The 57671-nt window shown below is 69.7% G+C and carries 41 protein-coding genes, 3 pseudogenes and 2 CRISPR repeat arrays (2 of these 46 running past the window's edge); of the genes and pseudogenes, 36 read left to right on the top strand and 8 right to left on the bottom strand.

From position 1 onward, the window contains the following. The 10 genes from ABZ128_RS10465 to ABZ128_RS10420 all read left to right on the top strand — a co-directional run. Positions 1 to 598 carry the 3' portion of a methyltransferase domain-containing protein gene (locus tag ABZ128_RS10465; RefSeq protein ID WP_356847404.1) on the top strand. Its footprint begins 536 nt before the window's first position, so 598 of the gene's 1134 nt are visible here — the last part of the coding sequence; its start codon lies off the left edge, out of view; it ends in the stop codon at positions 596 to 598. Positions 599 to 1477: 879 nt separating this feature from the next. Then, on the top strand, positions 1478 to 6004 hold the full coding sequence (casA, locus tag ABZ128_RS10460) for a type I-E CRISPR-associated protein Cse1/CasA (RefSeq protein WP_356847403.1): 4527 nt from the start codon (positions 1478 to 1480) through the stop codon (positions 6002 to 6004). Then, positions 6001 to 6741, top strand: coding sequence for a type I-E CRISPR-associated protein Cse2/CasB (gene casB, locus ABZ128_RS10455; RefSeq protein WP_356847402.1), 741 nt, complete (start codon positions 6001 to 6003; stop codon positions 6739 to 6741). Before casA ends, casB begins: the two co-directional genes overlap by 4 nt. Further along, positions 6738 to 7961 (top strand): type I-E CRISPR-associated protein Cas7/Cse4/CasC, encoded by a 1224-nt coding sequence (gene cas7e / locus ABZ128_RS10450; protein WP_356847401.1) that lies wholly within the window; start codon positions 6738 to 6740, stop codon positions 7959 to 7961. The genes casB and cas7e overlap by 4 nt, the downstream gene beginning before the upstream one ends. Continuing rightward, positions 7958 to 8731: a type I-E CRISPR-associated protein Cas5/CasD gene (gene cas5e / locus ABZ128_RS10445; protein ID WP_356847399.1), complete on the top strand. Its 774-nt coding sequence runs from the start codon at positions 7958 to 7960 to the stop codon at positions 8729 to 8731. The genes cas7e and cas5e overlap by 4 nt, the downstream gene beginning before the upstream one ends. Then, positions 8731 to 9435, top strand: coding sequence for a type I-E CRISPR-associated protein Cas6/Cse3/CasE (gene cas6e, locus ABZ128_RS10440; protein ID WP_356847398.1), 705 nt, complete (start codon positions 8731 to 8733; stop codon positions 9433 to 9435). The genes cas5e and cas6e overlap by 1 nt, the downstream gene beginning before the upstream one ends. Before the next feature lie 3 nt (positions 9436 to 9438). Further along, positions 9439 to 10389, top strand: coding sequence for a type I-E CRISPR-associated endonuclease Cas1e (cas1e, locus tag ABZ128_RS10435; protein WP_356847397.1), 951 nt, complete (start codon positions 9439 to 9441; stop codon positions 10387 to 10389). Further along, a complete protein-coding gene (gene cas2e, locus ABZ128_RS10430) occupies positions 10386 to 10733 on the top strand; it encodes a type I-E CRISPR-associated endoribonuclease Cas2e (protein ID WP_356847396.1) in 348 nt (115 codons plus the stop codon). Before cas1e ends, cas2e begins: the two co-directional genes overlap by 4 nt. Positions 10734 to 10816: 83 nt before the next feature. Beyond that, positions 10817 to 12558: direct repeats of the CRISPR family, unit length 29 nt; unit sequence CTGCTCCCCGCACCCGCGGGGATGACCCC. A gap of 748 nt (positions 12559 to 13306) precedes the next feature. Continuing rightward, on the top strand, positions 13307 to 14641 hold the full coding sequence (locus ABZ128_RS10425) for a pentapeptide repeat-containing protein (protein WP_356847394.1): 1335 nt from the start codon (positions 13307 to 13309) through the stop codon (positions 14639 to 14641). Positions 14642 to 14943: 302 nt separating this feature from the next. After that, positions 14944 to 15774: an IS5 family transposase gene (locus tag ABZ128_RS10420; protein ID WP_356847393.1), complete on the top strand. Its 831-nt coding sequence runs from the start codon at positions 14944 to 14946 to the stop codon at positions 15772 to 15774. 1332 nt (positions 15775 to 17106) lie between these two features. On the opposite strand, the gene ABZ128_RS10415 is transcribed toward ABZ128_RS10420, so the two are convergent. Then, positions 17107 to 17376 carry a hypothetical protein gene (locus ABZ128_RS10415; protein ID WP_356847392.1) on the bottom strand — a complete coding sequence of 90 codons (270 nt, stop codon included), beginning with the start codon at positions 17374 to 17376 and terminating at the stop codon, positions 17107 to 17109. A 65-nt stretch (positions 17377 to 17441) separates the two neighbouring features. On the opposite strand from ABZ128_RS10415, the gene mobF reads away from it, so the two are divergent. Both mobF and ABZ128_RS10405 read left to right on the top strand, forming a co-directional pair. Then, positions 17442 to 21362, top strand: coding sequence for a MobF family relaxase (mobF, locus tag ABZ128_RS10410; RefSeq protein ID WP_356847390.1), 3921 nt, complete (start codon positions 17442 to 17444; stop codon positions 21360 to 21362). Positions 21363 to 21791: 429 nt separating this feature from the next. Then, positions 21792 to 22370: a CRISPR direct-repeat array (repeat unit 28 nt; unit sequence CTGCTCCCCGCACACGCGGGGATGACCC). A gap of 576 nt (positions 22371 to 22946) precedes the next feature. Then, positions 22947 to 23060: pseudogene (locus ABZ128_RS10405) on the top strand (UDP-N-acetylglucosamine--N-acetylmuramyl-(pentapeptide) pyrophosphoryl-undecaprenol N-acetylglucosamine transferase); the annotation flags it as partial. A 306-nt stretch (positions 23061 to 23366) separates the two neighbouring features. Here the strand turns inward: ABZ128_RS10405 and ABZ128_RS10400 are convergent. After that, positions 23367 to 24698, bottom strand: coding sequence for a tetratricopeptide repeat protein (locus ABZ128_RS10400; protein WP_356847424.1), 1332 nt, complete (start codon positions 24696 to 24698; stop codon positions 23367 to 23369). Positions 24699 to 25173: 475 nt separating this feature from the next. Between ABZ128_RS10400 and ABZ128_RS10395 the strand changes: the two genes are divergently transcribed. The 7 genes from ABZ128_RS10395 to ABZ128_RS10365 all read left to right on the top strand — a co-directional run bounded on the left by ABZ128_RS10395 (position 25174) and on the right by ABZ128_RS10365 (position 33073). Further along, entirely contained in the window at positions 25174 to 25368 is a 195-nt protein-coding gene (locus ABZ128_RS10395) for a hypothetical protein (RefSeq protein ID WP_356847388.1), read from the top strand. Further along, entirely contained in the window at positions 25365 to 26021 is a 657-nt protein-coding gene (locus ABZ128_RS10390) for a class I SAM-dependent methyltransferase (RefSeq protein ID WP_356847387.1), read from the top strand. Before ABZ128_RS10395 ends, ABZ128_RS10390 begins: the two co-directional genes overlap by 4 nt. Positions 26022 to 26236: 215 nt before the next feature. Beyond that, positions 26237 to 27481, top strand: a complete 1245-nt coding sequence (gene fxlM / locus ABZ128_RS10385; RefSeq protein ID WP_356847385.1) for a methyltransferase, FxLD system — start codon at positions 26237 to 26239, stop codon at positions 27479 to 27481. Between the two features lie 2 nt (positions 27482 to 27483). Further along, positions 27484 to 27660: an FxLD family lanthipeptide gene (locus ABZ128_RS10380; protein ID WP_356847383.1), complete on the top strand. Its 177-nt coding sequence runs from the start codon at positions 27484 to 27486 to the stop codon at positions 27658 to 27660. Positions 27661 to 27836: 176 nt separating this feature from the next. Further along, the gene (locus ABZ128_RS10375) at positions 27837 to 30746 is read left to right on the top strand and encodes a lantibiotic dehydratase (RefSeq protein WP_356847382.1); all 2910 of its coding nucleotides are present in this window, start codon (positions 27837 to 27839) and stop codon (positions 30744 to 30746) included. Further along, positions 30743 to 31936, top strand: coding sequence for a lanthionine synthetase C family protein (locus ABZ128_RS10370; protein WP_356847380.1), 1194 nt, complete (start codon positions 30743 to 30745; stop codon positions 31934 to 31936). The genes ABZ128_RS10375 and ABZ128_RS10370 overlap by 4 nt, the downstream gene beginning before the upstream one ends. Positions 31937 to 32026: 90 nt before the next feature. Beyond that, on the top strand, positions 32027 to 33073 hold the full coding sequence (locus tag ABZ128_RS10365; RefSeq protein ID WP_356847378.1) for a thiopeptide-type bacteriocin biosynthesis protein: 1047 nt from the start codon (positions 32027 to 32029) through the stop codon (positions 33071 to 33073). A 73-nt stretch (positions 33074 to 33146) separates the two neighbouring features. On the opposite strand, the gene ABZ128_RS10360 is transcribed toward ABZ128_RS10365, so the two are convergent. Beyond that, positions 33147 to 34451 carry a penicillin-binding transpeptidase domain-containing protein gene (locus ABZ128_RS10360; RefSeq protein WP_356847376.1) on the bottom strand — a complete coding sequence of 435 codons (1305 nt, stop codon included), beginning with the start codon at positions 34449 to 34451 and terminating at the stop codon, positions 33147 to 33149. A gap of 68 nt (positions 34452 to 34519) precedes the next feature. On the opposite strand from ABZ128_RS10360, the gene ABZ128_RS10355 reads away from it, so the two are divergent. Further along, positions 34520 to 35233, top strand: coding sequence for a CbrC family protein (locus ABZ128_RS10355; protein WP_356847375.1), 714 nt, complete (start codon positions 34520 to 34522; stop codon positions 35231 to 35233). A 237-nt stretch (positions 35234 to 35470) separates the two neighbouring features. On the opposite strand, the gene ABZ128_RS10350 is transcribed toward ABZ128_RS10355, so the two are convergent. The 4 genes from ABZ128_RS10350 to ABZ128_RS10335 all read right to left on the bottom strand — a co-directional run bounded on the left by ABZ128_RS10350 (position 35471) and on the right by ABZ128_RS10335 (position 39177). Further along, entirely contained in the window at positions 35471 to 37072 is a 1602-nt protein-coding gene (locus ABZ128_RS10350; RefSeq protein ID WP_356847374.1) for a hypothetical protein, read from the bottom strand. Between the two features lies 1 nt (position 37073). Beyond that, complete coding sequence (locus tag ABZ128_RS10345; RefSeq protein ID WP_356847373.1) at positions 37074 to 37484, bottom strand: hypothetical protein; 411 nt, start codon at positions 37482 to 37484, stop codon at positions 37074 to 37076. Between the two features lie 125 nt (positions 37485 to 37609). Next, on the bottom strand, positions 37610 to 38140 hold the full coding sequence (locus tag ABZ128_RS10340; RefSeq protein WP_356847371.1) for a hypothetical protein: 531 nt from the start codon (positions 38138 to 38140) through the stop codon (positions 37610 to 37612). Next, entirely contained in the window at positions 38137 to 39177 is a 1041-nt protein-coding gene (locus ABZ128_RS10335) for an NlpC/P60 family protein (RefSeq protein WP_356847369.1), read from the bottom strand. The genes ABZ128_RS10340 and ABZ128_RS10335 overlap by 4 nt, the downstream gene beginning before the upstream one ends. Before the next feature lie 404 nt (positions 39178 to 39581). On the opposite strand from ABZ128_RS10335, the gene ABZ128_RS10330 reads away from it, so the two are divergent. The 10 genes from ABZ128_RS10330 to ABZ128_RS10285 all read left to right on the top strand — a co-directional run bounded on the left by ABZ128_RS10330 (position 39582) and on the right by ABZ128_RS10285 (position 52207). Then, on the top strand, positions 39582 to 40418 hold the full coding sequence (locus ABZ128_RS10330; protein ID WP_356847367.1) for a hypothetical protein: 837 nt from the start codon (positions 39582 to 39584) through the stop codon (positions 40416 to 40418). Between the two features lie 14 nt (positions 40419 to 40432). Beyond that, positions 40433 to 40771: a hypothetical protein gene (locus ABZ128_RS10325; protein WP_356847365.1), complete on the top strand. Its 339-nt coding sequence runs from the start codon at positions 40433 to 40435 to the stop codon at positions 40769 to 40771. 2 nt (positions 40772 to 40773) lie between these two features. After that, the gene (locus ABZ128_RS10320; protein ID WP_356847363.1) at positions 40774 to 41547 is read left to right on the top strand and encodes a hypothetical protein; all 774 of its coding nucleotides are present in this window, start codon (positions 40774 to 40776) and stop codon (positions 41545 to 41547) included. Further along, positions 41537 to 43378, top strand: a complete 1842-nt coding sequence (locus ABZ128_RS10315; RefSeq protein WP_356847361.1) for a hypothetical protein — start codon at positions 41537 to 41539, stop codon at positions 43376 to 43378. The genes ABZ128_RS10320 and ABZ128_RS10315 overlap by 11 nt, the downstream gene beginning before the upstream one ends. A 1-nt stretch (position 43379) precedes the next feature. Beyond that, the gene (locus ABZ128_RS10310) at positions 43380 to 44900 is read left to right on the top strand and encodes an SCO6880 family protein (RefSeq protein ID WP_356847359.1); all 1521 of its coding nucleotides are present in this window, start codon (positions 43380 to 43382) and stop codon (positions 44898 to 44900) included. 1 nt (position 44901) lies between these two features. After that, positions 44902 to 46461 carry a type VI secretion protein gene (locus tag ABZ128_RS10305; RefSeq protein WP_356847357.1) on the top strand — a complete coding sequence of 520 codons (1560 nt, stop codon included), beginning with the start codon at positions 44902 to 44904 and terminating at the stop codon, positions 46459 to 46461. Position 46462: 1 nt separating this feature from the next. After that, a complete protein-coding gene (locus tag ABZ128_RS10300) occupies positions 46463 to 48145 on the top strand; it encodes a type IV secretory system conjugative DNA transfer family protein (protein ID WP_356847355.1) in 1683 nt (560 codons plus the stop codon). Between the two features lie 31 nt (positions 48146 to 48176). Further along, positions 48177 to 48692 (top strand): hypothetical protein, encoded by a 516-nt coding sequence (locus ABZ128_RS10295; protein ID WP_356847354.1) that lies wholly within the window; start codon positions 48177 to 48179, stop codon positions 48690 to 48692. A gap of 26 nt (positions 48693 to 48718) precedes the next feature. Beyond that, complete coding sequence (locus ABZ128_RS10290; protein ID WP_356847353.1) at positions 48719 to 50107, top strand: hypothetical protein; 1389 nt, start codon at positions 48719 to 48721, stop codon at positions 50105 to 50107. 504 nt (positions 50108 to 50611) lie between these two features. Further along, on the top strand, positions 50612 to 52207 hold the full coding sequence (locus ABZ128_RS10285) for an ISL3 family transposase (protein ID WP_356847352.1): 1596 nt from the start codon (positions 50612 to 50614) through the stop codon (positions 52205 to 52207). Positions 52208 to 52239: 32 nt separating this feature from the next. Here the strand turns inward: ABZ128_RS10285 and ABZ128_RS10280 are convergent, their stop codons facing one another. After that, positions 52240 to 52881, bottom strand: a complete 642-nt coding sequence (locus tag ABZ128_RS10280) for a hypothetical protein (protein WP_356847351.1) — start codon at positions 52879 to 52881, stop codon at positions 52240 to 52242. 79 nt (positions 52882 to 52960) lie between these two features. Here ABZ128_RS10280 and ABZ128_RS10275 point away from each other — a divergent pair. The 6 genes and pseudogenes from ABZ128_RS10275 to ABZ128_RS10250 all read left to right on the top strand — a co-directional run. After that, positions 52961 to 53153 (top strand): annotated as a pseudogene (locus ABZ128_RS10275) (site-specific integrase); the annotation flags it as partial. A 38-nt stretch (positions 53154 to 53191) separates the two neighbouring features. After that, positions 53192 to 53409, top strand: a pseudogene (locus ABZ128_RS10270) (transcriptional regulator); the annotation flags it as partial. Between the two features lie 508 nt (positions 53410 to 53917). Then, positions 53918 to 54187: an acyl carrier protein gene (locus tag ABZ128_RS10265; protein ID WP_356847349.1), complete on the top strand. Its 270-nt coding sequence runs from the start codon at positions 53918 to 53920 to the stop codon at positions 54185 to 54187. Then, a complete protein-coding gene (locus tag ABZ128_RS10260; RefSeq protein ID WP_356847348.1) occupies positions 54177 to 55400 on the top strand; it encodes a beta-ketoacyl-[acyl-carrier-protein] synthase family protein in 1224 nt (407 codons plus the stop codon). The genes ABZ128_RS10265 and ABZ128_RS10260 overlap by 11 nt, the downstream gene beginning before the upstream one ends. Before the next feature lie 44 nt (positions 55401 to 55444). Next, a complete protein-coding gene (locus ABZ128_RS10255) occupies positions 55445 to 57559 on the top strand; it encodes an MMPL family transporter (protein WP_356847347.1) in 2115 nt (704 codons plus the stop codon). Between the two features lie 5 nt (positions 57560 to 57564). Continuing rightward, a protein-coding gene (locus ABZ128_RS10250; protein ID WP_356847346.1) for a type III polyketide synthase crosses the window boundary here: on the top strand, positions 57565 to 57671 show its 5' end (the start). 1006 nt of this gene lie beyond the right edge of the window; 107 of the gene's 1113 nt are visible here — the first part of the coding sequence; its start codon is at positions 57565 to 57567; its stop codon lies off the right edge, out of view.

Here is a 57671-nt window from a genome sequence, read left to right as displayed (position 1 = left end):
CTGGCCCGACGACACCCGGTGGCGCGGCTGGACCCAGTACGAGGGCCACGGGCCCGGCCCGGAGCATCTCGGCACTCCCGGAAGCATCCTCGAACTCGGCTGCGGATCCGCGATCGAGCTGGCGTACTACGCTCGCCGCGGGATCCCTGTCACCGGCGTCGACCTCGCCCCGGCTCACATCGACGCCGCCCGGGCCCGGTGCAGCGGTCTTCCCGCCGACTTCCACAACACCGACATCACCTCGTTCCTCTCCGGCACCGAGCGCTGTTGGGACGTCGCCCTGTCGCGGTTCGGCGCCGTCTGGTTCAGCAACCCGCGCCATCTCCTGCCGCTGATCCTTGCCCGTCTCAACCCCGGCGGCCTGCTCGCGTTCAGCCACGCACCCGCCGTGCCCGGCTGCTACGGCCCGCAGGGCATGTACCCGGGGGCGCTGCGCGGGCGGCCGATCGAAGTCCGCCGCTGGTCCTACACACCCCGGAAGTGGACCAGCCTCCTCCTGGCGGCTGGCTTCGAGCGGGTAGAGGCGGCGGTACTTCCCGCGCCCAACCCAGCGGACCTCGGGACCCTCATGGTCCGGGCGTGGGCCCCGGCTAGCTGATGCTGCTTCGCCAGGCTTCGAATTGGGGGCTCCCTCGTAGGGGAGCCGGCGAGAGCTACCTCGGCTCTCGTAGCGCGGACGAAGGAACCCTGCGACCTGTGCGACGCACGTGCCAGCCCAAGGCAGGGCAGCCCATGGATGAACGGGTTTGCAGCGCAGGTGCGGGCTTCCGGAGGGTAGCCTCCTCCCGTGTCCAGCTGCTTCGCCGTTCCAAGCAGCTCACCGTTCCCTGCTCGTCGGGGATGAACCCCGTGCATGCTCACCATGCCGTTGCTTCCCGCTCCCCGCGGGGATGACCTACGCGTCGTTACACCTCTGCCGGTCACAAGGAACCGTGCATGCTTTCTATGACGAAATGGCGCCAACATAGTGCAACAGCACGGTACTTGTGCAGTTTCCGGATGCTGCACGGTCAGCGCTCAAGGCGCCTCAGGAGCCCCTGGCGAGCCACAGATGCGCTGTCGCGCAGCCGAGCCCGTCATCCACGTCCTGGCATACAAGCGACGGGCTCGGCCTCAACCGCAGAAGGGATCCGCGAATGTCCCGTACATTACGTCCACGCAACTTCCAGATCAGCAGCGGGCAGCAGTCACAGTCGTGGCTGCTGCCCGTTCTCGTTGCCGTCCTCACGGCCGGCGCAGGATCGCAGCTTCCGGTGGACGGCTGGATCCGGGCCACCGTCCTCGTCATCGTGTTGGTCGTCGTAGCGCGGGCTTCACTCACACGAGTGGTCTTGGCGAAATGACGTTCGGGGCAGCCCTGCTGCCCTGATCATGAACGGGCTCCTGTCCCAGCTCGCACGGGCACGGGAGCCCGCTCTCCGGGCGGGACGGGGACTCCCACCGGGGCGGGGAGAACTGCGGTCCTGGGGGGATCGAGATGCATCACGGAACACCACCGCACTGGGGTGCTGCGCTGTCGCCTGCTGCGCGCAGCGTGTGGGCGAAGCACGACCCGAAGCCGGCGAAGTGGCTCCCGCTCTGGAGGCACATGGCCGACTCGGCTGCGATGGCGGAGCGCTTATGGGACGAGTGGACGCCGCACAACGTGCGCAGGCTCGTCGCGGAGAGCCTGCCTGGCGCGGACGACGACGCAAGGTTGCTCGTGGTGTGGCTGGCGGCCATCCACGACATAGGCAAAGCAACGCCGGCCTTCGCCTGTCAGGTGGAGCAGCTGGTCAGCGGCGTGACGTCGACAGGCCTGGCGATGCCTACCGCCAAGCAGCTCGGGGACGACCGCAAGCGCGCTCCGCACGGGCTGGCCGGCCAGGTCATCGTGGAGGAGTGGCTGGAGGAGAAGGGATGGTCCCCCCGGGCGGCAACGGCCCTCGCTGTGGCAGTCGGCGGCCATCACGGTGTGCTTCCCGGGCACGAGCACTTTCACTCCCTGCGTCAGCACCCAGAGCTGCTGCGGACACCCGGTCCGAGCGAACGGCTCTGGGGTGATGTGCAGACCGAGCTCTTGGAGGCGTGCACTGCGGCCTATGGCGTTCAGGACCGGCTGTCGCACTGGAAGTCGGTCAAACTGCCACAGCCCGTTCAGGTCGTGTTGTCAGCCCTCGTGATCCTGGCGGACTGGATCGCCAGTAACTCGGACCTCTTCCTGCTCTATCCCGAGGAACAACACCGCAGCGACACAGAGCGCATCGAAGCCGCGTGGCGCGGTATCGAACTGCCGCCGCCCTGGTCGCCGCCGACGGTGACGGACAGTGCGCAGGCCATTTTCGAAGCGCGCTTCGCGCGCCCCGATATCCGGCCTCTTCAGGAGGAGGCCGTTCGGCTGGCACATGCAGCCCCCACCCCGGGTCTGATGATCATCGAGGCGCCGATGGGAGAAGGGAAGACCGAGGCCGCGCTCGCGGTCGCAGAGATCTTTGCCTCCCGTACACGCGCCGGCGGCTGCTTCGTGGCATTGCCGACGAGGGCCACGGCCAACGCGATGTATGGACGCCTGCGCAGCTGGCTGAAACACCTCCCCGGTGATGAAGTCCGCACCGTCTCCCTCGCCCACTCCAAGGCTTTCCTCAACGACGACTTCGCCCAGGATCTGCGCGCCGGTGCCCGCACGATTGCAGCAGTCGACCTCGATGGCACACCAACAACCCATCGTTCCGCTCGTGATGACCAGTGCGCTGCATCGTCTGTTCTGGTCGCACACCAGTGGCTGCGGGGCCGCAAGAAGGGCATGTTGGCGCCGTTCGTCGTCGGCACCATCGACCAGCTGCTGTTCGCCGGGCTCAAAAGCAGGCACCTTGCACTGAGGCACCTCGCTCTGGCAGGCAAGGTCGTCGTGATCGACGAGGTCCATGCTTACGACGCATACATGAACGAGTACCTTGAGCGAGTTCTGTCCTGGCTCGGCCACTACAAGGTTCCGGTCGTCATGCTGTCGGCCACCCTGCCTGCCGCCCGCCGCCACGCCCTTGCCCTCGCCTATGCCGGTACGACGGACGAGCCAGATGCGCTGCCGCAGAGCAGCGCCTACCCCCTGATCAGCCTCATCTCCGGGGGCCAAGAAGCGATCGTGGGTACTCCGCCGGCCGCCGTCGACCGCCGCACTGCGATCACCCTGGAGCGGCTTGACGACGGACTGGGCGCCCTCGCCGACCGCCTCGAACGTGAACTTGCGGAGGGCGGCTGTGCGCTGGTGATTCGCAACACCGTCGACCGAGTGCTGAGAGCGGCGGAGGTCCTGCGCGAACGCTTCGGACCGGATGCGGTGACGGTGGCCCACTCGCGGTTCATCGACGTGGACCGGGCCCACAATGACGAGAAGCTCGTCGCCAGGTTCGGTCCCGGCGGTGACCGCCCGACCGGTCCGCACATCGTTGTGGCAAGTCAGGTTGCCGAACAGTCGCTCGACATCGACTTCGATCTCCTGGTCACCGATCTGGCCCCGGTCGACCTGGTTCTGCAGCGCATGGGGCGCCTGCACCGGCACCACCGAGGTGAAGGGCAGTGTGACCGCCCAAAACGGCTTCGGACCGCCCGGTGCCTTATCACGGGCGTCGACTGGGAAGCTGGGCCGCCGGCCCCTGCCGACGGATCGGTCGCGGTGTACGGCAGGCACGCACTCATGCGCTCCCTGGCGGTGCTGCGCCCTCACTGGCGCGGACTTCCCGTGAATCTCCCCGAGCACATCAGCGCGCTGGTGCAGAGCGCGTACGGAGATTCGACACCTCATGTGCCCGACAGCTGGGCGAGCGCCATGGAAAGCGCCCGCACCGCACACGAGCAGGCCATGGCAGAGCAACGCCGACAGGCGCAGGCATTCCGAATCGACGAGGTGCGCAGGCCGGGACGCTCCCTCATCGGTTGGATCGACGCCGGCGTCGGTGACGCAGACGACACTCGGGCAGGCCGAGCCCAGGTCAGGGACAGCGAAGAGTCGCTTGAGGTTCTTGTCATTCAGCGTCGCCGTGACGGCACGTACGCCACGCTGCCATGGCTGGACCGTGGGCTGGGGGACCGGGAGCTTCCGGTCGATGCCGTGCCGCCACCGCGCGCTGCTCTGGCCGCTGCCGCAAGTGCGCTGCGGCTCCCGTACCACTTCAGCAAACCCTGGCTCATCGATCGCGTGATCAGCGAACTGGAGCTGTTCTGCCCCGAGGCCTGGCAGGCCAAGGAGAGCCACGTGCTCGCCGGGGAGCTGTTCCTCGTGCTCGACGAGGACTGTCAGACCCGCCTGGCAGGCTTCGAGCTTCATTACAGCGAGACCGACGGCCTGGAGGTCACTCCAGCCGGCACCAAGGATGTGAAGTTGGTGAAAGGCGTGCCCTGTTTTGATCTCGTTTCCCGTCCGTGGCTACCCGTCCAGTTATGCGACGGATCAGCGGCGGAGCTCTCCCTGAAGGAGGTCTTCGCCCGCGCCGCCGACATCCGGCGGCTCGTGGGTGACGTTCCCACGCAGGAGTTCGCTCTCATGCGGCTGCTGCTGGCCATCCTCCACGATGCGGTGGACGGCCCCCAGGACATTGACGCCTGGCAGGACCTGAGCGAGAGCCCGCACCCGCTGGCTGCCGTCAGCTCCTACCTCGACCGCCACCGGGAGCGGTTCGACCTCCTCCACCCGACCCAGCCGTTCTTCCAAGTGGCGGACCTGCGGACGCAGAAGAACGAGGTGGCTTCGCTGAACCGGATCGTGGCCGACGTCCCGAACGGCGACCCCTTCTTCACGATGCGCCAGCCCGGTGTCGAGCGGCTTACGTTCGCCGAAGCTGCTCGCTGGCTCGTCCACGCCCAGGCTTTCGACACCTCCGGGATCAAGTCCGGGGCGGTGGGTGATTCGCGGGTCAAGGGAGGCAAGGGGTATCCGCAGGGTGTCGGATGGGCGGGAAACATCGGCGGCTTGTTCGCCGAGGGGGACGACCTACAGCAGACTCTCCTCCTCAACCTCGTTGCCTTCGACTCCTCCACCCTCATCACGGACAAGGACGACCGTCCCGCCTGGCGCCGCGAGCAGTGTGGTCCGGATGTGCAGAGCGACCTTGCTGCCAGGCCCACCGGCCCCCGCGACCTTTACACCTGGCAGTCCCGCCGTATTCGCCTCCACCACGACAGCCAGGCGGTCCACGGGGTCGTGCTCTCCTACGGAGATCCCCTGCCCGTGGCCGATGCCCACCGACGCGAACCGATGAGCGGCTGGCGTCGAAGCGTCCCGCAGGAGAAGAAGCTCGGCCGCACTCCGGTCTACATGCCGCGCCAACACGACCCCGCCCGCTCCGCCTGGCGCAACCTCGCATCCCTCCTTGCCTCCGCCACGGAAGAGCAGCCTGCCCAGCGAGGCGAACCCGCCCCGTACCTCCGGGCCGGAATCCTGAAGTGGATCGCCGAGCTCACCCATGAGCGCCTCCTCCCACGTGATCTGCTGATTCGTCCTCGCCTGATCAGCGCGGTCTACGGAACACAGCAGTCGGTGATCGACGAGGTCGTCGATGACGGGTTTGCCATGTCCGTGGCCCTGCTGCACGAGCGCGACCAGCGCTATGCCCGGCAAGCCATCGCGGCAGTCGAGGACAGCACGAAGGCCGTCAACGCTCTGGGAGACCTCGCCGCAGACCTGGCAGAGGCCTCTCGACGGTTTACCGAGGCGCCGCGGGACACGGCACGCGACCTGGGCTTCGGCCTGCTCGATGGCCCGTACCGCCAATGGCTGGCCGGCCTCGGCAGCGTAGAGGAACCCATCGATGCCCGCGCTGCCTGGCAACGCACGGCGTACTGGGTTCTCCGCCACGCGGCCACAGGACTCATCTCCGAGGCCAACGACACCGCCTGGCTCGACAACGCCCGCTCGGAACGCATCTTCCATGCACGGCTCAACAAGGCCCTCCCCCTGCGGGTCACCACGCCAAGCGACCCAGCCTCGGCAGAGGGGAAGGCCGTCCTCAGCAAGGAGACAGTCCAATGACGGAGACCGCGCCGCAGATTCCGGCGCCCGCGCCACCACAAGATCACAAGCAGGTCCAGGCTGCAGGTAAGGGAAACGAGTACGGACAGCTGCGTCAGGCCGTTGCCCAGCGCATTCGCATCCTCCAGCACGACTACCGCAACGACGGCTCGCAGGCCGTACAGGCCCTGGCGCGCCTGCGCAGGGGCATCGGCCGGCAGGCAACCGAGACGCCGGAGCTGTGGGGACTGGTGGGCATGGAGCAGTTCTACGCGGCTCAGCCGCAGGGACGTCGCATGGACGAGGCAGAGGCGCTGCGCGCCGAACGGGCCGCTCATGTCGCCGTGACCCTCTGGGCCCTGCACCAGCAATCCAACCGGACGAAGCGCATGCACGTGGAGGACGGCGCTTCCTTGGGCACAGCCGTACGACGCCTGATGTCAGGCACCGACTCCGACGAGCCGATCCGTAAGCGGCTCGTCCGCGCGGGTACGGCGACGACGTTCGACGTGCTCGCTCAGCGGCTGCGCGAGCTGGTTGTGCTCCTGCGCACGGCCGAGATTCCCCTCGACTACGGCCTCCTCGCCGAGCACCTCGACCGGTGGCAGCTGCCGGGCGGCCCCAGCAAGGTGCGCCAGACATGGGGGCGCAGCTTCCACTCATACCGGCCACCGACCGACCCCGGCCCGCAGAAGAGCGCAGCACCCGGAAAGCCCGAGATCGACGCCAGCCCGAACGACACCAAGGACGAGACATGAGCCGCACCATCCTCGACGTACACATCCTGCAGACCGTTCCCCCGAGCAACATCAACAGGGACGACACGGGTGCCCCCAAGAGCGCTGTCTTCGGAGGGGTACGCCGTTCCAGGGTGTCCAGCCAGGCCTGGAAGAAGGCAACCCGAAACGCCTTCGAGGAACTGCTGGACCCCGCAGAACTCGGTGTGCGAACGAAGAAGGTAGTGGACGCCCTAGCGCAGCGCATCACCGCACGCGAGGTGTCCCTGACGACGGAGCAGGTATGGCCGATGGCGGCCGAGATCATCCAGGTGGCCACCGGCGCCAAGATCGAGGCCCCAACGCGCAAGAGCAACACAAAAGGCGCCAAGGGGGACCCGGGCGACGAGGCGCCAGAGCCACAGGCTCCCCAGTCCTCGTACCTGCTCTTTCTCAGTGCCCGCCAGCTTGACATGCTCGCCGACCTGGCCATCGAAGGCCTCGCCAAGACGTCTGAGCCGAAGGTCTTCCTCAAAGAAGCCGAGGTGAAGGCGCGGGCCAAGAAAGCGGCGGCCACCCGGCACTCCGTCGACATCGCTCTCTTCGGGCGGATGGTCGCGGACAACACCGACATCAACGTCGACGCCGCTGCCCAAGTCGCCCATGCCCTGAGCGTGCACCCCGTAGACCTAGAAGCCGACTACTTCACCGCGGTAGACGATCAGAACAGTGACGCCGAGCCCGGAGCAGGGATGATCGGGACGATCGATTTCAACTCGGCCACCCTCTACCGCTACGCCGCAGTCGACATCGACCTGCTGGCCAAAAACCTGGATGCCGGCCTGACCGATGAGGAGCGGAAGACCAGGGATCCTGTGCGCCGAGCAGTCGAAGCCTTCATCGAGGGCTTCACCCTCTCCATGCCCACCGGGAAGCTGAACACGTTCGGCAACAACACGCTCCCTGACGCCGTCGTCGTCAAGCTGCGCTCCGCGCGACCGGTCAGTTTCGTCGGGGCTTTCGAGACGCCGGTGGCCCAGCAGGGCTCCATGGAAGGCCACGTGCGGGCGGCCTGTGAGGCCCTTGCCGCGCACATCCCAGCGGTCGAAGATGCCTTCGGTGCAGCTGCAGACCACACCTGGATCGTGCGCGTGGGCGAGCAGACCCGGGCCCTGGCTCCGCTTGGCGACCAGGTCAACCTGCGCGAGCTCGTAGCCGCGGTGGGCGAGGCCGTCACGGAACGTCTGGGGAAGCGAGGATGAGCGTCCTCACCCTACGGCTGGCGGGCCCCCTCCAGGCTTGGGGGTCCTCCGCCCGTTTCGCCCGCCGCACCACGGAGACGGCACCGACGAAGAGCGGCGTGCTCGGCATGCTCGCTGCCGCCCTGGGCCGACAGCGCACCACTGACCTGTCTGACCTTGCCGCACTCTCCTTCGCCGTGCGGATCGACCAGCCGGGTACTCGTGTACGGGACTTCCAAACCGCCCGCCACGCTGATACCGGAAAGGCGATGCCCGTCTCGGAACGCTTCTACTTGGCCGACGCGGTATTCGTCGCAGCAGTCGCAGGCGAAGACAGTTTCATCCGTGCCCTCCACGAAGCTGTAAGGGCCCCCGCCTACCTCCCGTACCTGGGACGGCGGTCCTGCCCACCACAAGGCCCCGTCGATCTGGCTGTCACAGACGGGGACGACCCGGCTGCGGCACTGCGCGACGAGCCGTGGCAGGCCGCCGCTTGGCACCAGGAACGCCACCATAAACAGGCGTTGGTTTCCCTGAACATCCTGGCCGATGCCTCCGCGGGGGATCTGACCGGAACAGCTCTTCGGGATCAGCCACTCAGCTTCGACCCCTCGCACCGGCGCTACGCCCTGCGCAGCGTCGTGGCAACCTCAGTTGACGTGCCGAACCCGCGGTTCCAACCAGACAAGCAGCCGCGCAACGCGGGCCGACGCCAGGTGCCTGCCCCTCGTCACACACCTGAAGCCCACCTCACGCAGCTACCCTCACAGCCCCCGCTGGACGGTCACTGATGTACCTGACCCGATTCCGAATCAACACCGCGCGCGTCGGCTCACGCCACCTCCTTGCATCCCCCCAGCGCATGCACGCCGCTGTGATGTCATCCTTCGCCGGCGCACTGCCCAGCGAGGAGAACTCGACGCGCATACTGTGGCGCCTCGACCGCAATTCCCGCGCGGAGGTCCAGCTCTTCATCGTCAGTGAGGAGCGTCCCGACCTCACCCATCTTGTGGAACAAGCCGGCTGGCCCACAACGGCCTCATGGCAGACCTACGACTACAAGACGTTCCTCGATTCCCTCGCCAAGGGCAGCACGTGGGACTTCCGCCTGACGGCGAACCCCGTCCATCACGTACGCCGCACCCCGGACGAAGTTCGCAAGCGAACAGCGCATCGCACCCCTCGCCACCAAATGGCATGGCTGCTGGAGCGGCAGCAGAAGGCCGGCTTCCGGGTCCTGGAAACCCCCGCGGAGCGCCGCCGGCTCGCACAAGGTGACGAACACCAACTCATGGTCCGCGACGAGCAGCGACACCGTTTTGGCAAGACAGAGGTCATCACGGGCCGGGCTCACCGGGTGCCGCTGGTGACGGTGACCTTCGACGGCCGACTGGAAGTCACTGACCCGACCCTGTTGCGGCGCACCCTGACGCTCGGCCTGGGCAAGGCCAAAGCGTACGGCTGCGGCCTGATGACCCTTGCGCAGGGACGGTGAAAGGTGACCACTGTTGCCCAGCGCCGTGCCTCGTCTCCACGCGAGCTGACGCGCGTCGCAGAGCGGATCTCCTTTCTCTATCTGGAGCGGTGCGTCGTCCACCGAGACCAGAACGCCATCACAGCGGAGGACGCCGACGGCATCACTCACATCCCCTCGGCCACCATCGGCACCCTCCTGCTCGGGCCTGGGACGCGCATCACACACCAGGCGATGAGCGTCCTTGCCGAAAGCGGTGCAGCCGTCGTCTGGGTGGGTGAGCACGGTGTGCGTTATTACGCCGGCGGACGAGCCCTCAATCGGTCCTCAGCTCTCGTCGAGGCGCAGGCCACTCGCTGGGCCAACCGCCGCACCCGCCTGGAAGTCGCCCGCGCGATGTACCGGCTGCGTTTCCCCGACGAAGACCCTGCCGGGCTGACCCGACAGGAACTGCTGGGCCGCGAAGGACGCCGCCTGAAGGAGTGCTACCGCCGCGAAGCCGAGCGCACTCGTGTGCCCTGGCGCGGCCGCCAGTTCGTCCCCGGCGACTTCAGTGCCGGCGACGCTCCCAACCAAGCCGTCACCGCGGCCGCCCAGTGCATGTACGGCGTCGCCCACGCGGTAGTCGCTGCGCTCGGCTGTTCGACTGGCCTGGGCTTCGTTCACTCAGGGCACGAATTGTCCTTTGTTCTGGACATCGCCGACCTCTACAAGACGGAGATCGGCATCCCCGTCGCCTTCGACGTCGCAGCCGAAGGCGAACAGGACGTCGGCTCCCGCACCCGCCGGGCCCTTCGCGACGCAATCAACAGGAGCCGCCTGCTTGACCGCTGCGTAAACGACATCAAATCGCTGCTCCTCCCTGACGGGCCGCCCGCCGTCCCGGATGGAGGAGAGGACGTGGTCATGCTCCAGTCGGACCGTGATGCCGCTGTAGCCGCTGGCCGGAACTACGCCGACGAGGTGACCTGGTGACGGTCATCGTCCTGACCCAGTGCCCGGTCGGTCTCCGAGGCTTCCTGACCCGCTGGCTCATGGAGATCTCGCCGGGAGTCTTCGTCGGAGGGCCGTCCGCCCGGGTCAGGGCGACGCTTTGGGAAGAGGTGAAGCAGTACGCCGGGATCGGACGAGCCCTCCTTGCCTACAACGCTGACAACGAACAGGGCTTTGCTTTCGAGACGCACGACCACAAGTGGCATCCGGTCGACCGTGAGGGCATCACCTTGATTCACCGCCCTAACGACCGCGTTACTCGGCAACCGTCACCATCATCAGGCTGGAGCAAGGCAGCCAAGCGGCGTCGCTTCGGCAGCCGATAAGTGGCTAATGCTCAACTATGTCGCAATTCTCGAAAGTGAGTAAAAAGGAGCCCTGTCGGCTAAGAACCTGCAGCTCACGAAGCCTGCTCCCCGGACCCGCGGGGATGACCCCAAGAAGGCGCATTGGTGGAGCGGCGACATCGACTGCTCCCCGCACCCGCGGGGATGACCCCTATTTCGGCCATTCGGGTGGCCAACACGCTGACTGCTCCCCGCACCCGCGGGGATGACCCCACCGGGAGCATGGTCGCGCCGAAGTTCCGGCCCTGCTCCCCGCACCCGCGGGGATGACCCCTCCCTCCCCGGACGCTCCAAGGCCGGAGTCGGCTGCTCCCCGCACCCGCGGGGATGACCCCACTTCGGCGACCGGCACGCCTTCCTTGCGGAGCTGCTCCCCGCACCCGCGGGGATGACCCCGGCTACGCCTACTACACGGGCGCGGTGTACTTCTGCTCCCCGCACCCGCGGGGATGACCCCACCAACTCCGGCGGTGCATACCAGGGGGACGGCTGCTCCCCGCACCCGCGGGGATGACCCCAGCATCAGCCCGCGCCACCCACCCCCACCCGACTGCTCCCCGCACCCGCGGGGATGACCCCGCGGCCGTGGCCAGCATCGGCACCGACGAGAACTGCTCCCCGCACCCGCGGGGATGACCCCGAGACCGGCATGCACGACATCAAGAACATCTTCTGCTCCCCGCACCCGCGGGGAGGACCCCGCCGCCGACGTTGCGGGACGTCTCGGTGTACTGCTCCCCGCACCCGCGGGGATGACCCCGGTCTGCGGAGAGGCTCGGTCGAGTATCCACACTGCTCCCTGCAACCGCGGGGATGACCCCCACCCCCGCACTCCCGAATCAGGTACGCCCGGCTGCTCCCCGCACCCGCGGGGATGACCCCGCCCCCCGCCGGTCAGGCAGCCCCTGGCCCAGACTGCTCCCCGCACCCGCGGGGATGACCCCACGTTCACGAAGTCGGAGGAGGAGGAGACCACCTGCTCCCCGCACCCGCGGGGATGACCCCAACATCGAACTGGGCCCCGAGTTCACCGTCGACTGCTCCCCGCACCCGCGGGGATGACCCCATCACGTCGAGCGCGCCCTCGGTCTTGCCGGACTGCTCCCCGCACCCGCGGGGATGACCCCGACGACGTGACGAAGGCGCTGCTCAACATCGCCTGCTCCCCGCACCTGCGGGGATGACCCCACCCGGCGCGTCTGCACCGTGGCGGACGCGTCCTGCTCCCCGCACCCGCGGGGAATGACCCCTCGACGAGTTCGTGGAGGATCACGACAGGTCCTGCTCCCCGCACCCGCCCGGATGACCCCCACACCGCGGCCGCGGACTCCCACGAGTCGTACTGCTCCCCGCACCCGCGGGGATGACCCCGGCCCCCGGTGGTGCTAGAACACCGACCGAGGCTGCTCCCCGCACCCGCGGGGACGACCCCATGCCGGGTTAGTCGGACGGGGCAGGCCCTCCTGCTCCCCGCACCCGCGGGGATGACCCCGTCCGCGTCCCCCGCCCTGAGGGATTGGCGGAACACGAGGACTGCTCCCCGCCCGCGGGGATGACCCCTCCACAGAGGACGCACCGCAACCTGCACTGGGCTGCTCCCCGCACCCACGGGGACGACCCCTGGCCGGTGGCCCGGGCGACGATGCCCGGTAACTGCTCCCCACACCGGCGGGGATGACCCCACCACGGCCCATAATCCGGTCGGACTCGACAACTGCTCGCCGCGGCCGCGGGGATGACCTCAACTTCGACGCGCTCGGCGCCTGCGCCGGGTTCTGCTCCTCGCACCCGCGGGCATGCCGGCTGCATGAGTACTGCTCCATGCCAGGCGTCGGACGGCGGGCCTTCGCAAGGCTCATGCCAATAGACCTCAAGACGCCTGGAGACGTCCTCCGCAACCTCGAACAAGTGCGCTTCGTCACTGTTGCCGACAGTCGGGACAGCAGAACGTTGCCGTCCCACTGAACGGATCAGATCCACCTTCCTGTCACTGTCGGGCGACATCGGATTGTCACTCGCCGACGACACGAGATGTGTCAGTGGCTTGAGGTTCCGGGTGTCGGGTGGCCGCGGTCTTCGGCCTCTTGCGTCGTGTCACGATTCGGTGAAACCCGTCCAGGCCCGCTGCCCCCGCTCGCCGGGGGCGTATCGCCGCGGGCGCGGAGTCCTCAGTTGGCTTGGGGGCGGATGAATTGGCCGACGGCTCCCACCGGTACACCTTCCGGATTGTTGGTGACGTCGAACTGCGCCACATCGACTGTGGTGACCTGTCGCGCTCCAGTTCTCCCGGGAGGTTGCCGCTCACAGGATCCCTGACTGCGGCTGGCCGCGCCGCACCAAACTCTGGTGCGGTACGCACTACGCACGGTGGCGCGCGGGCGGCGACACAGGCGAGGAACGGCGCATCCGCGACAGCAGGCAGACATGCATCGGAGAGTGACCGTGGCCCCCGGCCTGCCCGGGGGGAAGGCAGTCCCCAATCCGAGTGTCATCAGAACTTCGGCCTGGCACGCCATCCGGCCGGTGTAGGGGCGCCCCCCTACCGTGTCGCCATGACGATGCTGACCAGCTTCCTCGACCACCTCAGCACCGTCCCCGCCCCGATCCCCTCTGTCACTCTGGCATCGAACCAGAGCCCCAGCTCTGGGAATCCTGTCTGGGTGACGCTCCTCGTGGGTCTCGCCGGTGCCTTGCTCGCTGGCGCAGGAGCGTTCGCCGGTGCTTGGCGCTCTTCAAGAGTCCTCCGCCAGAACACTGAAAGAACCCTGGAACACGAGCGGACTCGCCTGCTCAACGAACGCTTCAGCACCGCGGCCGAACTCCTCGGCCACAGCGAGGCAGCCTGCCGCCTCGCCGGCGTCCACGCCATGGCCGGACTCGCCGACGATTGGACCGAACGCCGACAAACCTGCATCGACGTTCTCTGTGCCTACCTGCGCATGCCCTACCCACAAGACCCCGAAGAGGACACACCAGCTGGCGAAGACCCAACCGGACAAGCCAACCGCGAAGTCCGCCTCACTGTCATCCGGACAATCCGTGACCACCTCCTACCCGCCACCCCACCCGAGACGGCCTGGAGCGGATACGACCTCGACTTCACTGGCGCCGTCTTCGATGGCGGTGACTTCTCTAACGCCAGCTTCTCCGGCGGCAAGGTGCGTTTCACCGGTGCCACGTTCTCCGGCGGCACGGTGAGCTTCTACGGCGCCACGTTCTGCGGCGGCGCTGTGGGCTTCTACGGCGCCACGTTCTCCGGCGGAGAGGTGAACTTCCGCGGAGCCACGTTCTCCGGCGGCACGGTGAATTTCCGCGGAGCCACGTTCTCCGGCGGAGAGGTGAACTTCCGCGGAGCCACGTTCTCCGGCGACGAGGTGAACTTCGGCCGCGCCGAGTTCTCCGGCGGCGAGGTCTCCTTCTACGGAGCCGAGTTCTCCGGCGGCGAGGTGAGCTTCTACGGCACCAAGTTCTCCGGCAGCGTGGTGAACTTTTACGGCACCGAGTTGTCCGCAGGCGAGGTGAACTTCGGCCGCACCACGTTCTCCGGCGGCGCGGTGAACTTCCGCAGCACCACGTTCTCCGGCGGCGAGGTGAGCTTCCACGGCGTCAAGTTCTCCAGCGGCGAGGTGAGCTTCTACGGCGTCAAGTTCTCCAGCGGCGAGGTGAGCTTCTACGGCGTCAAGTTCTCCAGCGGCGAGGTGAACTTCAAAGGCGCCAAGTTCTCCGGTGCCTGGGTGACATTCCATGCAGCACAGTTCGATGGCGGTGTCGTCGACATGCGAGACGTGGCAACCTGGTCGAGGCCTCCATTCTTCGACGACGGCCTCCTAACAGCCCCACCCGCAGGACTACTCCTGCCAGGCCCGCTGCCCAAGCCGAAACCTTGAAACCGCGGACGGCGGCTCGCCCCGTCAGGGGCAACCTGGATGCCGATCCCCGCGGTCCACTGCCGCTACTCGGGGCGAGTGGGTCGCCGACGCCGTCGCCCGGCGGAAGAACCCCCGCCCCGAGATCCGCGGCTCCAGCCAGCCGAGGCCGAGGTACTCCTCCGCGTCTGGGTCGACGGCGGCATCGACACGAACGACGCCGCCCAGCGACATCCCAGGACGTCCGGCTTTCGCGCCCGCGTGCTTCCGGCGCCGCGGCTGTGCGCCTGGGCGCACTCGGTCCGCGGCGGTAGGCCGGAAGCATGCCGACGCGACATCCGTATCCGAGTGATCTGTCCGATGCCCGCTGGGAGTTGATCGAGCCGGTCCTTGCGGCCTGGCGTTTCGAGCGCCGTGGCAGGGCCCTGGACTTCGGCCGGCCGCCCGAGCACGACCTGCGCGACATCATGGACGCGATCTTGTACGTCGACCGGACCGGGGTCCAGTGGCGCTACCTCCCACACGACTTCCCGCACTGGAACACGGTCTACGGGTACTTCGCCAAATGGGCGGACGAGGGCGTGTTCGCCCAGCTCAACGGTCTTCTCCGGCAGCTGCTGCGGGAGAAGGAGGGACGAGACGGCGAGCCGTCGGCCTGCGTGATCGACGCACAGAGCGTCAAGACATCTACCAGCGTTCCCACCGCCGGCCAGGGCGTCGACGCAGCGAAGAAGATCGTCGGCAGGAAGCGGAGCATTGTCACCGACACGCTCGGACTCCTCCTCGCCGTGCTGGTCACCGCGGCCAGCGTGCAGGACTCCATCGCCGGCACCCGCCTCCTGGACCAGGTCGCCGCCGACCACCCGGGCATCCGCAAGGTATGGGTCGACGGCGGCTACCGCCAGCACCTCGTCGAACATGCCGCCACCCTCGGCATCGACATGGAAATCACCGCCCGCAAGCCCGGAACCAGGGGATTCACCCCGATCCCGAAACGGTGGGCGGTCGAGCGCACCTACGGCGGCTGGCTCATGCTCCACCGCCGCCTGGCCCGCGACTACGAAACCCTGCCCACCCGCTCCGAAGCCGTGATCCACCTCGCCATGACCGACCTCATGGCCCGCCGTCTCACCGGCGAGAACACCATCTCCTGACGCGACCCGACGAAGACCACCAAACGCCCCATCCAGGGATGAAACCTCGGACGAAAACGACCTCTTATGACGCCGAGTGAGCAGCCAGAGAGTGGTCGCCCGGTGAGCACTGCGAGGCTGTCGGCTGCACAGGCCGTTATGTCACATGCGGCCGTTCTACGCGAGGCTGCCTCCACGTACCGGTACCGGTACAACCTACAGGCGTCAGCACATGCCAGCTCCACTTGCGATCCGGGTTCCACCTGTCATAAGCGGTGCCGCTGAGAAAATTGTTCCTATCCAGGCTGCCCGAGTACACATAGGCACTACCCTTCATCGGCGTGCCTGTGATTGCAAAGTTAACCCCAGTGCCGGAGACCGTCCCCTGTACAATTCCTTGCCTACCGGGTGTTTGCGGCGCACCATGATGCTCATCCGTAACCCTTCCAGAAATGTGCTGCGTACCACCGGCGCTCGCGTCAGCATGACTGCGACGCTGGACCGAAGCAAACCGGAAGTTAGTAGAAAGCGGCTCCAGGTCGTTGACGATGGTGACGTCGTTGAGGTCGGGGAACCCGATAAAACATATGGCCGGTGCGCTCGTGAGACTATCGGCCGTCGCTGTAGACGTTGCGGTGGCAGCACTTGGTGCAGCAATGGCCAGACCGCCTGCGAGCCCAGCAGCGAGGGCGACCGCCGCAATATTCCTTGAGGCGGCTCTATAGACGAGTCTGCGGCGCATAATCCGCCCCTCTCCCGGCTTTCATGCGATCGTAGTCATCGAAGAGTTCCGCATTACAACATGAGTTGTGAGTCAAGGTTTTCAACGTCATCCCGGATTCGGGCGATTATCTTTAAGCGTGGGGCCCGGGTCTTGTTCTTCTTTGCGGCGTCATCTGAGGCAGTCCTGATACTGAAGTAAGGATGCCGTGATAGCGGTCAGCGGACTGAGCACACCCGACATGGTGGCCGTTTGGGCCTCACCCTTTGCCATATATGCGGCCACCACGGCAAATCCCGATGACGACGACATCCCAGCGATTAGGGCTAGAAGGCCAGCCTTCGACGACGGGTCTTCGCTTAGAGCACGGGCTCAGTTAAGTCATTGTCTCGCAGGACGCTCCCGTTTGCATTCCGAAGCGGCTCATGCTGCTTCGATCGTTGCCTCATGGGGGCTCAGCGGCAGAATCAGACCCGAAGAGGCACCTTCAGTTTCTGAGCGAACCACAAAGAGGCGCTCACACTCCCTTACAGGGGGTGTGGGCCCACGGGCCGTCACCCGTCATCGGCGCACGAGCACACGTAAACCCGGCCGTTCAGGCTTCCTAGCTGCATCTCTAGCGCACCGCGTCACTATGCCGCGTCGCCCTCGTCCTCCAGCGACTTCGCAATCTTCGCGTTGGCGGCTTCCTCATGGCCGTCGATGCATCCGTGGTAGCGGCGGTTGATGACCTCCGGCGTGTTTCCGACGCGGCGGGCCACCTCAGCGATGGGCACCCCGGCGTTCAGCCACCCCGTGATGCACGCGTGCCGCAGGTCGTACGGGCGCCCGGCCAACGGCGAATCGAGCCGCTGGGGCGGCAGGGCATTAGTTGTCGGAATCGAGAAAAGATGTGGGAGCACCCAGGTATCGTCGATCTGCGATCAAGGATATCTAGCTGGACGGATGCCGGGGCGGGGGTGGAGTCGTGGGGTATGCGACGCCCATCTACGCCCGCGCACAGGTCGACTACCGCCTCGCCGAGGACTGCGGGTGTGACCGCGTTGAAGATGCCCAGGTCGAGCAGCGGCTTGCCGGGCAGAGCACGCTGCGGTGGATCGGCAGTGGCCTCGCCGAGGTAGGGCTCGCTTTCGAGGACCCGGTCGACCCGGACATCGCGCATGCCGTGATGGACGGGCGTGACTGGCGCACCGGAGCGCGGCTCGTCGTTCGGAAGCAGGAGCTCGATCCGCGGGGCAAGGTCGTCGCCCGAGTGCTGCTCGACGCGGTGAACGCGGAAGCGGCCGCGGCCGGGATGTCGGGGCCCGCCTACCTGGGCAGGCCTGCGTTGGCGAAGCGGTTCGAGCGGGCCGAGCGCGGGCTGCGCCGCGATGGCGAGCGGCATCTGATTCCAGTGGCTGACGCCGAGCGCCTTGCCGCGGCCGCCGGCCTCTCCTTAGCCGGGCTGTACGGGGAGAGCACCGTCGCTGAGGCCCGCCGGTTTATGCACCACCACATCGAAGTCGGCCTGCGCGGCGTGGACATCACCCTCGACCTGCCGAAGTCCGTCTCCGCCGTGTACGGGCTCGCAGGCCCCGAGCTTGCTGCCGCCATGGAGGAGGACTGGCTCGCCTCGGTCGGCGAGGCGGCCGCCGCGCTGGAGGAGTGGACCGCGTACGGCATGACCGGCCACCATGGTGACGGTGCCCAGGCCCAGCGGATCACGACATCGGGCCTGATCGGATGGACCACCCTTCACCGTTCCGCGCGGCCCGTCGACGGCTCGCCCGGCGACCCGCACCTGCACGTCCACGTCAACATCGCGCACATGGCCCGGTGCGCCGACGGCGCGTGGCGCACGATCGCCTCAGGCGCGGAAGACCTCCACCGCTACGCGCACCTCACCAACGAGGTCGCCGAGGGCCGGCTGCGCGCCCGCCTCATCGAACGCTACGGGGCCCGCTTCGTGCGTTCCGCGCGCACCGGTGCCTGGGAGCTCGCCGGTGTCGGCGAGGAGCTGTGCACCGCGTTCTCCCGCCGGCACCGTCAGGTCGTGGCGGTGGCAGGAGAGGGAGCATCTCGGGAGCAGCAGAAGGCCGCGGCGCGGGCGACGGCGGAGAGCAAGGAGGAGACGGCGCCTGGTGCCCCGCGGGAGGGTTGGCGGGTTCGCGCCGCAGCGTTACTTGGAGGCGCGGGGGCGGTTGACGTGATGGTGGCGGCCGCGCTGCCCGCCTGGGGCGGACCCGCGCCGGACCCGTACGCCTCTGTGGGCGGCGGTCCGCGGATGCCGGGGCCGGAGGAGATCGCCGCGCAGATCTGGGACGTCGAGCGCGGGCTGGCCGTAGGGCGAAGGGCCGTCTCCCACGTACACGTCATGGCGGCCGTCGCGCAGACTCTGCCGCGCCTTCGGTCGGCGGCGGAGTTGGCGGCGTTGACGGACGAGGTGTTGGCCGTGCGCGGGCACGCCGTACGGGTGACAGACTCCCGGCGGGGACACCGCACCCACCGGCAGCGTTACACCCACGGTGCGATCATGGCCGCCGAGCGGGCCGTCACCGCATGCACCACAGCCGGCTTCGCGCGCGGCCTGGCCCGGGTCACCGCCGAGGCCGCGGAGATGGCCGTAGCCGCCGTCGAGGTCGCGAACTCCACCGCCGAGCGCCCCTTCGTCTTCAGCGCCGAGCAGCGCGCCGTGGTCATGCGGCTGTTGACCGCCGGGCACGCCGTCGACGCGGTGGTCGGAGTTCCGGGAGCGGGTAAGACCGTCCTGCTGGAGGCGGCCCGCGCCGCGTGGGAGGCCGCGGGCCTGCGCGTCGCCGGAGCATCGGTCGCTGCCACCGGCGCCGCGAACCTGGCGGCCGTCACCGGGGGTGCGTCCGGCACGGTCGCCGCCTGGACCCGCGATATCGGTGAGGGGCGTGGTCTGCAGGGAGTGGGGGTCCTCGTCATCGACGAGGCCTCGATGGTCGATGACCGGGCACTGGCGGTGCTCCTGGAGCATGCCGCCTCGACCGGCACGAAGGTGGTGGCGGTCGGCGACCTGCTGCAGGGGCGCGCGGGAAGGGCCGGTGGGGCGTTCGTCCGCATCCACGAGGTTGTGGGCGGTCCGCAGCTCACCGAAAACCGGCGCCAGCGCGACGTCGTCGAGCGTGCCGCCCTCCAGGACTGGAGCGACGGCGGCCGCACCACCGCTCTGGCTGCGTTCGCCCGCCACGGCCGCGTCCACGCCGCGGACACCGCCACTGACGCCCTCACCGCCCTGCTCGGCGCCTGGAACACCGTCCGCGCCCGGTGGGAAGGCGACCCGCACGGTCAGCTCGGCGGCCTGCTGATGCTCGCCGCCCGGCGCGCGGACGTTGCAGCCCTGAACGAGGGAGCGCGCGCCGCTCTCGTGGCGGCCGACGAGCTGGCGCGGGGACGTACGTACGCGGTGGCGGGCGGAGAGAGGCGGTCCTTCGCGCCTGGTGACCTCGTCCACGTCCACCGCAACGACTACCGCACTCACCGCGGCGGCGGCGTCGACGCCCTCTACGGCTTCCGGGGAGTCGTTCTGGACGTACGCGAGGACCACGGTGTGCTCGTACAGGGGCGCCGGCGCCGGCCTTCGGGAGGGTTCGCGCTTCACGAAGCGTGGATGGGTCCCCGCGACATCGCCGCGGGCCGCCTCACGCACGCGTACGCGATGACGATCGCCTCCGCTCAGGGTCTGACGACTGAAGTCACCCTTGCCTACGGGCTCCACGCCGACTCACACAGCGTTCACACGGCCCTCTCCCGGGCCCGCGAGGAGAGCCGCCTTTACCTGCCGCTCGACGAGCTAGAGGACTACCCGACCCGAGCCAGGCTCGGGCGGGCCCGTTCCGAGGCTGAACGCGTGGAACGCGCGGTCGCTGCGTACGGCCGGCTGCTGGCGACGGACTCGGACGATTTCATGGTCACCGACGAACTCGCCCGGCCCCAGAGGCTGCCTGCCGCCGGCAATCAGCTTGAGGGGCTTCGGACGCCGGGAGCCACGGGCGGGGTTTCCGCTGTCCCACCCTGGACCGAGCGCCCGTACGGGCACGTCGTCACGGGCAACCTGCTCCGGTATGCCGAGGCCGCCGAGCAGGCTGCTCGGCAGGCGGCTGACCGAGCCACCCGTTACGAGGAACAGGCAGCCGACCTCGCGGCAGTCCTCGGCACGGACCGGGCACCGGGACGCGCGGTGTACAGACGGCTCGTTGAGAGGCTCGACCTCGTCGAGGAGCGGCTGCTGCGTGCCGGCCAGGCCGAAGAACAGGCTGCCGTCCTTGAGGAGCGCATGGCGGCGCTGTACGAGACCAACGGGACGGAGGCCACGCTGGAAGCCAAGGCCCGTACCCGGGCCGCTCTCAGGCGGAGCGCGCTCACCTTCCAGCGCTCCGGCCTGCTGGAGGCGGCCGACGCCCTGGCCGGGCGCATCGCCGAGCGCACCGTCGAGATCCAGGCACTGACCCAGAAGAGGACGCTCCTGCAGGGCGAGGCCAAGCAGCTGCGTGAGCAGGCCAGGGAGCAGCAGGCCCACCTGGCAGGCCGGGGAGTAACTGCCGCAGCCGTCGCCCAGACCATCGCCGACCTCCGGGCCGGACTGCCCGCCACCCTGGCCCGGCTGGAGCAGGCCGATACCGACCGGTGCGCTGAGCTGGCGCGCTCTGTCCGTACCGAGCGAGGTATCGAAGCCAAGCGAACAGTGGAAGCCGCGGGGCTGCGCGAAGAGGCCATGACGCGTGCCGGGCTCACCCCGCACGCGAATGCAGCCGAGGACGCGGGGCGGGCGGCAGCCGCTCGTCAGCGGGTAGTCTCCGACCTTGCCGACCGGGCGACCACGCCGACCCCGCGCACCCCGCCCTGGGCGGGCCCATCCCGCGGCGGCGGAGGCCTTGGCCGGTAGTGAGCCCGCGGGACGGCACGCACTGATGGGTGGACGGCGCGCCGGGTCGGTAGCTCCTCAGCCCTGGCGGGCTTGCGGTGCCCCGCCGGGGTGGCTGGACACCGTGGGCGTGTGCAGCCCGTCTCGCTGTTGAGGGCAAGTGGCGTGGCTGATACCGGACGTGGCTGGGGCGACCGCTGACCGACCTCGTCCGTCTGACCCGCCGCCTGGGCTGGCTTTCGGTGGTGCAGGTCCAGGCAGCTCGCAGCACTGAGACGGCCCTACCACCCGTGAGATCGGTGATGACCGCTTGCCGCCTCCGGCAGCCCGCTGCGAGGTCGCGCCGGCTCATGCCCGTGTTTGAATTGTGATTATTTCTCTGGAATGCCGTTCTCTGGGCAAGTACTCAGAAACGCTTCCGTCGTCCCCTAGAGTGGCAGGTCAGCAAGCCTGCTCCCCGCACACGCGGGGATGACCCCGATCGATGTCCGTCCTGTACAGGCCGCTGCCCCTGCTCCCCGCACACGCGGGGATGACCCCGTCTCGGTGCCCGTGGCCGTGGACCGGTACACCTGCTCCCCGCACACGCGGGGATGACCCCCGCTACACCCAGGCCGTGCACGAGGCCATGGACTGCTCCCCGCACACGCGGGGATGACCCCGCGCTGCCGGGCGGGTGGGTGTCGAGCCACCACTGCTCCCCGCACACGCGGGGATGACCCCAAGGGGCAGGCCGGCTCAGGGACGACCACGGTCTGCTCCCCGCACACGCGGGGATGACCCAGACTTCTACGACCACCTCCAGGACGGACGGCACAAGCTGCTCCCCCACACGCGGGGATGACCCCATGGGCGCTCTACCCGGACCACGGCACCATGCCTGCTCCCCGCACACGCGGGAATGACCCGGTCTTGATCGCGGCGACGACGCGATGGCGATCTACTCCCCGCACGCGCGGGGATGCCCCAACGCTGTATTGCCCCCAGCGCTGCCCTGCGGGCTGCTCCCCACGCGCGCGGGGATGACCCAGCCCACGAGGCAAGTGCCGACGGTGTGGTGTCAGCGCCGTTGGCCCGGGCGGCGGCCCGTCCCCAGCTGCCCGAGGTGGCTGCCAATGGTGTCGCGCACATACCCACGTGGCCAGGGGCTGGACGCCGAGCCGTCGGACCCGCGCATGCTGGAGATGGATGAGGGCGGCCAGCGCGGAGGCGGACCATGTGCAGGTAGCAGCCCACGGCTGACTGTTGGTTCCCGCGCAAACTGGCCAGGTAGCCGCGGACTTCCCGGATGTCGGCAAGGGCCGGGGTGACCGTGTGGCCGTCGACGGCCCGTGTAGTCCGCATCGAGCTGCTCGGCCAGCAGCACGGCCTTGTCGAGGTCTCCTTCTGCAGCGAAGGTGGCGATCGTGGCGATCCGTTCAGCCACCTCCGCCTCACGGGAACCGGAGCCGGAGGCTCAGCCGAGACCTTCCAGAAAGCGGGCGTCACCACCCCCCAGGGACCGAAGTTGTCCCCACTCACCAGCTCACCCGCGAACGGCCGGCCCTGGCCGGGGCCCGAGGGGTTCGCCCCCGCCCCGCCCATACGGGGAAACTCGCAGCCTCGCACGGCTTCGACCGGCGGCTGCCGACGGTCGATATCACCGGCGGAGCTCAGGGCGCCCAGGAGATCAACGGCGTCGTCTGGGATGTGCTCCCGTGGCTCCTGTCAGCGGCGTCCGGCTGAGCCGTGCCCTCGGCAGGGGCCACAGCATCGGCCCGCCTACATGACTATCGCGCATGCCGCGCCGTCCCGGCCGGGGGTGCAGGCGGGTCGTCCGGCCTCGATGGGGTCGTGTTCCCGGACCTGGTCTCCTACCTGCATACCGGTCTGGCTGGCGTGTTGCAGACCGTAGGTGGCCGGGGAGACGCCACGCGAACGGATTGCCGCGAGCCCGTCCGGCAATGACACACGGCTCCTGGTCGCGTCAGGCCGGCACAAGGCACCGGCACCCCGCTGGTCGGCGGGGGTCTCGTCGTTCCCGGGTCAGGCTGACCGCAGCAGCGGGCGGCCCCGCTCGTACACCTCCCTGGCGTGGGCATTGCCGAGGTGCGGGCGGAGGGAGGAGAGCATGGTCCTCACCCGGTCGTCGCACCGTCCGGACTGTACGAGCGGGTAGTCGTCCAGGACTCGGTGCCAGTCACGGCACGCCTCTTCCAGTCGCCCGATTTCCAGCTTCCGTTCTGCGATCATCGCGTTGTACCGCACACGGGTCCGGCGGTAGACGGGCTCCCTCAACCGATCCGCCAGCTCCATGGAATCGATCGACCCGGCGACGTCGCCCAGCTCGTACCGGACTTGTCCGATGTGGTAGTTCAGCGCCGAAGGGTCGTATGAGCCGAAGGCCTTCGCCCTCGACTCCGCCTTCTCCATCGCGGTCTCCGCTTCCTTGATCCGCATGAGGGCGCCGGTGCGGTCCCGGGTCTGGGCGGCGGCGTGGGCTTGCTGTCCGGTGAGGAAGGCGAGCATCCTCGGCCCGGCCTGCGGGGAGGCGGAAGCGGCGGCGTCGGCCAGGCGTAGCGCGAGGGGACCGTGACCGAGGTCTACGGCCTGAACGCTCATCCCGCGCAACGTGGTGCAGTACGTGAGGTGGTCACCTGCGGCTCCGGCCAGTTCGAGGGCCTTCATGTAGTACTGCTGGGCGAGGCCGTCCTGGCGCTCGTCCATCGCCATGTAGCCCGTGAGGTAGCAGTGATCGGCGGCGGCCGAGCGCAGCGCGTTCTTTGCGCTGTCGGAGGCGGTGGCCTTGAGTGCCGGAACGATGGTGTTCACGAGGAACGCGGCAGCCACGGGCCTTGCCATTCGGCCCCCGAATTTGTCGTCCATATCGCTTATGTGCTCGGTCATCGCGATGATCGTGTCAACGTCCGCCATCCCGATCCGGGTGTGGGGGTCGGCCTGGATCCGCTCAAGCCTGCCTTGTACGTCCGGCCAGCCCGGGATAATCGCAGCAGCCGAGAACAGTCCCGCGCGGAGAACACTCCTTCGTGAAGGGTCCATGTCTGCGCTCCCGAGATCGACCAGTCCAGCCACGGTATCCGGCGACTGATCCGAAAGCTCGGGCGATTCGGCGAAACCGGCCGTGCAGGCGGTGACGGGCCTGCCCAGCTTCCGTGACAGCGCTTCGAGGATCAGCGGCCGGACCGTCTTACGCGGCAACGTCCCGCCGAGCCACTTTGGAATGGCTGTCTCGTCGTAGCCGAAGGAGATGCCCACCTCGGCGCCCACGCGGTCGATGGCCCGGATGAACTGCCCCCGCGACCAACCGGTTTCGTCGAAGAGGGCCGCTAAGGCTGTGTTCGGTGTGCGTGCCGTCATTGTCGTCCCCCGAACTTTCACGGCTTTCACGGTCCAGTCCCGCTCCAACCGTACTCACTATCCGTGGCTGCCGGTTGACTGAACACCAGGCCGTCCCCACTGGGGCGGACGTCCCCCCAGCAGCGGGTCGCAGGCCCTTCCTCGCGCCGCGCTGCGGCCCGCTGCGTCCCCGTCGGACAGGAGCCAGGACATGAGCACCCCCCTCCCTGCCGTGCCGGAAGCGCGGGGCGAGCGGACGCACCCTCGCCTTGCACGATCCGAGCCCGCCGAACCGGCCGCTGTGGTTTTGCGCGGCCGGCGGTCGGGAGAAGGTCATGGGCCGCGCCCATTTCGAGACGGGGCTGGATGGACAGGCCACGGTGGGCGGATCGGTGGTTCCGGTTGGGCTGGCGACAGTGGATCTTGCAGGCGTTGACCGTGCTGATCGTGTTCGGACTGATGGTCGCGTACTGGTACGCGAGGGAGAGAGGGGACGATGACCATGGAGCACACAAGGGCGGAGGAACCGGGCCGGCTGCCCGTGTGCACGCCGCAGCAGGAGTTACGGGGAAGGCGGGTCCTGGAAGAACTGGAAACCTCCAAGGACCTTTTTGTCGATGCCGGCAACGAGTACCTTTCGGCGATTGGCGCCGGTGAGGCCCGCCCGACTTGCCAGGGCGGCACAGAGTGAGCAGGCTGCCGACCCTGTCGAACTCGCTTGGCTCGTCCTCCCCCGTGCCGGCTGACCCGATCGACGCCCTGCGCAAGCGCACCGCCTGGGACCGCTTCTACTCGGCATCGCATCCGCAGGAACACCTGCCCTTGACCATGTACGAGCTCGATGGCATCCAGCGGCACGTCCTCGGGGCGGGGATGAATACGGCTGTAGACGTGGGCAGCGGCTGGGGGGTGCTGGCAACGGCACTCGCCCGCGAGGGCCTCTGCACGACTGGCTACGACTGGTCGCCGGTTGCGGTAGAGCGCGCCCGCCAGACCTGGTCCGGCGAGAAGCGGCTGTCTTTCGAAGTTCACGACTTCCTGACGGGCAACGCACCTCAGGCACTGGTGCCGGGCGGCGTGGACGTATTGGCCTGCCGGCTGGTGCTGCCGTACCTCGATGTGCACCGCTTCATGACGGACGCCCGACGCTGGGTCAGGCCCCGGACGGGCGTCGTCTACGTGGTGGTGCAGGTATGGGAAAAGCAGCCCGATGGCTACTTCCGCGGCTACCCGAACGAGCTGATCGAACAGCTGCGGAAGGGGTGGCTGCACACAGAACGCTGGGATCTGGACTGGTCGAGCGAGTTCACAGCCCTGGCGCTTACCGGCCCGACAGGCTACTGAGCCACATCACCGAGGGGGTTTGCGCCAGTCATCAGGGGCTGTCGCGCCTTGCGGCGCGTACCCGGGCGCCGGGACGGCGGCCTGCTGGCGTCGCCGCACACCGTCCCACCCCCACCGCAGTTCTCCACGTGCGGTGTCCCGGCCCACGACCCGCTGAGGGGCTGGCGGGCGGGGGCTTCCAACCACTCCACCACGACAAGAAGACAGGTAGCCGAATGACCCATGGTGCAACTGCCTCCCCCGAGGCGCTGCGTACCGCAATGGTGGACCAGCTCGTCAGGGCGGGCACCATCCGCAGCAAGGCGGTCGAGGCCGCTTTCCGGACCGTTCCCCGTCATGCTTTCGCCCCGGAGGCAACGCTCGTCCAGGCGTACGCCGCCCACGATGCCGTGGCCACGAAGAAGAACGAGCACGGCATCGACGTCAGCTCCGTCTCGGCCCCCGACGTCCAGGCATTGATGCTGGAGCAGGCTGAGATCCAGGCGGGAATGCGGCTCGGTGAGGTCGGCTCCGGTGGCTACAACGCGGCTCTGATGGCGGAGGTGGCAGGACCGGACGGCTCGGTCGTCACCATCGACATCGACCGTGACGTTACCGACCGCGCCCGACGGCTGCTGGACGCGAACGGGTACGAGGGGGTTCGGGTCGTCCTCGCGGACGCCGAGCACGGCCTCCCCGACGCCGGCACTCTGGACCGGCTGATCGTGACCGTCGGGGCCTGGGACATCCCCCCTGCATGGACGGATCAGCTTGCAGAGGACGGCCGGCTGGTCGTGCCGCTGCGCACGCGCGGCCTGACCCGCTCGATCAGCTTCGACCGCGACGGCGACCGCCTCGTTTCCCGGTCCGCCGAGGTCTGCGGATTCGTCACCATGCAGGGCGAGGGCGAGCACATCGAGCGCCTGCTGCTGATCCGGGGCAAGGAGATCGGGCTCCGCTTCGATGAGGGATGGCCGGCCGACCCCGACGCCCTGAACGGCGTGTTCGACACCGACCGGGTGGAGAAATGGACGGGGGTCACCGTCGCGCCGGGCGAGCCCATCAAGGGCATGCAGATGTGGCTGGCTTCGGCCCTCGACGGATTCTGCCTGATGTCCGTGGACACCGAGATGGACACCGGCCTCGTCGCCCCGCAGAACAAGCGGGCGAACATCACCCTCCTCGACGGCGACTCCCTCGCCTACCTGGCCATCCGCCGGACCGGGGACGGCGCCGAGTTCGGCGTCCACGGCTACGGGCCGAATGCGGCAGAGGTGGCCGACGCCCTCGCCGAGGAGCTCCAAACGTGGGATCGCGATCACCGGCAGGACGAGCCGGTCATCTACGTCTACCCGGCCGGCACCCCCGAGGCCGACCTGCCCCCCGGGCGGGTCATCACCAAGCGGCACCGCCGCATCGTCATCTCCTGGCCCCAGGAGGGCCAGGTCAGCAAGAGCACCATCACCGAGAAGGGGAAGTGATCATGGCACACCAGATTCAGCAGGCCACGACCTGCGCCAGCGAGTTCGACCTCGACGTGCGGGTGGTCGAGGCGGGAGCGCCCATCGCAAGCCTCCTGCAGGACACCGGCGACGGCTGCGGCAGCACCTGCGCCAACGGCGCCACCGCCTGCGTCTCTCTCAGCGGCGACGCTGCCTGACCGGGGCCGCCGCGAGGTGAGGTAGAGCACCAGTGCCGGCCGCGGTGCTCCACCTCACCTCCCACCACCCGACGCCGGGCACACGACGGTGTGTCCGGCGGCACCACGACGACATCGAGGAGGCACAGGACATGGCGGGCGGAGCGCGGCTGTACCGACCCACGCGAGCTTTGTTGGTGCGAGCCACCACCTATCCCGGGACAGGCGTCCCGGAAGCGGAAGTAGACCTCTGCGGGCCCGGAGCCGCCGAGCGCGGGCGGACCTGGCTGGCAGCCGTCTGGGAAAATCCGCAGGCCCGCCAGGCGCTCGAAGCCGCGAGCCTCGTCCTGGCCACGCAGAGCGTCGCCATGCTGACCGCCGACTCGCCAGGGGTAAAGGAGGTCCGGCGGCTTGTGCACTCCACCGCCGCCTACCTGCTGCGCTGGCAGGGCCGAGCGACCCCCTTCGGACACTTCGCCGGCGTAGCACCCGCGCGCACCGGCCCGCAGCCCGGCGCCCAGTGGGGCGGCGGACACCGCACCGTACTGCGCCCGGACGCCACCTGGCTGGGGGCGGTCGCCGACCAGCTCACCGCCAACCCCGAGAGCCTGGAGTGGCTGCCCGTCGCGGCGAATCCAGCAGCCGTCACCCGGGGCGGGCGGATCGTCGCGCCCGGCCGTACGCCCGCCAAGGGGCTGGCTCCGCTAGAGGTGTCCGTGGCAGCTACCGGCCCCGTGCGCTCCGCGCTCGCCGCCGCCTCGACCCCTGCCGTGTTCGCCGACGTGGTCAAAGCCGTCTCTGCCGACTTCCCCCACGTCGACAGCGCCACCGTGCGCCGGCTCCTGGCGCAGCTGCTGGAGCACGGCGTGCTGCTGTCGGCTCTGGACGAGGCGGCCACCGCCACTGACCCCGTCGGAGTCCTTAACGCGGTGACCGCTCCTGCCGCTGCCGATCCGGTGCCCACCCTCGCGGGACAGACGGTCGGAAGTCCTTCGTCGTCCTGGCCGGACACCGCCCTCGACGCGAACATCACCGTCCCCGAGGCAGTCCTGTCCGAGGTCGCGAGCGCAGCGTCCGCCCTTGTACGACTCTCGCCGTACCCCTCGGGTCCTCCGGCGTGGACGGACTACCACCAGTGCTTCTTGCAGACGTACGGGGACGGCGCAGCCGTGCCGGTGACCGAGCTGGTCGGCGACGCCGGGCTCGGCTGGCCGGCTGGTTACCTCGGCGCCGACCGCCCGGCCCCGGCCCGAACGCTGTCCGCCCGTGACGAAGCGTTCCTGGCCCTCGCCCAACAAGCCGCCCTCGACGGGGCCCGGGAGGTGGTCCTCACCGAGGAGCTCATCGCCGAACTGGCCGTGGTGGACGCGGCCGAGCTGGTCCCGCCGCCGTGTGTCGAGGTCGCTTTCCAGCTCCAAGCAGACACCGCGGATGACGTACGGCGGGGCCGTTTTGAGGTGTGGCTGACCTCCGCGGCCCGTCCCGCCTCCTCCATGGCTGGACGGTTCGTCGACCTCCTGCCCGGCTCTGACGCCGACCGGCTGACCGCCGCCCTCGCCGGGCCGCCCGGGCCGCTGCCCGCGCAGCTGGTCTTCCCGCCCCGCAGACGCCGCAGCACCAACGTCACCCGTGTTCCCCGCCTGCTGAAGCACGCCATCGCGCTCGGCTGGCCTGAAAAGGGGCCGGGCAGCATCGCGTTGAACGACCTCGCCGTCACCTGCGACCCCGAACACCTCTACCTCATCCGGGCCTCCACCGGCCAGCTGGTCGAGCCTCGGGTCCTGCACGCGCTGGAACCCCGCGTACTGACGCCTCCGCTGGTGCGGTTCCTCGCCGAAGTTTCCGGAGCCCGCCGTACTGTATGGCGGCTTCCCGAATGGGGCGCCGCCGCCCGGCTCCCCTACCTGCCCCGCCTGCGGCACGGCCGGACTGTCCTCGCCCCGGCCCGCTGGCTCCTGGTCGCCGCCCAACTGCCCGGCCCGTCCGCCGAGCGGCTCGTGTGGGAGGAGGCGTTCGACCATTGGCGCACCCGGCAGAAGCTGCCGGCCCGCGTCGTTCTCGTGGAGACGGAGATGCGGCTGCCATTGGATCTGAACGTGCCGTTGCACCGGGAACTGCTGCGGGCCCGGCTCAACAAGGCCCGGGAGGTGGAAGTGCGCGAAGCGCCTTCGCCGGCCGCAGGCTCCATGTCACCTTCCGCGGGCGGGTTCATGGGTCGCGCCCACGAGTTCCTCACCGTCCTGCACAGCACGGCTGCCACCGCTGCCCGGCGGGTCGCGCTCCCTGTCCTGATGCCAGTGGCAGAGTTACCTGGGGCCTCCCGTACGGTGCGCGCTCGTCTGTACGGGCACCGTGACCGGCAGGACGAGATCCTCACCGAGCACCTGCCCCGGCTGCTGGCCGGATGGCAGGTTGCCCCACCGTGGTGGTTCACTCGCCACCGCGACCACGCCTCACACCTCACGCTCGTCCTGCGGCTCCCCGACCAGGCCGCTTACGGGCACGCCACCGAACGACTCGGCGCCTGGGCCGACGAGCTGCGTCGCCAACAGCTCGCTTCCGGCCTGGACCTGACCACCCACCAGCCACAGAACGCCCGGTTTGGCCACGGTCCGGCCCGTGCAGCCGCCGAGCTGGTGTTCGCGGCCGACAGCGCCGCCGCCCTCGCCCAGATCGCGTACGCAGTGCGCACCGGAACCCCGGTCGAAGCGCTCACCGCCGTCTCCCTCGCCGACCTCGCCACCGCCTTCGCGCCCACCCCTGGTGACGGATGGTCCTGGCTGGCCGCGCACCTGCCGCGCGAACGCGGACCATTGGACGCCGGGCTCTCCCGGCAGGCGCAGGCCCTCGCAGCGGCCGATGCCGCCTGGCGCCGCCAGCCGGACGGGCATCCTGTCACGGCCGCGTGGGCGGCCCGCGCCAAAGCGCTCACCGCCTACCGGCACGCCTTGGCCGCCGAGCACGACCCGGCGACCGTGCTGCGCGCGCTGCTCCAGCTCCACCACCTGCGTGCCGTCGGCGCTGGTTCCGAAGCTGAGCGGACCACCCACCGTCTCGCCCGCGCCGTCGCCCTCGGGCACACCCACCGTCGGAAGCGCCGCCCGTGAACACGGCAACCGCTCTCCAGGCCCGATACCGCCACCTGCACGCCCCCGACGAAGGGCAGGGCACGGCGCTGGCCCAGTCGTTGGCCAAGGGCCCGGCCGGAGTGGCGCTGTGGCACATCGAGCAGGCCCTCAGCGGCGCCGGAGGCTGGGACCCCGCGAGGGCGTGGCTGGCGGCCGCGACCCGGTCGGAGGTGACCGCAACCGACTCCGCATGCCTCACCTACGGGGCCCCGGCCCTGGCGTTCGTCCTGCACGCGGCCGGAGCCGACGGACAGGACCGCTACCGCGCGGCCCGCGACAAGCTCGACGCCGCCACCGCCGCCATCGCACACCGCCGGGTGCAGGCCGCCCACGCCCGCATCCGGCGCGGCGAACCGGCAGCGTTCGCCGAGTACGACCTCCTCCACGGACTCGCCGGCATCGGCGTGCACCTGCTCCACCACACCCCCGGCGATGACGCCCTGGCCGCCGTCCTCTCCTACCTCGTCGCCCTGACCCACCCACTGACCGTGGACGGCGAGAGACTGCCGGGCTGGTGGTGCGCCCACGATCCCCACCGCCTCTATACGTCCGGCGGACACGCGAATTTCGGCATGGCCCACGGCATCACCGGCCCCCTCGCCCTCCTCGCCCAAGCCCTGCGCCGGGGCGCGGTCGTGGACGGCCAGCGGGAGGCCGTCCACGCCATCACCACCTGGCTCGACCGGTGGCAGCAGCACGGGGAGCGTGGCCCGTGGTGGCCGGAGACGATCACCCGCGAGGAAGCCGCCACCGAACGGCCGCACAGCTCGGGCCCGGGCCGGCCATCCTGGTGCTACGGGACCCCCGGCATCACCCGCGCCCTCCAGCTCGCCGCCATCGCCACCGCCGACACCGGCCGCCAGCGCGCCGCCGAGCACGCGCTGGGCGCCTGCCTCGCTGACGAAAGCCAACTCGTCCATGTCACCGCCTCCGGCCTGTGCCACGGTACGGCCGGCCTGTTCCAGACCGTGTGGCGGGCCGCCCAAGACGCCCGCGCACCCGGTCTTGATGCCGACGCCCGCCGTCTTGCCGACACCCTCACCAGCCAGCATGCCTCCGGAAGCCCCGATTTCCTTGAGGGCGCCGCCGGCCAGGCTCTGGCCCAGGCCACCGCCCTCAACGACCGGCCTCCTGCCTCCCACTGGGACGCGTGCCTCCTCATCGACTAGCCAGGCCCCAGACGGTGCGCAGGTGCTCCAGCCCTATACCCGCCGGCCGCCTGCTTCCCGCCCCCTTCTCTGGAGAGGACCCCAGCCCCGATGAACACCCCCTCCGCCTCCCAGCAGACCGAGCACGCGGTCCTCGCCGTCCTCACCGGCCAGCCGGTTCCCGACATCGCCGCTCGCACGGGCATCGACCCCGCGGAACTGGGCGACGCCGTCGCCCTGTACCGGGCCGCCGGACGGGACGCTCTGGCTGCGCAGGCCGCTCGCCTCGACTGGCACCAGGTCCGCGTCGAGTTCCCCGACTGGAACCGCTGTGAGGACGCCGCCGCCCTACTCGCCCGGAGGCTCGCCGATGCAGAACGAGCCGGGCTCGTCGGCGCCTGGTGGTTCGTCCGCAAGGCCCCCCAGTGGCGGCTGCGCGCCCTGCCCGGACCCCACAGGACCGACCGGCTTCCACACGTCCTCGCGGGCATCCTCGACGCCCTCGTGGAACATCGATCGATCATCCGCTGGTGGCCGACCGTCTACGAGCCCGAGGTTCCCGCCTTCGGAGGGCCGGACGCCATGGACATCGCCCACGCCCTGTTCCACGCCGACAGCATCCACATCCTTGACCACATCCAGGATGCCGAGCCGCCCATGGGTCGCCGCGAACTGTCCGTGCTCTTGCTCTGCGCACTGTTCCGAGCCGCGGGCCTGGAGTGGTTCGAGCAGGGCGACGTCTGGGACAAGGTTTCTCGCCTGCGGCCCCTTCCGGCGGACGTGACGACCATCCAGCTTGCCGAACTCGGCCACGGTATCCGCACGCTGATGAACGCCGACCCCTCCCCTCTCCTGGCCCCCGACGGCACGCTGGAAGCCATCGCGCCGTGGTTCGGCGCTTTTGAGACCGCAGGACGTGCCCTCGGCGAGGCTGCAGCAGCCGGGTCTCTCGAACGGGGCCTGCGGCAGGTTCTCGGACACCATGTGATCTTCCACTGGAACCGGCTTGGGCTCAGCGCCCGCCTCCAGGCCCTCATTGCCCATGCCGCCACGCACACAGTGATGAACCCGGACGCCCCCCTGCAGTGCGGTTCTTCCTCGCACCCCGGCCATCCCGGTGATCGACCGCGTCGAGAAGGACGACCGTGTAAGCGCTGACCTGGCCACTGGTTATCCTTCGGGACGCCCTGGAACTCGCCAACGCAGGCCTGGACCCGGACCGCGTCACAGCCTACTTTCGAGTGGCTGAGGAGATCCGTTCCGCGACCTGTCCGGCCTGCGCCGTGGAGTCGGCGGGCGAGGAGATGTAAACGGCGATGGCCACCGACCGGCCAGCCGGGGTCCGGGTGGCTGACAACGCCCAGGCGGCCGATGCGGAAGGCACCCACGTGCCGAACGAGTCACCGAGGACCGACCGCAGCTGATCCGCAGTGCGCTGGGCGACCACCCGCTGGGCGGGCACAGCGGCCTTCGAACCGGTGACGAGATTGGGATGGACGCGACTCCCGCCGTTTACGAGGAGGGCCATCACCATGGCCATCTGCACCGGGGTCGCCTTCACCTCGAACAGGCCGTTGGCCATGAGGGCGAGCTGGGTGGGATTCTCGGGCTTCTTCGGCCAGGTGCTGTCGAAGGCACGCAGCGGCGTATCCATCATGTCGTTGTTCAACCCGAACGTCTGGGCCGTCGATGCCAGCGCGTCGGCGCCGAGGTCGGAAGCGATGCCGGCGAAGACGTTCGCGCACGCGTACCGCAGGGCAGCACGGAGGGTGGCGTCGGTGCAGTGAGCCGGATCGCCGGAGAACTGGGTGGTGCTGTTCGGGGCGACGTAGACGGCCGGGCTCCGGGTGGGCGTGTCCACCGACGGAAGGAGGCCCTTCTCCAGGGCTGCGGCCGCAACCAGGACGTGGATGGCCGACCCTGGGTTGTCCACGTGGCGCAGGGCCCGGTTGGTGAGGGGCCTGTCGTCGAGGTCCTTCACCTGGACCCACGCCCGTTGATCGGCCATGGAGTTCCCGCTGAAGGAACCGGGGTCGTACGACGGGGTGCTCACCTGCCCGAGGATGTCGCCCGTTTCCGCGTCGAGGACGATCGCGGCTCCACGCTGACCTCGTAGTCCGTCATAGGCGGCACGCTGCACAGCCGGGTCGATGGTGGTCACCACATCCTTGCCCGCCTTGATGTCGTCCGCCAGGAGAGCATCAAGCCCGGAAGAACCAAAGGCCATGGACCAGTACCCCGTGACCGCGGCGTACAGCTCACCGTCGGTGTAGGTGCGTTTGAACGGAGCCTTGGGGATGCCGGACCGCTCCGATCCCGTGATGGGGCGCCCGGCGACCAGGATGTCGCCGGGGCTTCCGTCCTGTTTGGGAGCGCGCGGCTTCGCATCTGGCGTTGCTTCCCCGGCTTTGCCCCCAGCCGTCGAGCCGGCTGTCGTTGGGGCCCCTCCCTCAGCGGTACACCCTGACACGGACATGGCGAGCAGGGTGGCGAGCGCGGTGAGTAAGACGCCAGAGGGACGGAGGCGAAGGGGCATGCCTGCATTTTAGAGGTCGACAAGATCCATACCCGCGGCGATGCCCGCAGCCGGGGTAGCTGAACTGCGTGGGCGGCTGGCTCGAAGAACCGCTGCACCGCCACCCGCTACGGCGTGGGCCGAGTCCTTGCCACCGGCGAGGCCTACAGCCGCCCCACCCACGACGGGACAGGCACCAGACCCAGACGTGGCGGGGCGGCAGATGCCGACCGGGCCCACCAGTCCGGCCGGACCGTCGACTGATACGGTCCCCGGCCGTGACAGAACTTCCCGTCTTTCCCTACCACCCGGACCCCGTGGCCACCGGTGCTGTCGTGCGCTCGGAAGCCACGTGCCCATGCTGTGGTCAGGCACGCGGTTACGCCTACACAGGTCCGGTGTTCGCAGTCGAGGACCTTCGGGGGCAGCTCTGTCCCTGGTGCATCGCCGACGGAAGCGCCGCAGAACGCTTCGAGGCCCAGTTCACTGACGTGGTGGATGACGTCCCCGTGGACCGCCTGCTGAAGATCACCAGTCGCACGCCCGGATTTGCCGGATGGCAGCAGGAACGCTGGCTGGTCCACTGTGGCGACGGCGCAGCATTCCTCGGAACTGCCAGCGCCGCAGACCTCGCCAACTATCCAGAAGCCCTGACTGCCCTCCGCGAAGACCTCGCAGAGTCGTGGCCCTCGGCTCAGATCGAGAAGTACATCAGCGCCCTGTCCAAGGACGGCCAGCCGACCGCGTACCTATTCAGGTGCCGCTCTTGCGGAATCCACCTCGCATACTCGGACGCCACATAAGGCAGCCAACGCAGTCCGAGGTTAAACGGGAAGCTGGGGGAGGGCGTCCATGCGTCGTCCCTACGCACCTGCGGGTGACCCCGCGGTGAGGTCCCGCGTCAGCTACGACGCCAACTGTTCCCCACACCCGCGCGGGGATGCCGCCTCATACCGCTGGATTCCCCGGGCGGCATGTCCTGGCCTTGGCCTCGCCCACCAGACCAGGAGAGCCTCACGCCGCAGCATGCCCGAGCGGCATCAACGTCGTGGGCCCGGGCGGCGGACCGTCATCAGGTCCTGTGGGACCGACGCTCTCGGTACGGGGCGTTGCGGTGCCTGGACTTGGTGGGGTGGGGCCCAGCGCTGTTCGGCGGCGATGGCCTGGTGTGCGGAAGCATCGAGTACGGCGCGGGGGACGGTGGTGCCGGCTCGGCGGGCCGCAGCGAGCAGCGTCCCTGCGGTTCTCTGTTCCGCAGCCATCACTGCGGAGTAGGCCGCCGTCAGCGCTTCCACCTCGCGCCTGTGCACCGGGTAGAAGCGAAACGCCTTGTTCCAGTCCGTTGGTCGGTGGCCGGGGGCGTTGGACACCAAAGTGGCTCCCGCTCGCTTGATCGTCCATGGGGCTGCGGCTGACATCTGCCATCCGGCTGAGGGCAGCCGGTACAACGAGGCTGCCAGAGGGCCTGGTCCACCGGCGTCCGCGAGGATGTCGGCGGCCGATCGTCTTGGCCCTGGTCCGTGATCCGGGGTCCACTCTGCGCCGAACAGCAGCTGCCCCAGGCGCGTGGCTGATGTCCGTGAGATCACCGTGGCCGGGTGCGGGTCGGGCGAAGGCATCCGGGCGACCCGCCCGTGGCGGACCACCTCGTAGGAGGGGGGCGCAAGGGCGGGGTGCTCGCGAGGATCGCTGGTGTCGACCACCACCAGCCACTTGCCGACCGCGTCTTGCCATGCGTGGGAGGACTCCCGTAGGGCACCGGCGGCGTCCTTGAAGGCGCCGGCGACGTCCCCGGCCGGAAGTTCTTCAGCAGTCTTCAGCGCAATCCGGCCGGCCAAGAGGCGTGCCATCGACGTCCAGTGGGACAGCTGCTTGAGGTCGGAGCCGCTCAGACGTTGTTCGTCGCGGTCGTGCAGTGCCGCGTAGGCGGCCCGGGAGAGACGCTCGCTGTCCTCCGCGAGGCGCGTGGTCACCGCGCTCGTGGGATCGCTCGGCGTGGCCTGGACGGGCAGGACCGGCAGGGCGAGCGGGAACGCCGCCCAGTGTGCACCGGCCTCGCGGGTCGCGGCTCGGGTGAGTACGGAGGCCTTGTCCAGGGAGACGCGAGCTGCCTCGAAGGCCTCGGCAGCCCCTGGGTGTTCGCTGTTCTGGGCGATCCGGTGCACGACCTGCCCCGCCGCCCGCGTCACCTCGGCGTAACGACCGGAGAGGTAGTCGAAGGCGCTCTGATGCCGTAGGAGGTAGGCGTACGGCGTGAGCGGAGCCCGGTCCGGGCCGAGGTGACTGCTGATGGTGTCACGTACCGTTCCAATGGCCTGGGCGGCACCCTTGATCCGCGCACCGGCGCGTCCTGCGCCGTCAACTCCCGGAGCCAGGTAGCCCTGTGCCCGGCCCAGCCACGTCGAAGCCTGCGTCAGCCAGCCCGCGAGGTCCTTCTCAGCCGATGTAAGGAATCGCTCCTCCGTCGTCGCTACCGGCGTGTAGGCCCCGGGGCCCAGGCCCCGTCTGACCTGCTGCAGGACCGTGTCGACGTGTCCAGCCAACGCCGCTCGCTCTCCCGGGCCGACAGCCGGCATCGGTTCGCGGGCTGCGTCCTGGAGCTGGGTGATCGCGGCGTCGAACAGCTCGCCTAACGTCGTCACCTCAATGCCCCCGTACGGCGACGAGTGCCGCAGCGGCGCCCTCGGCCAGCTCCGACGTGAGGACCAGCGAATGCTTGCCTTCCTCGCTGCCTTCCGCTGTCGCGGCCAGGTGTGTGAGCGATCTTCCTACGTGCTTGAGCAGCTGCACGTACGGGGTCAGGCCCGCGGCGCCCGGCGCTGGATCGGGGGCTGGGACGGGTTCGCCGGTGGTGGGAAGGGGCAGTCGGCTGCGGCCTTCGATGCACTTCTGGGTGGCGATCATCGCCTGCAGTTCGTCGCTGCTTTCTTCGAAGGTGATCGCGCTGGACAGCTGTGCGGCCAGAGTGAAGACGTCCCAGGCCGCCGCCAGCACCGTGAGTGTGTCGTCGGAGTCGAGCTGCGCGGAGAGACCCATCAGGGCGGATGAGGGCATCGAGGTTCCTTCCGTTGTGTCGAGGTCGGCATTGCGTGATCGTCCCACCCGGAGCCGGGGCGCGTGGAAAGGCTGTGGACAACCACCTGGTTGTGGAAACCGGGGCACCCGTTCGGGGTGCACGGCTAGGCAGGAGGTTCGAGCGCGGGTCTCGCGAGTACCTGGCGGATGCGTACGGCAGCCGCGCTGTGCGGCCCCTGGAGGCCGATGACCGAGGTCAGCAGCTCCTGGCCGAGACGGTGGCTGAGTACCGGGTTTCCGATTCCCCGCCAGAGGCTGTACGTACGGCGTACGGCTGCCTCGGTGTCGGGGTGATGGGGCCCGTGCAGGCCGGCGCGGAGGCGGACCATGTGCAGGTACCAGCCCACGGCCGCCCGGTGATCACCGCTCAGGCTGGCCAGGTAGCCGCGGATCTCACGGATGTCGGCGGTGGCTGTGGTGACCGTCCCGCCGCAAGCGGCGGTGTGGTCCTCGTCGAGCTGCCCGGCGAGCAGCGTGGCCTTCTTCAGGGCGCCCTCCGTGGCCAGGGCGGAGATTTCCGCGATCCGCTCGGCCACCGGGACGTTCGAGGGAGCGCGCAGGCCGGGGACGGCCTCGGTCACCGTCCAGAACTCCGGGGTGACCACGCCCCACGGCAGGAAGACGTCGTCGCTCACCAGCTCACCACCCGTCGTACCGCGGTCACCCGGGTCATGTGGTTCGAGGAGTTGCGCCAGCTGCCGTACGAGACGATGCGCGTACGGACCCCCGTACGAGGCGACTCGATGAGCAGGCCTGAGCCGATGTACATGCCGACATGGCCGGGGCTGGCGGCCGAGCCGTCCGACCCCGCATTGAAGACCAGGTCCCCGGGTTTCGGGTTGTCCAGGTCGACGTGGATCGGCAGGTTCACCTGATCGTAGGTGACGCGCGGGATGGAGATGCCTGCCGCTTTGTACGCCTGCTGCATGAGGGAGGAGCAGTCGCACCAGTGCTGCGGCTTGGTGCCGAGCGCGTCGGTGCAGTCGCCGCCGAGCTGGTACCAGCCGCCCTTCTGCGCGAGGGCCGAGGCCACGGCGGTGCGGACCTGCGGCGGGGTGTCCGGGGGCAGGGCGAAACCCGCGGGGAGATCGACGGGGCCGCCCCCGCCGGAGGGCGCCGTGTACCGCGCTGACTGCGCCATGATCGCCTTCACGTACTCATAGGTCTGCCCTTCGGCGAAGCTTGCCGGCGGGAGACCGCGGAATTGTTCGACGCGGCCCCAGCCGGCGTTGTAGCCGGCCAGTGCCAGTTCGATGGGTGATCCGCTGAACTCGGAGTGCTTCTTCGCCGTCTTCAGCAGGCTGCACATCATCCGGCCCTGAGCGGGGATGGCGTCGACCGGATCCATGACGTCCTTGTCTCCGTCTCCGTCTCCGTCGACTCCCTGAGTCGCCCATGTGTCCGGGATGAACTGCGCGATCCCGTAGGCGATCGGATTTCCGGCGCGGTCTTTCGAGACGGCGGAGGGATCGAAATTGGACTCGACCCACAGCTGTGCGGCGAGGATCGCCGGGGGAAGTCCCTGGTCACAGGCTGCGGCCGCTGCCAGGATGAGGGGCGCGTACTGGGCGGGCACACCGTCGGCGCCGCCGATTTTCAGCGCTCCCGCTGTGGGCCAGGTGCCGACGCGGCTGCTCTTGTCGTCGTCCTCCGCGAGCGCTGCGATCAGCATGACCACGCCGATCCCGAGAGCCACAGGGGTGGCCACCGCCCCCGCAGCGGCCAACCCTAACCAGCGCTTCGCCCGCATTCAATCCCCCCAACGAACATCCTGTTTGCGTCCACGAAGGAGCAATTCGGCCACTGTGGCCAGTACTTGATCTCGCTTTGGTTCCGCAACGGATCGTGACACTATGCCATTCCTGCTCACGAGAGGGCTGCCGAATATCCCTCAGTCGGTCGGAATGGCCGGTGTAGGGTGCCGGTGCGATCCGTCTTTGAGTCGACAGGTGTGTGAAATTCACACTAGTAATGGCTTGTGTCACGTGTTTCGGGGGATTCATGGGGAAGAGGGACGGCTCGCCGTTAGCGAGCCCGCCGACCCTGCCGGAGCGGGCGCGCCTGGTGGTCCCGGTCATGGCTGCCGCCGGGGGCAGCGCACGCTCCACCGTGGCGCACCTGCTCGCCGACGAACTCGCGCGGGCCGCCGACACCCTGGTCGCGGACTTATCGCCGCGCCTCGCATCCCCCTGGCCCGCGTTGACCGCTGGAGCCGGGCTGCAGGCGCCGGGCCTTGCCGCCCTTCCGCCGGACCGGCCCATGCGCCGTGAGGACATCCGCAGCGCCGCAGCGGTCCGGCAGTCCGCCCACGGCGCATGGGCCGTGCTGACCGACGCACGAGAATGGCACGCCGCCCCGCTGGATCTGCCGGCCGAGCCCGCCGCCTGGTACCAACTGGCCGCGGCCGGCGGATGGCAGGCCCTCCTCGCGGACACCTCGCACCCGGCGGCCCACGACCTCATCGAGTCCCGGTGCTCCGGAGCCCCGAGCCTGACCCGAACCTGGTGCGCCCTCCCGTTCTCCGTTCCCGTGCTGTGCGCGCAGTCGACTGCGGCCGGAATCCAGGCCCTGCAGCAGGCCGTGATGGTGCTGAACGCCGAGGACATGCCGCTGCACCGCACCGTGGTCGTCCTCGCCGCCACCGCGGACGGCCGGCCGCCGGCCGTCGTCCGGGCAGCCGCCACCATGCTCTCCGTCCGTGCGGCGGCCGTGATCCACCTGCCGTACGACCCGGACATCCGCGCCAACGGACTGCATGCCCAGCCGTCCCGGATCCGTACGCGCACCCGGCATGCGGCCGGAGAGCTGGCCACCGCCGTGCTCGCCGCCGCCCGCGAAGCCTTCGGCGACCCGCTGCCTGACGCCCCGCAGCCCGCCACTCGCCCGCTCTCTGCTCCCGCACTTTCCGTCTGACGAGGAATCACCCGATGAGCCAGATCCTGATGAGCCTGCACACCCTCGCCGCGGACCCTGGTCTGCACGTTCTGGCCGATGGCCCCGTGCCGGCCTTCTCGCCGTCGCTCCCCGAAACGGTCAACAGCCCGGTCAGCACGATCCTCGGGTGGACGGCAGGCGGTGGCCTGACTCTCGCTGTGCTCGGGGGCCTGAGCGGCTGGGCGCTGACCGCCATCGGTCACAACACGGAACGCGCTGCCCTCGCGGCGCGGGGTAAGCAGGGTGTGCTGTGGAGCCTGATCGGGGCGGGCGGCATCGGCGTCACGTCGTCCCTGGTCCTGGCGGTATACACCATGTCCAAGGGGAGCTGAGCGTGGACTCCTCCTCCGGACTCAAGGCCCGCCAAGCCCGCTTCGCCCTGGCCGGCATCGCCGTGGCGGTGGCCGCGCTCCTGGTCGCCGGCGGCTACACCGCCGCCACCTTGATGCGAGACGGCAAGGGACAGACACACGCCGACGCCGGCCCGTCGGCCAGTGCACCTGCGCCGACGAGTACCGCTGTCACCGGTCCGGTGACCCCGGAGACGGGGCAGAAGACCATCCTTCGCAAGCCCACGGGGCACAAGGACGGGGTGGCCACGGGCTTCCCCCGCTCACCCAGCGGGGGGATCTCTGCTGTCGTCTATTTCTGGGAGGAGTACGACTGGCTCGACGACGAGAAGGCCAGACAGCAGCTCACTGCGGTGGCCTCCAAGGACTCGCCTGATTACGTCGACAAGCGGGTCTCCGAGATCCGCAAGATGCGCGAAGCCCTCGGCCTGGCCCCCTCAGGCGGCATTCCGGCCGACATCACTTTCACGACGTCTGTCAACGCCACGCGGGCCACCACGGTACAAGCGCCCGGCCTACCGGTGGGCCATGTCATGCAGGTGTGGATCTCGTACGACCGGTTCGCCACCGGACCGAAGGGCGGCCGCGACGAAAACCCGCTGCGCGGAGACATGGTCGACTTCATCGTGAAGTGGCAGGACGGAGCTTGGAAGTTCACCGACGAATTCGACGCTCTGCGCACGTTCCCCGTCGCTTACGAGCCCACCAGCCGCTTCGCCTGGAACGACGGTTGGGTCCAGGTACGCCATGCTGACTGACCGGTTCCAGCGCGCCGCTCGTGCTCTGGTCCTGCTCTGCGCCCTGTTCTCCTTCCTGAGCGCCGGATGCACTCTGTCCGTCGCCATCGCGGCCGACGATCCGAAGTACCACTCCTCCGCGGGCCCGCCCGACCCCATCCCCAAGGAGTGGGAGCAGTATGTTGTCGGCCTCGATCCGAAGGGGAAGTACTGCCTCGTCGAGCAAATCGACGACACCGATCTGTGCCACAGGCCGGGTCCAGCCGACCCGCCAATTCCCGGCAGGACGATTCCCTGTGAAGGCGCGGACGGCAACGGTGCCCGGGACTGCTCCCCGGAGGACCGGACGGAGGCTGAGCTCCGCCGTGTGGAGAGGTGGCGCAAGGACTTCCCCGACAAGCAGTGGAAGAACTACGAGCCTCTCAACCAGTACATCACCGACTGCGTGGTGAAGGAGAGGAAGCCGTTCACGGCGTGCCGGGATGCGGGAGAGGGGAAGTTCGGCACGCCCGCCAAGGGGCCGCTGGAGTGGGTCGCGGGCAAGTTCTCCGAGTTCGCCTCCAATGCGTTGAAGGAGGCTGCGTCCTACATCGGCAAGTCGGTGGTCTGGCTGCTGTCGGAGTTCGCGAAGCTCTTCAACCAGAACTCGACGATCGACCTCGGCAAGACGGGTCTGGGGAACATCACCGGGCTGATGACGGCTCTCTCCGCTGTTGTCGCCACCTTCCTGTTGCTGATTCAGTTCGGGAAGGTCGCGGTCAGCCGCGATGGCGGGCCGGCCGCTACCGCTCTCACCGGTCTGGCCAAGTGGGCGGTGATCTCCTCCGTCTATCTCGTCGTGGCGCAGACCGCTTTGACCTGGGCCGATGCGGTGTCGACCTGGATCATCAACTACACGTTCGAGGGCGGGGGCAGTGGGCCCGACTCCGCGACGGCGGCGATGCAGAAGCAGCTCGGAACGCTCTTCGGCGGTCTGATCACGGGAGGAGGCGGGACCGCCACCATCGGCGGCGCGATCATTTCCGGCGAGGGCGTGGCGGCCTCCGCCGTCGGGGTCGTCATCGTCGTCGGGATCGTCTGCATCCTGGCGATCGCCGCCCTGTGGGTGGAGATCCTCCTGCGTCAGGTTGGCATCATGATCATCATTGCGACGATGCCCATCACGCTCGCCGGGCAGCTCTCCGACGCCACTGCCGAGTGGTGGCCCAAGGCCCGCAACGCGTTCATCGCCCTGGTGGTGATGAAGCCGGCGATCGTCACATGCTTCGCGATCGGCTTCTTCGCCATGTCGACGGGCGAGGGCGTACAGAACATGATCGTCGGCTTCGTCATGTTCCTCGCGGCCAGTCTGTGCTGGCCGGCCCTGGCGAAGTTCATGGTCTTCACCACCAACGGCGCGGGCGCTGCCATGGCCTCCGGCTGGCTCAGCTCGATCGGTTCTTCCGCCTCCTCGTCCTCCGGCGGATACCGGCACGACCCGAGCGGTGCCGGATCCGTCGGCGGCGGTCCCGGCTACACCAAGGCCCTGGAAGCGGAGAACGCCCCCGCAGCCGCTCCCACGGTCGGGGGCGGCGGCGCAGGGGCCCCCAAGTCCGCGGCCCGCTTCGGCGGCAAGGCGCTGAGCATGGCCGCCTTCGGGCTGCAGGTCGCGGCGGTCGGAAAGGACTCCCTGGAGTCCGGTCTGGGGAACACGGCAGCCAACGCCGGCCTCGACCACAGCGCCGGCGGTGGCCGGCACGTGGTCATCCCGCCGCGCAGGCAGCCGTCCCCCGCACCCGCTCCGGTCGGCGCCCCGACCGAGGCACCGACTTCCGGCCCGCAGCCCACCCCGGTCCCCCGAAAGGAGGGATGACATGTCCCAGCCCGTTTCCTACGGCGGCTGGCAGTCCGAGACGACCGGCTTCATGGGCCGGCTGTCCGGGCCCGGCTTCGCGATGGTCGCCGCCGCTTCCCTGCTCGCGCTCCTGCCGTTCAACGTCGGCTGGCAGGCCGCGTTCGTGTGCGTACCGCTCGCGCTGCTCCTCCTCGGCCTTGCCTTCGGGCGGGTCATGGGTCTCAGCGCCGACGAATGGATCTCTCTCGCAGTAAGGCACCAGATCTCCGTGGCTACCCGACGCAACCTCTTCTTCTCCGGCGCCTTCGCCCCGCGCTCCGCGGCCACCGGCCGTCAGCCCATGGACCTGCCCGGCGTGCTGGCCCGCCTGCGGATCCTCGACGCCCCGGACGGGCTCGGCGGCCAGCTCGGCGTCGTCCACGACCCCGTGGCCGGCACCTACAGCGCCGTCGCACGCATCACCTTCCCCGGGCTCGCCCTCGTCGACACCGACAAGCAGACCGCCCGCGTCGCCGCCTGGGCGCAGTTTCTGCGCGGCTACTGCACCGAGGACTCCCCCGTCGTACGGATCGCCGTGCACCAGAGGTGCCTGCCCGACGATGGCGCCGCCCTGGCCTCCTGGACCGCCCGCCACGTCACCGCGGACGCACCGGCCGCCGCCGTGACCGCGCTGACCGAGTTGATGGACGGCGCCGGCCCGGCCGCGGCGGCGCGCGAGACGTACCTGACGGTGACGCTTTCCGCCGCCCGTGCCCGCCTCGCCATCAAGGGCGCTGGCGGCGGGCAGGTCGGTGCCGCGGCCGTACTCGTACGCGAGCTGCATGCGATGGGTCAGGGCCTGTCCACCGCCAGCCTTCAGGTCGTCGAGTGGCTTTCACCCCGCAAGGTGGCCCAGACCGTACGGACCGCCTACGACCCCGAGGCGCAGCAGGCCCTCGCCACCCGCAACGCGGCCGCGCAGGCCCCCGACTGGACCGGCACACCGCCCGGCGTCGACCCGGACCTCGCCGGTCCCGCCGCCACCGAGACAGCATGGGGCGTCTACCGGCACGACGGCGCCTGGTCGGTGTCGTACCAGGTCCGCACCTGGCCGCAGGCCGAGGTGTACGCGACGATCCTCCAGCCCCTGCTGCGCCCGCGGCAGAACGCCCGCCGGGCGATGAGCCTGCTCTACGAACCGATCGGACCTCGCCGCGCCCGCCAGGAACTGGCCCGCGACAAGGCCAAGCGCAGCTCCGCCCGCCACCTGCGCGCCAAGTCCGGCCGCGACGAGAGCGAGGACGAGCGCCGCGAGGAGGCCATCGCCCGGCAGCAGGACGCCGCCCGCGCCTCCGGCCAGGGCGTCATGCGGATGACGGCCGTCCTCACGGTCACCGTCACCGAGCTGGACGAGCTGGAGACGGCCTGCGCCGAACTCCAGGCCGACGCCGCCGCCTCCGGGCTGGAGGTGCGCCGCATGTGGGGCGCCCAGGACACCGGCTTCGCCACCGGCGCCCTGCCGCTCGGACAGGGCCTGCCCGACCGACGGATGGGGTTCTGAGATGGGCCTCTTCTCCCGCCGCCCGGCCGGGGACACCCTCCTCGAAGCCATCGGTATCGACGAGGCCGCCGGCGTCGCCGACCGCCCGCCCGTACCGCTCCCGCCACAGCGGACCGCCCGCGAACGGCGCCGCGCCCGCCTCCTGGAGGACCCGGCCACCTCGATGCGCGTCGCCCCCAGGAAGGGCTGGAGCCAGCCCTTCGCAGGCCGGGCCGCCGCCACGCCGCGTACCGAGGTGGTGCGCGCGGACACCGCGAACGCCGCCGGCCTGTACCCCTTCCTGCACGCCGCGAGCCTGCCGCCGATCGGCGCGTACATCGGCCGCAACGTGCTGACCACGGAGGCCTTCAGCGCCCACCCGGCGGTCTGGGTGAAGGAGGGGCTGTGCACCAACCCCAACGTCATGATCACCGGCATCCCGGGCTCGGGTAAGTCCGCGCACGTCAAGGCCTTGTCCCTGCGGCTGATGGCGTTCGGCCACCGCACGCTGATCGCAGGTGACGTCAAAGGCGAGTACCAGGCCCTGTGCCGTCACCTCGGCGTCGAACCCGTACGCCTCGGCCCCGGCCTGCCCGGCCGCCTCAACCCCCTGGACGCGGGCCCGCTCGGCGCCGGCCTGGAACTCATCAAGGACCCCGCCGAGCTCAAGTCCCGCCTCACCGAGATCCACCGGCGCCGCCTCACCCTCCTCAAGGCCCTCCTCGAACTCCAGCTCCGGCGCACCCTGCTGCCGCAGGAGGAGGAAGCCCTCGACGTGGCCGTACGCGAGGTCACCGGTGAGCTCCACGGCACCGGTACCACCCGCTTCGCCGTGCCGACCCTTCCCCTCGTCTACGACCGGCTGCGCGATCCCACCGATGCCATGGCCCGCGAGCTGCGCATCCGCGACGGCGAAGTCCAGCGGGCGCGGGAGCAGATGGCCTCCATCCGCTCAGCGCTCGGCGGCATGGTCACCGGCCATCTCGGCGGCCTTTTCGACGAGGCGACCTCCATCGACCTCGACTGGGACGCCCCGATCCAGTCCGTCGACATCTCCGCCCTCCAGGAGTACGGGGACGAGACCGTCGCCATGGTGCTGTCCTGCGTCTCGACCTGGGCCCAGTCGGCCATCGACCAGCCTGGCCAGCGGCCGTGGATCGTCGTACGCGACGAGCTGTGGCGGCAGATGCGCTCCGGCGGCGCCACCATGGTCAAGAAGATCGACGCCGACCTGCGCCTGTCCCGGGCGACCGGCACCATCCAGGTCCTGGCCACCCACCGCCTCTCCGACTTCGAATCCGTCGGCGCGGCAGGCTCCGAGGCCGTAGCCATCGCCCGGGACCTCATCGCCTCCTGTGAGACCCGTATCCAGCTGGCCCAGGACACGCGCCCCCTGCAGATCACCCGCGAGGCCATCGGACTCACCGACTCCGAATGCAACCTCATCGGCTCCTGGGGCGCCGGCCAGCGCGGCCGGGCCCTGTGGAAGGTCGGCCGGGGCGGTGGCTCCCATGCCGTCCAGCTGATGCTGTCCCGTACCGAGGAGCGGCTTTTCGAGACCGACGAGAAGATGGTGATCTGACGTGTCCGAGCGCCGTTCCGGACCGGCCGCGGGCGGGCTGGACGACAACACCCTGCTCGCCGCCTACGGCGCCGGCCTAGTCGTCACGGTCGGCGGATCCGTCCTCCTGGCGGGGCCGCTCGCAGGCCTGCTGTCCGGCAACGGCTGGGTCCGCAGCGCCGACAGCGTTCCCGTCACCGTCATGTCGGCGCTCGTCAAGGGGCCCGGCTCCGTCTACCATCCCGCCCCGCCCTCCTGGCTGTTCTACGGGCTGACCGCCACGCTCGTGCTCGCACTCGGCGCCGTCATCGTCAAGGTCGCCACCCTGGTGTCCTTCGGAGGGAAGGCGGGCGGCGCCCAGTGGGGCGGCGCGAGGGTCGAGCGGAAGATGTCTGCGGCGAACGACCCCATGAAGCGGATCAACCGCATCACCGCGGGGCGCGGCCTGAGGACGAAGGACGTCGTGGCCGCCCAGCCCAACATCTCGGCCACCGTCTTCGGCGTCCCGGGCTCCTCGAAGACCACCGGTCTGGTCCTGCCCAACGCCGCCGAGTGGCAAGGCCCCCTGGTCGTGACCACCACCAAGGCCGCCGACCTGGACGTCATCTACGCCCGCCGCCGCGCCGTCGGCCCGGTCTGGGTCATCGCCCCGGCCGGTATCCCCGGCCCCGCCACGGACCACTGGTCGCCGGTCGCGTACTGCACCGACGCCAAGGCCGCGGACCGCATGGCCGCCTGGCTGGCCGAGGCCTCCCCCTCCGGCGACGACAAGCGCGGAGCTCCGTGGGTCGCCCAGGCCAAGAGCGTGCTGAAGGGCATCCTGCTGGCCGCCCAGCTCTCCGGCGGCGGCATCGGCGACATGCGCCGCTGGATCACCCTCGGCAAGGACGCCGTCGACCACGTCCGCGCCGTCCTCCTCGCCCACGGCTACACCGAGGTCGCCGACGACTACGCCTCCCCCTGGCTGCGCCTGCACGAAGACGGGGTCGGCTCCATCCAGTTCAGCCTCAACGTCCTGGCCCGCGTCTTCGCCGACGAGGAGGTCCGCGAGACCTGCGCGCGCTCCGACTTCGCCTTCGAGGACTGGCTCGACCGCCGCGGCACCATCTGCATCATCGCCTCCGAGGCCGACGCCGACCGCTTCGCACCGCTGATCAGCTCCCTGATCGCCGGCGCCATCCACGCGGCGGAGGCCCGCTACAACACCTCCGGCCGGCCCATCGATCCCGCTGTCGGGATCCTCGTCGACGAAGCCGGCAACATGCTGCGCTACCCCCGCCTGCCGAACATCCTGACCACGGGCCGCGGCATGGGCATCACCCTGCTGACCGTCTGGCACGACCTGTCCCAGCTCCGGGAGTCCCTCGGCACCCAGAAGGCCAACACGGTGCTCTCCGCCTCCGGCCTGCGCATGCTCCTGCCCGGCTGCGGCGACCTGGAGACCCTGCGCTACTTCTCCGGCCTCTACGGGCGCACCGAGGTCATGAAGACGAGCCACGGCCGCTCCCGCGGCGAACACTCCACCAACACCCAGGCCATCGAGACCGACCTGGCCCCCGTCCACTCCCTCCAGCAGCTCCCCGACTTCACCGCCATCGCCCAGTACACGAATCTGCCGCCGATCAAGGTCAAGATGCGCCTCACCTTCCGCGACAAGGACCTCAAGAAACTCCTGGACCCCAAGGCCGGCATCGCCACGAAGTGACCGACGACGACATGACCGCACGGAGGTGCATGTGTCCGACCCGATGAACCCCGCCGACCTCTGGCCGATGCCGCCGGGCCCCGCCCGGACGCCCGAACCCCAACGCTGGGTGTGGGCGGCCATGGAACCGGCCGAGCGGCGCATCCGCATGCGGGAGCTCGGCGCATGGGTCGACTGGCTGCGCAGGACCTTCGAGCTCCACAACACGATCACCCACTGCTGGTACCGCCACTCCCCCGTCGTCGAGCACCTCACCGCCCTCTACACGGGCTGGATGCGCACGTACGCCGCAGAGCAGGAGCCCGCCCGTGAGCTCGCCGAAGCCGACTGGATCAACACCCTTCACGCCTTCACCCCGCGCCTCCAGCTCGCCGCCTGCGCGACCGGCACCCACCAGGAACCCCCGATGGCCGTCCCTCCGCCCGCCGGCGGCGCCGAGGACTTCGAGCTGTACCTGACGCTGTCCGACGCGACGACCGCCCCGGCGGCCCACCCGGCGGCCGCCGAGCTCCACCGCCGCGAAGCCGAGCTCAACGCCCCGCTGTAGCCGCGTCTCAGATGAAGGAGGCCGAGATGGCCCTCGTAAAGCCGTCGCTCCCGGAACCGGCGTCGGAGCCAGAACGGGAGCGCAGGCGGGAGGCGACCCCGACACCGACCATCCACGACCCCCTCGACGAGTCCGTACTCGAAGCCGTCCTCGAAGCCACCGCCACAGGGCAGACGGCGCACGACACCACGGAGGTACCCGCCATGGCCACATCGACGAATCCGACGGCCGGCGCTGCCACCGACGAGCACGAACGCTCGGGAAGCGGCTCGATGCCGCTGTGGCACGATGCCGACCTCCCGGGCGACGTCCCGGTCCAGCCGAGGCCCGCCCCACACGGCGCCGCTCCGGACGAGGACGTCTGGGCCGCCTGGGACGAGATTTGCACCGGTGTGCCCGCAGCAGAGGTCCAGGGCGCCGTAAGCGCGGATGTGGCGGTCCTGAACCGGACGGCGCAGGCGTCGAGCACAGAGAAGCCCCGGGCGGCAACCGAAGCAAGAGCTACATGGGCGCCGGTGGAACCGGCTCCCACCCTCCCGAGGGTGGCAGAGGCGGTGGCAGCGGTTGATACCGCCGCGGCCGGCGCCGACTCCCACGCAACGAGCCTCGAAAGCCACCCGGAATGGCAGCGCATCCAGACGGTCCGCGGCGCCCTGCGCCATGTGTGGGACGTCATGAAGGAGAAGGCAGGCCCAGCCTGGGACAACCTTCGGGCGGACGTACGGTTCCAGGGCTTCTGGAGGACCATGTCCATCCGGGCCTGCGAGGCGATTTCGGTCCAGGCGGCGGCACTGGCGAACCGCCTCCGCTCCGGAACCGGCGAGCTCCCCGCTGCCGACGCCCTGCTGAAGCTGTCCGACACTACCCTCACCTACAGCACCGTCGCCGAGGTCCACCCGGTATCAGCCTCTGCACCGGTCCGAGAACCGGCCGCCGCCGAGCCCCCCATGCAGCGACTCGTCGAACCGAAGGGCCCGGCGGCGTACGCCACCCGCGAGGACGCCGCGCGGGCAGCGGCAGAGATCAGCGCCCACTTCCAGACTTGGATCAGCAGCCCAATGGGGCAGGAACTCGCTGCCTCCGATCACGTCCGGGTCACCGCATTCCGGGACGCCTGGCAACAACTGCCCCCGCACGACGCCGGCCCGGGCACGGTCGTCGGCCCGTACGGCGCTGTCGCCGAGCGCGCTCAGGCGCTCGCCACCACGGCGGTCGCCCAGGGCCGCTTCGCTCCCGGAGATCTGCAGGCTCTGCAAGCCCTGGCCCAAGCAGCCGACCACCACGCCGCCCGCCTCGCGGTGACACTGCCACCCGGCACGGCCAGGCCGGTCCCGAAGACCGCCGCTGCGGCACCGGCAGTTGCCGCACCGACGCCAGGGCAGGCGCAGGGTGAGGCCAGGCGGCACACCCAGTAGCCAGCCTCGTGGAGGCTGCGCGAGAAGTCCTGCCGGTAGTGGAGCAAACGACGTCGGAACCAACCGCTCCGTCGCGAGTCGCCCATGTCGCCCACCTGGCGGCCAGCGGACGGGACTGGAGGATGGATGGGCGCCCTACTCGGCGGGCGGCTGGCCAATTTGCCCGGCCTCATCCAGCTCCCGGCGGCATGGCGGCATTCGTGTGCGCGATGACCATCGACTGAGTCGGCCGTAGGCCTGCCCTGCTGACCGGGACGTCACTCATAGCCGCCGGGCACGCCATGATGATCAACGTCTTCGCGGCCGACGTGCCGGAAGGATTCGGCTTTGCAGGACTTGCCCTCTTCACGATCGGCGCCAACTTGGCTTTGTTCACCAGAACGGGCTCTGGTCCAACTTCTGTGATGTGACTACTCCCTGTGAATGGCGGCCTTGCTGTAGGTCTCGGCGAGATCGTCTGGAAACTGACGGTGCCGACCGTGTTCGGGCTGATGGTTCTGAGCTGTGGGCGAGGGACTGCTCCGGCTGGAAGAGCTGCTCTTCCTGGCGGATCCGGGGATCAGGGTGGAGTCGGTCCAGGACGATGGCGAGGCGATCCGAGTCGGTGTCAGATGCCGGACGGCCGGTGCTCGGTGCCCCGGCTGTGGAAGCTGGTCCGGGCGGGTGCACGGCTCTTACCTGCGGTTTCCCGCTGACCTCCCTGTGGCGGGACGGCGAGTGGTGCTGCGACTTCGTGTCCGGCGCTTCACGTGCGAAGACGTCTCCTGCAGGCGGCGGACGTTCGTCGAGCAGGTCGCGGGCCTGACCCGGCGGTACAGCCAACGGACCGAACGAATGCGATCGGTGCTGGCCGAGGTCGGCCTCGCCCTGGCCGGTCGTGCCGGTGCCCGGCTGGCCGACGTCTTCGGGGCGAGGACCAGCCGGAACACGCTCCTACGGCTGGTCGATGCCCTCCCGGAACCCCAGCCACAGGTCCTGCGTGTGGTCGGCGTCGACGAGTACGCGATGCGCAAGGGCCGTGTCTACGGGACTGTGCTGGTCGACGTCGAGACCCGCAGACCGGTGGACCTCCTGCCGGATCGCGAGGCAAGCACTGTCGCGGCCTGGCTGGCCGAGCACCCGGGGATCGAGGTCGTCTGCCGCGACCGTGCCCCGTTCTTCGCCGAGGGCTCCAGCATCGGGGCGCCCACCGCGGTCCAGGTCGCCGACCGGTTCCACCTCTGGCGCAACCTCGGCGAAGCGGCCGAGCGGTGCGTCTCCCGCCACCGTCCGTGCCTCCGCGCGACCTTCGCCGCATCGGAACCGCAGAAGTCTCCGGCTCCGGCACCGTCCGAGAGCGAGTCGCCGTGGCCCACCGGGCACCGGTTCGCCGACCGCACCCGCGCAAAGCACGCCATCGTCCACGCGCTGCTGGCCGCCGGCCACAGCCGACGCTCCATCCAGCGACAGCTCGCCATGACCTACCGCACCGTCCAGCGGCTGGCCGACGCCGCGAGGCCGGAAGACCTGTTCCAGGGGCAGTGGCAGAATCGCAGGACCAAGCTCGACGACTTCAAGCCCTACCTGCACGAGCGATGGGCCGAAGGCTGCACGAACGCCTGGACCCTCTGGGAAGAGATCAAGACGTACGGCTACACGGGCGGCTACGGCGCCGTCCGCGCCTACCTCCAGCCGTTCCGCACGTCCCCGACCGCACCTGCAGCCCGTCCGCCGTCCTCGCGCACGGTCACCGGCTGGATCCTGACTCACCCCGACACCCTGCCGGAGAGTGAGCGCCTGAAGCTTAAATCCGTCCTCGCCGACTGCCCCGAACTGGATGCCCTCACCGGGCACGTCCGCGCGTTCGGGAAGATGCTCACCCAGCTCCAGGGTGACCAGCTCCCGCAATGGATCAAGGCGGTCCGCGCCGACGACCTGCCCAGCCTCCACACCTTTGTCAACGGCCTCGAACGCGATCTCGCCGCCGTCATCGCCGGCCTGACATTGCCGTGGAGTTCCGGCGTCGTGGAGGGCCACGTCAACCGGATCAAGATGATCAAGCGCCAGATGTACGGCCGGGCTGGCTTCGACCTGCTGCGGAAGCGAGTCCTGCTGGCCTGACCGTGGCTCTGTTGCTCGACGAGTGGGTCCACTCAGCTGATCGCGAGCGCGACAGGATCCAGGCCCAGCTTGCTCCGGCATGAGTCGACGGCCCGGGTGACCCAGGCAGTCACAGCGTCGCGATCTGGCGCGATCGCGTGAAGCTCACGTGCCTTCTCCTGGGCTTCGACCATCCACGGGGCCAGCGGGGCCTCTCGAAGGACTCGCTCGAATTGATCGCGGGCCGTTTCCGGATCCCCGACCAGGGCGGCCGCGATCCCGGCGTCGAAACTGTCCCAGAAGAATCCCCGCCGCACCGGCCTGGACGTCAGGTATCGGGCAACGTCTGGCAGAGCCGGGAACTTCTCCCGGAGCGCGGTCACGTTCGCAGCCGCCTGCCGGCTGAGTTCGAGTGCCAGCGGCGTGAACTGGTCCTCGGTGCGGAACGGCTCGGGGCTGACTCGGACAGCGTCCACGTGGAAGGCCAGGTGGTCCACGTCGTGCCACAGCCACATCGCACCGACGTGCAGACCGCTGCCGGCAGTACGTGGCGGGGTGAACTCCACAACACCGAGCCACCACCCGTGATCATCGATCCACAGCCGCGACCGCCCGCGCTGGGCGAGGCCGAGCGGGTTCAGGGACTGCCGCGCCGCCGAGGTAGTGATCCGGAGAACCGGACTGCGATCTGCCATGACCGGCATTATCGACCGTCCTACCGACACCCCCGTCGGCACTGAGCGTCACCGCTCCACAGAAGTTGAGACAGAGCCCACCCTCACCTACGGCGGTGGCGGTGACCTCCACCCGATCTCTCCGGCACTCCACGATCAACCGGACCTCGGACACGCACACGTACACGAGCCTGCTCCCCGGGGTCGACCCGGCAGCCGCCGAAGCGGCAGCCCAGCTGGTGCCTCGCGCCCGCTCGGCGAAGGCCTCCCCCACGCGGTCGGCCTCGACCTGAACACCGCCTTCCTCGCGGCTGCGGCCCGCCTGATGGTCCGGGTCAACATGCACCGCAAGCTCCGAACATGGCGGACACAACCGGCCCGTCCCCGCTCGCGGTGCTGTCCGACTGCGTCGTCTACCCGAGCGCGGGGATCTCCCCGCCGGACTTCCTCCCCTACGCGACCAGCGGCAAGCCGCAGCCAGGGGGCTTCCGCCTTGGACCCACCCTGGGCATGGCCAAGGTCCGAGGCGTGTGGACAAGGTTGAGTGCCGGGTAGGGCAGCGCGGCCAGCAGGTCGGCGTCATGGAGGGCGGGCCACGGCTGGAACCGCTCTACTGCCCTAACGAGTGACACATCGTTCCCTACAGCCCCGGTCGGCGTTCACACAGTGACGCGCAGGTATCAGGCAGGACAGGGCAGGGGGGAGGCGCGGGCCTTCTCGGACGAGGCCCTGGTGGCCCTGACTGACGTCATGTGTCGCTTTCGGGTGCCCGGAGTCGGGATCCCAGGTTTCGGGGGCGCGGGCGGCGCGGTATCGCGGCGGCCGGCATCTTCAATCTCGATGTCCACCGCGAGTACGTGGTGGGTCGCTGTTGCGTGCGCTTGGCGTGATGTCGACGACCGGGCCGGGTGCGGCCGGGTGACTGGCGCAGGACCAGCTCGGTCAGCACGTGGAGTGGCTTGAGACGCCGGCTTCCCGTGGCGCGTGGACTTAACGAACGGATGAACGCGGGCAGCGCCGCAGGGCCTCTCGCAGCGAGGAAACAGGAGACCCAGGCATGAGGCAGGCGGCGGAACGCGCGGCGGAGTCGGCCCTTCCCGAGGAGTTGGTGGCCCTGCTGACCGGCCACCTCAACGTAAAGGCGGATGCCGGTGAGCTCTCCGGCAGGACGACGTTCGAGAGTCTCGGCCTGGACTCGCTGGCGCTGATGGAGTTGGTGGTGGCGGCGGAGGAGGAGTACGGAATCGTCCTGCCCGAGGACGCCCTGGACCTGCGCCCGTCTGCGACCTTGGGCGAGGCGGCGCGGGCGTTCGAGCATGCGCGCTGAGATCGCGGTCACCGGGCTGGGGCTGGTGACTCCGGCCGGGCATACGGTGGAGGCGAACTGGGCGGCCCTGTGCCGGGGGCGTTCGCTGGCCTCGACGGATCCCGGCCTGGCGGGACTGCCCGTCGACTTCTCCTGCCGGGTGACCGACTTCGACGCCGAGACGGAACTCGGCCGGGCGTCTGCGCGGCGCGTGGACCGCTTCATCCAGTTCGCCCTCGTCGCCGCCCGGCGGGCCGTCGCGGAGGCGCGCCTCGATCGTCGTACCTGGGAAGCGGAGCGAGTCGGTGTCGTATTGGGCGTGGGATCGAACAGCTTAAGTACGTACACCACCGAGTTCGGCCACCTCGGCGCCGGGCGGCCGGAGCGGGTCTCGCCGCTCGCGCTCCCGCGCAGCGTTCCGAGCATGGCCGCGGGCGAGGTCGCCATCGACCTGGGCGCGCGCGGCCCCAACTTCACCACTGCCAGCGCCTGCGCGTCGGGCGCCACCGCGATCGGAGTGGCCCGGGACCTGCTGCGGTCCGGTACCTGCGACATCGTCCTGGCGGGCGGCAGCGAGTCGGCTTGCTCGCGCATGACGGCCACGTGCTTTACGCGGATGCGGGCGCTGTCCCGGCGCGCGGCGGAACCGGCCCTGGCCAGCCGGCCGTTCGACGCGCAACGTGACGGCTTCGTCCTGGGCGAGGGCGCCGGCATCCTCGTCCTCGAACGCGTCCGCACGGCTCGGGCCCGCCGGGCTCCCGTCCTGGCGCTGCTGCGGGGTTACGGTGCCGGCGCCGACGCGCACCATCCCCTCGCCCCGCACCCGCAGGGCGACGGGGCGGTCCGCGCCATCCACACCGCTCTCGCCGATGCCGGGTGCGAGGCGGGGAACGTGGGCCACGTCAACGCGCACGGCACGTCCACGCCGCTGAACGACGCGGCCGAGGCACGAGCCCTCGTCCGCGTCTTCGGTGACGACGGGCCGCCGGTCACCGCGTCCAAGGGCGTGATCGGGCACGCGCTGGGGGCGGCCGGGGCGATCCAGGCGGCGTACACGGTTCTCGCGCTGCGCCATGCGGCCGTCCCGCCGGTGGCGAACTTCGAGGGCCAGGACGGGGACCACAAGCTGGACATCGTCGCGGGACGTCCTCGCCCCACGCGCGGCGACGCGGGGATCAGTTGCTCCTTCGGCTTCGGCGGCCAGAACGCCGTGCTGCTGTTCACGGCTTCCTAGTGGGAGACGAAGCATCCGGATCGGATGCATTACGGAGGCCACGGATGGATGCGGTGCGGTTCCGGGCCTGGCTGGTGGTGGTGAGCGCCCTGCTGGCGGCGGTGTGCGCGGGGCTGCTGGCCCCGGTCGCCCTCTCGGCGCTGAGCACGGGCGGCGCGGTTGCGACGGACACGGAGGCGACGCGCGCCAGACGGCAGGCAGAGCGGCTCGGCGTGCCCTCGCCCGATCTGCTCCTGGCCGTTTCACAGCGCACCGGCGGTGGTCGCCAGGCCCGCGTCCCGGCGGGCATCACAGCGGTGACGGAGACGCTGGCCGGGCAGCGCGACGTCAAGGCCGTGTGGTCGGCACAGACCACCGGTGACACGTGGCTGCGCTCCAAGGACGGACGGACCCTGCTGGTCGCCGTACGGCTGAAGGGCACGGACAAGGAACGTAAACAGGCGGCGCCGGGTGTGGTGGCGGCGGCCCGCGCGGCCGTCCCGGGGATGCGGGTGGAGCCCAGCGGCGAGGTGTGGGCCAACCGGGAGATCGACGAGACCATCGAGCGCGATCTGAGCCGGGCCGAATTGCTGGCTGCGCCGGTGCTGTTTGTCGTCCTGCTCTTCGCCTACGGGTCCGTGGTGTCCGCGCTGCTGCCCGTGGTCGTGGCCGCGCTGGCCATCGGCTGCACCCTCCCGGTGCTGGGCCTGCTGGCGCAGGTGGCCGACGTGTCACGGGTCGCGGTGAACGCCGCCTCGGCGATCGGTTTCGGCCTGGCCGTCGATTACAGCCTCTTCCTGCTGGCCCGCGTACGGGAGGAGACCTCGCGGGGCGCGGACCTTCACACGGCGCTGGCGGCCGCCCGCCGATCCAGCGGCCGTTCGGTCGTGTTCTCTGCCGCAGCCGTCACCGTATGCCTCGCCACCGCCTTCGTGGTGCCAGTGCCGATGCTGCGCGCAATGTCCCTGGCGGGCATGATCGTCACCGTGCTGGCGGCGCTGATCGCCCTGACCGTGCTGCCCGCCTGTCTGCGGCTGCTCGGCCCCCGGGCCCAGGCATGGGACCCGCTGGCCCGGTGGCGGCGTGCCCGTACCGGGGACGGGAGTCGCTTCTGGCATTGCACGACGTCCGCGGTCACCGCACGGCCCCTCCTCTCCGGCGGCCTGGCGGTGCTGCTGCTGGCCCTGCTGGCCCTGCCCTTCACCCATGCACGGCTCGGCATTGTGGACGAACGCACGCTGCGTCCGTCGGCTCCGGCTGCCGCCGCGGCCGAGCGGGTGCGCGCCGAGTTCACCGCGCCACCGGAGCGGCTCCTCGTCGTGGTCGTCACCGGACCGCGGGCGGCGGACGGTGCACCGGCGTATAGCGACCGACTCGCCCGTGTCCCGGGCATCACCGGTGTCCGCGTGGTGCGTGCGGCTCCGTCAGCTGAGGCGGTCGTGCTGCTGGCGGCCACGTCCGTCGCCCCCGACACGCCGGAGGCGGGCACCGCGGTGCGCAAGGTACGGCAAACGCCCGCCCCGGGGAGCGTGGTGGTGGGCGGGCGAGCGGCGGAGGTCCTTGACACGGCGGACGCCGTCCTCGGCGCCCTCCCGTGGTGCCTGCTTCTCCTGGCCGCGGGGCTCCTGGCCCTCCTCAGCGCCTTCACCCGCACCGTGATTGCCCCTCTGAAAGCTCTGATCGTGGCCGCCGCCAGCCTCGGGGCGAGCCTCGGCGCGCTCGTCGTCCTCTTCCAGGACGGCCACGGCAGCGCAGTGCTCGGCCACTTCACGGCGACGGGAACGCTGGACGCCTCGATGCTGCTGTTCGTCCTGTTCGTCGCGCTCGCCCTGTCGGTGGACTACGAGGTCTTCCTGCTCGGCCGCATCCGGGAGGAGTACAACCGCTGCGGCGACAACCGCACCTCGATCATCGAGGGCGTCGCCCGCACCGGCCGGCTGATGACGTCCGCCGCGGCAGCCGTGGCGATCTCGACCGCGGCCATGGCCACCTCCCACGTCGCCCTGCTCAAGTTCATCGGCATCGGCGTCGCGCTCGGCGCGCTCGTGGACGCCGTGCTGGTGCGGGGAGTTCTGGTACCCGCCGTCATGGCGGCTCTCGGTCCGGCCAACTGGTGGGCTCCGGCCCGTACCAGGTCCCCGTTGTTGATCACGAAACCCGTGCAGAAAGGCGGAAGCTGATGTCGATGCGTCAGGCGACACATGTCCGCACCCGGCAGTCGGCGGCCGCCGCACCACAGGTGGTGGCGATCCAGACGGCCTTTCCGCCGTACCGATACCGGCAGGAAGAGAT

Source organism: Streptomyces sp. NPDC006326 (assembly GCF_040612915.1).
Taxonomy (GTDB): domain Bacteria; phylum Actinomycetota; class Actinomycetes; order Streptomycetales; family Streptomycetaceae; genus Streptomyces.
This window is presented reverse-complemented; position numbering and strand designations above follow the sequence as displayed.

Bases quoted from the DNA above. Each gene is read 5' to 3' on its own strand.
- casA (WP_356847403.1), top strand. From the start codon at position 1,478: ATGCATCACGGAACACCACCGCACTGGGGTGCTGCGCTGTCGCCTGCT.
- casB (WP_356847402.1), top strand. From the start codon at position 6,001: ATGACGGAGACCGCGCCGCAGATTCCGGCGCCCGCGCCACCACAAGAT.
- cas7e (WP_356847401.1), top strand. From the start codon at position 6,738: ATGAGCCGCACCATCCTCGACGTACACATCCTGCAGACCGTTCCCCCG.
- cas5e (WP_356847399.1), top strand. From the start codon at position 7,958: ATGAGCGTCCTCACCCTACGGCTGGCGGGCCCCCTCCAGGCTTGGGGG.
- cas6e (WP_356847398.1), top strand. From the start codon at position 8,731: ATGTACCTGACCCGATTCCGAATCAACACCGCGCGCGTCGGCTCACGC.
- ABZ128_RS10425 (WP_356847394.1), top strand. From the start codon at position 13,307: ATGACGATGCTGACCAGCTTCCTCGACCACCTCAGCACCGTCCCCGCC.
- ABZ128_RS10420 (WP_356847393.1), top strand. From the start codon at position 14,944: ATGCCGACGCGACATCCGTATCCGAGTGATCTGTCCGATGCCCGCTGG.
- ABZ128_RS10400 (WP_356847424.1), bottom strand. From the start codon at position 24,698: ATGACGGCACGCACACCGAACACAGCCTTAGCGGCCCTCTTCGACGAA.
- ABZ128_RS10395 (WP_356847388.1), top strand. From the start codon at position 25,174: ATGACCATGGAGCACACAAGGGCGGAGGAACCGGGCCGGCTGCCCGTG.
- fxlM (WP_356847385.1), top strand. From the start codon at position 26,237: ATGACCCATGGTGCAACTGCCTCCCCCGAGGCGCTGCGTACCGCAATG.
- ABZ128_RS10380 (WP_356847383.1), top strand. From the start codon at position 27,484: ATGGCACACCAGATTCAGCAGGCCACGACCTGCGCCAGCGAGTTCGAC.
- ABZ128_RS10365 (WP_356847378.1), top strand. From the start codon at position 32,027: ATGAACACCCCCTCCGCCTCCCAGCAGACCGAGCACGCGGTCCTCGCC.
- ABZ128_RS10360 (WP_356847376.1), bottom strand. From the start codon at position 34,451: ATGCCCCTTCGCCTCCGTCCCTCTGGCGTCTTACTCACCGCGCTCGCC.
- ABZ128_RS10345 (WP_356847373.1), bottom strand. From the start codon at position 37,484: ATGCCCTCATCCGCCCTGATGGGTCTCTCCGCGCAGCTCGACTCCGAC.
- ABZ128_RS10335 (WP_356847369.1), bottom strand. From the start codon at position 39,177: ATGCTGATCGCAGCGCTCGCGGAGGACGACGACAAGAGCAGCCGCGTC.
- ABZ128_RS10330 (WP_356847367.1), top strand. From the start codon at position 39,582: ATGGCTGCCGCCGGGGGCAGCGCACGCTCCACCGTGGCGCACCTGCTC.
- ABZ128_RS10325 (WP_356847365.1), top strand. From the start codon at position 40,433: ATGAGCCAGATCCTGATGAGCCTGCACACCCTCGCCGCGGACCCTGGT.
- ABZ128_RS10315 (WP_356847361.1), top strand. From the start codon at position 41,537: ATGCTGACTGACCGGTTCCAGCGCGCCGCTCGTGCTCTGGTCCTGCTC.
- ABZ128_RS10310 (WP_356847359.1), top strand. From the start codon at position 43,380: ATGTCCCAGCCCGTTTCCTACGGCGGCTGGCAGTCCGAGACGACCGGC.
- ABZ128_RS10305 (WP_356847357.1), top strand. From the start codon at position 44,902: ATGGGCCTCTTCTCCCGCCGCCCGGCCGGGGACACCCTCCTCGAAGCC.
- ABZ128_RS10290 (WP_356847353.1), top strand. From the start codon at position 48,719: ATGGCCCTCGTAAAGCCGTCGCTCCCGGAACCGGCGTCGGAGCCAGAA.
- ABZ128_RS10280 (WP_356847351.1), bottom strand. From the start codon at position 52,881: ATGGCAGATCGCAGTCCGGTTCTCCGGATCACTACCTCGGCGGCGCGG.
- ABZ128_RS10265 (WP_356847349.1), top strand. From the start codon at position 53,918: ATGAGGCAGGCGGCGGAACGCGCGGCGGAGTCGGCCCTTCCCGAGGAG.
- ABZ128_RS10260 (WP_356847348.1), top strand. From the start codon at position 54,177: ATGCGCGCTGAGATCGCGGTCACCGGGCTGGGGCTGGTGACTCCGGCC.
- ABZ128_RS10255 (WP_356847347.1), top strand. From the start codon at position 55,445: ATGGATGCGGTGCGGTTCCGGGCCTGGCTGGTGGTGGTGAGCGCCCTG.